This is a genomic window from Mobilicoccus pelagius NBRC 104925 (assembly GCF_000247995.1).
Classification (GTDB): domain Bacteria; phylum Actinomycetota; class Actinomycetes; order Actinomycetales; family Dermatophilaceae; genus Mobilicoccus; species Mobilicoccus pelagius.
Genome location: NZ_BAFE01000076.1, coordinates 57,672 through 115,342 on the forward strand (window position 1 = coordinate 57,672; position 57,671 = coordinate 115,342).

The 57,671-nt window shown below is 71.9% G+C and carries 46 protein-coding genes and 2 pseudogenes (1 of these 48 only partly in view); 13 read left to right on the forward strand and 35 right to left on the reverse strand.

Annotated elements, in window-relative coordinates:
* Together sucC and icmB are read right to left on the reverse strand one after the other, a co-directional pair.
* A protein-coding gene (sucC, locus tag MOPEL_RS11815) for an ADP-forming succinate--CoA ligase subunit beta (protein WP_009483147.1) crosses the window boundary here: on the reverse strand, positions 1–835 show its 5' portion. It extends 347 nt beyond the left edge of the window; 835 of the gene's 1,182 nt are visible here — the first part of the coding sequence; it begins with the start codon at positions 833–835; the stop codon falls past the left edge of the window.
* Positions 836–1,004: 169 nt separating this feature from the next.
* Positions 1,005–1,406, reverse strand: a complete 402-nt coding sequence (gene icmB / locus MOPEL_RS11820; protein ID WP_040634290.1) for a coenzyme B12-dependent isobutyryl CoA mutase small subunit — start codon at positions 1,404–1,406, stop codon at positions 1,005–1,007.
* A gap of 576 nt (positions 1,407–1,982) precedes the next feature.
* Between icmB and MOPEL_RS17800 the strand changes: the two genes are divergently transcribed.
* Entirely contained in the window at positions 1,983–2,540 is a 558-nt protein-coding gene (locus MOPEL_RS17800; protein ID WP_009483149.1) for a M23 family metallopeptidase, read from the forward strand.
* A gap of 8 nt (positions 2,541–2,548) precedes the next feature.
* On the opposite strand, the gene pcrA is transcribed toward MOPEL_RS17800, so the two are convergent.
* The 5 genes from pcrA to MOPEL_RS11850 form a co-directional block, all read right to left on the reverse strand.
* On the reverse strand, positions 2,549–5,080 hold the full coding sequence (pcrA, locus tag MOPEL_RS11830; RefSeq protein WP_083841849.1) for a DNA helicase PcrA: 2,532 nt from the start codon (positions 5,078–5,080) through the stop codon (positions 2,549–2,551).
* A gap of 75 nt (positions 5,081–5,155) precedes the next feature.
* Positions 5,156–6,751 (reverse strand): APC family permease, encoded by a 1,596-nt coding sequence (locus tag MOPEL_RS11835; protein WP_141631330.1) that lies wholly within the window; start codon positions 6,749–6,751, stop codon positions 5,156–5,158.
* Positions 6,752–6,967: 216 nt separating this feature from the next.
* Positions 6,968–8,173 carry an acyl-CoA dehydrogenase family protein gene (locus MOPEL_RS11840; RefSeq protein WP_009483152.1) on the reverse strand — a complete coding sequence of 402 codons (1,206 nt, stop codon included), beginning with the start codon at positions 8,171–8,173 and terminating at the stop codon, positions 6,968–6,970.
* A gap of 46 nt (positions 8,174–8,219) precedes the next feature.
* Complete coding sequence (locus MOPEL_RS11845; protein ID WP_009483153.1) at positions 8,220–9,473, reverse strand: CaiB/BaiF CoA transferase family protein; 1,254 nt, start codon at positions 9,471–9,473, stop codon at positions 8,220–8,222.
* Entirely contained in the window at positions 9,470–11,110 is a 1,641-nt protein-coding gene (locus tag MOPEL_RS11850; protein ID WP_009483154.1) for an aldehyde dehydrogenase family protein, read from the reverse strand. Before MOPEL_RS11850 ends, MOPEL_RS11845 begins: the two co-directional genes overlap by 4 nt.
* 141 nt (positions 11,111–11,251) lie before the next feature.
* Between MOPEL_RS11850 and MOPEL_RS11855 the strand changes: the two genes are divergently transcribed.
* Positions 11,252–12,772 carry a PucR family transcriptional regulator gene (locus MOPEL_RS11855; RefSeq protein WP_009483155.1) on the forward strand — a complete coding sequence of 507 codons (1,521 nt, stop codon included), beginning with the start codon at positions 11,252–11,254 and terminating at the stop codon, positions 12,770–12,772.
* A gap of 449 nt (positions 12,773–13,221) precedes the next feature.
* Here the strand turns inward: MOPEL_RS11855 and MOPEL_RS11860 are convergent, their stop codons facing one another.
* The 4 genes from MOPEL_RS11860 to MOPEL_RS16115 form a co-directional block, all read right to left on the reverse strand.
* Positions 13,222–13,569, reverse strand: coding sequence for a hypothetical protein (locus MOPEL_RS11860; RefSeq protein ID WP_009760529.1), 348 nt, complete (start codon positions 13,567–13,569; stop codon positions 13,222–13,224).
* 142 nt (positions 13,570–13,711) lie between these two features.
* Entirely contained in the window at positions 13,712–14,656 is a 945-nt protein-coding gene (locus MOPEL_RS11865) for a type 1 glutamine amidotransferase (RefSeq protein ID WP_009760530.1), read from the reverse strand.
* Positions 14,653–15,957 (reverse strand): Mur ligase family protein, encoded by a 1,305-nt coding sequence (locus tag MOPEL_RS11870; protein ID WP_009760531.1) that lies wholly within the window; start codon positions 15,955–15,957, stop codon positions 14,653–14,655. The genes MOPEL_RS11865 and MOPEL_RS11870 overlap by 4 nt, the downstream gene beginning before the upstream one ends.
* A gap of 30 nt (positions 15,958–15,987) precedes the next feature.
* Positions 15,988–16,857 (reverse strand): phosphatase PAP2 family protein, encoded by an 870-nt coding sequence (locus MOPEL_RS16115; protein WP_009760532.1) that lies wholly within the window; start codon positions 16,855–16,857, stop codon positions 15,988–15,990.
* A gap of 359 nt (positions 16,858–17,216) precedes the next feature.
* Here MOPEL_RS16115 and hemG point away from each other — a divergent pair, with 359 nt between their 5' ends.
* The gene (gene hemG / locus MOPEL_RS11880; protein ID WP_083841847.1) at positions 17,217–18,656 is read left to right on the forward strand and encodes a protoporphyrinogen oxidase; all 1,440 of its coding nucleotides are present in this window, start codon (positions 17,217–17,219) and stop codon (positions 18,654–18,656) included.
* Positions 18,653–19,876 (forward strand): TIGR04053 family radical SAM/SPASM domain-containing protein, encoded by a 1,224-nt coding sequence (locus tag MOPEL_RS11885; RefSeq protein ID WP_009760534.1) that lies wholly within the window; start codon positions 18,653–18,655, stop codon positions 19,874–19,876. Before hemG ends, MOPEL_RS11885 begins: the two co-directional genes overlap by 4 nt.
* Positions 19,877–20,016: 140 nt before the next feature.
* On the opposite strand, the gene MOPEL_RS11890 is transcribed toward MOPEL_RS11885, so the two are convergent.
* From MOPEL_RS11890 to MOPEL_RS11935, 10 genes are all read right to left on the reverse strand, one after another.
* Positions 20,017–20,385: a nuclear transport factor 2 family protein gene (locus tag MOPEL_RS11890; protein ID WP_009760535.1), complete on the reverse strand. Its 369-nt coding sequence runs from the start codon at positions 20,383–20,385 to the stop codon at positions 20,017–20,019.
* 201 nt (positions 20,386–20,586) lie between these two features.
* Positions 20,587–21,681, reverse strand: a complete 1,095-nt coding sequence (locus MOPEL_RS11895) for a C40 family peptidase (RefSeq protein WP_009760536.1) — start codon at positions 21,679–21,681, stop codon at positions 20,587–20,589.
* Positions 21,682–21,754: 73 nt separating this feature from the next.
* Positions 21,755–22,873, reverse strand: a complete 1,119-nt coding sequence (locus tag MOPEL_RS11900; protein WP_009760537.1) for a dipeptide epimerase — start codon at positions 22,871–22,873, stop codon at positions 21,755–21,757.
* Positions 22,870–24,024, reverse strand: coding sequence for a DUF819 family protein (locus tag MOPEL_RS11905; RefSeq protein WP_009760538.1), 1,155 nt, complete (start codon positions 24,022–24,024; stop codon positions 22,870–22,872). Before MOPEL_RS11905 ends, MOPEL_RS11900 begins: the two co-directional genes overlap by 4 nt.
* 158 nt (positions 24,025–24,182) lie before the next feature.
* On the reverse strand, positions 24,183–24,539 hold the full coding sequence (locus tag MOPEL_RS11910; protein ID WP_051992300.1) for a DUF3870 domain-containing protein: 357 nt from the start codon (positions 24,537–24,539) through the stop codon (positions 24,183–24,185).
* 411 nt (positions 24,540–24,950) lie between these two features.
* Positions 24,951–26,564, reverse strand: a complete 1,614-nt coding sequence (guaA, locus tag MOPEL_RS11915) for a glutamine-hydrolyzing GMP synthase (RefSeq protein ID WP_009760540.1) — start codon at positions 26,562–26,564, stop codon at positions 24,951–24,953.
* A gap of 162 nt (positions 26,565–26,726) precedes the next feature.
* A complete protein-coding gene (gene purL / locus MOPEL_RS11920; RefSeq protein WP_009760541.1) occupies positions 26,727–30,713 on the reverse strand; it encodes a phosphoribosylformylglycinamidine synthase in 3,987 nt (1,328 codons plus the stop codon).
* Positions 30,714–30,855: 142 nt separating this feature from the next.
* Positions 30,856–31,224 (reverse strand): DUF3817 domain-containing protein, encoded by a 369-nt coding sequence (locus MOPEL_RS11925; RefSeq protein ID WP_009760542.1) that lies wholly within the window; start codon positions 31,222–31,224, stop codon positions 30,856–30,858.
* Positions 31,221–32,117 (reverse strand): SURF1 family protein, encoded by an 897-nt coding sequence (locus tag MOPEL_RS11930; protein ID WP_009760543.1) that lies wholly within the window; start codon positions 32,115–32,117, stop codon positions 31,221–31,223. Before MOPEL_RS11930 ends, MOPEL_RS11925 begins: the two co-directional genes overlap by 4 nt.
* 148 nt (positions 32,118–32,265) lie before the next feature.
* On the reverse strand, positions 32,266–33,387 hold the full coding sequence (locus MOPEL_RS11935) for a GuaB3 family IMP dehydrogenase-related protein (protein WP_009760544.1): 1,122 nt from the start codon (positions 33,385–33,387) through the stop codon (positions 32,266–32,268).
* Positions 33,388–33,649: 262 nt separating this feature from the next.
* Here MOPEL_RS11935 and MOPEL_RS11940 point away from each other — a divergent pair, with 262 nt between their 5' ends.
* The 5 genes from MOPEL_RS11940 to MOPEL_RS11960 all read left to right on the forward strand — a co-directional run bounded on the left by MOPEL_RS11940 (position 33,650) and on the right by MOPEL_RS11960 (position 38,742).
* Positions 33,650–34,744, forward strand: a complete 1,095-nt coding sequence (locus MOPEL_RS11940; protein ID WP_009760545.1) for an alkene reductase — start codon at positions 33,650–33,652, stop codon at positions 34,742–34,744.
* A 102-nt stretch (positions 34,745–34,846) separates the two neighbouring features.
* A complete protein-coding gene (locus MOPEL_RS11945) occupies positions 34,847–36,235 on the forward strand; it encodes an NAD-dependent succinate-semialdehyde dehydrogenase (RefSeq protein ID WP_009760546.1) in 1,389 nt (462 codons plus the stop codon).
* A gap of 3 nt (positions 36,236–36,238) precedes the next feature.
* On the forward strand, positions 36,239–36,682 hold the full coding sequence (locus MOPEL_RS11950) for a MarR family winged helix-turn-helix transcriptional regulator (RefSeq protein ID WP_009760547.1): 444 nt from the start codon (positions 36,239–36,241) through the stop codon (positions 36,680–36,682).
* Entirely contained in the window at positions 36,679–37,695 is a 1,017-nt protein-coding gene (locus tag MOPEL_RS11955; RefSeq protein WP_009760548.1) for an NADP-dependent oxidoreductase, read from the forward strand. Before MOPEL_RS11950 ends, MOPEL_RS11955 begins: the two co-directional genes overlap by 4 nt.
* Before the next feature lie 225 nt (positions 37,696–37,920).
* Complete coding sequence (locus MOPEL_RS11960; protein ID WP_009760549.1) at positions 37,921–38,742, forward strand: sulfite exporter TauE/SafE family protein; 822 nt, start codon at positions 37,921–37,923, stop codon at positions 38,740–38,742.
* A gap of 2 nt (positions 38,743–38,744) precedes the next feature.
* On the opposite strand, the gene MOPEL_RS11965 is transcribed toward MOPEL_RS11960, so the two are convergent.
* Positions 38,745–39,590 (reverse strand): aminodeoxychorismate lyase, encoded by an 846-nt coding sequence (locus MOPEL_RS11965; protein WP_009760550.1) that lies wholly within the window; start codon positions 39,588–39,590, stop codon positions 38,745–38,747.
* 278 nt (positions 39,591–39,868) lie between these two features.
* Positions 39,869–41,101, reverse strand: a complete 1,233-nt coding sequence (locus MOPEL_RS11970) for a saccharopine dehydrogenase family protein (protein ID WP_009760551.1) — start codon at positions 41,099–41,101, stop codon at positions 39,869–39,871.
* 170 nt (positions 41,102–41,271) lie between these two features.
* Between MOPEL_RS11970 and MOPEL_RS11975 the strand changes: the two genes are divergently transcribed.
* Entirely contained in the window at positions 41,272–42,792 is a 1,521-nt protein-coding gene (locus tag MOPEL_RS11975) for a long-chain-fatty-acid--CoA ligase (RefSeq protein WP_009760552.1), read from the forward strand.
* 115 nt (positions 42,793–42,907) lie between these two features.
* Here the strand turns inward: MOPEL_RS11975 and fabG are convergent, their stop codons facing one another.
* From fabG to MOPEL_RS12000, 5 genes are all read right to left on the reverse strand, one after another.
* The gene (gene fabG, locus MOPEL_RS11980; protein ID WP_009760553.1) at positions 42,908–43,675 is read right to left on the reverse strand and encodes a 3-oxoacyl-ACP reductase FabG; all 768 of its coding nucleotides are present in this window, start codon (positions 43,673–43,675) and stop codon (positions 42,908–42,910) included.
* 78 nt (positions 43,676–43,753) lie between these two features.
* Complete coding sequence (locus tag MOPEL_RS11985) at positions 43,754–44,737, reverse strand: NADPH:quinone oxidoreductase family protein (RefSeq protein ID WP_009760554.1); 984 nt, start codon at positions 44,735–44,737, stop codon at positions 43,754–43,756.
* Positions 44,734–45,705, reverse strand: a complete 972-nt coding sequence (locus MOPEL_RS11990) for an SDR family NAD(P)-dependent oxidoreductase (RefSeq protein WP_245544774.1) — start codon at positions 45,703–45,705, stop codon at positions 44,734–44,736. The genes MOPEL_RS11985 and MOPEL_RS11990 overlap by 4 nt, the downstream gene beginning before the upstream one ends.
* Positions 45,702–46,466: an SDR family oxidoreductase gene (locus MOPEL_RS11995; RefSeq protein WP_009760556.1), complete on the reverse strand. Its 765-nt coding sequence runs from the start codon at positions 46,464–46,466 to the stop codon at positions 45,702–45,704. The genes MOPEL_RS11990 and MOPEL_RS11995 overlap by 4 nt, the downstream gene beginning before the upstream one ends.
* Before the next feature lie 528 nt (positions 46,467–46,994).
* Positions 46,995–48,140, reverse strand: a complete 1,146-nt coding sequence (locus MOPEL_RS12000) for an acyl-CoA dehydrogenase family protein (RefSeq protein WP_009760557.1) — start codon at positions 48,138–48,140, stop codon at positions 46,995–46,997.
* A gap of 133 nt (positions 48,141–48,273) precedes the next feature.
* On the opposite strand from MOPEL_RS12000, the gene MOPEL_RS12005 reads away from it, so the two are divergent.
* Positions 48,274–48,867: a TetR/AcrR family transcriptional regulator gene (locus MOPEL_RS12005; RefSeq protein ID WP_009760558.1), complete on the forward strand. Its 594-nt coding sequence runs from the start codon at positions 48,274–48,276 to the stop codon at positions 48,865–48,867.
* 163 nt (positions 48,868–49,030) lie between these two features.
* Here MOPEL_RS12005 and MOPEL_RS12010 read toward each other — a convergent pair whose 3' ends face one another.
* Complete coding sequence (locus MOPEL_RS12010) at positions 49,031–50,374, reverse strand: alkaline phosphatase (RefSeq protein WP_009760559.1); 1,344 nt, start codon at positions 50,372–50,374, stop codon at positions 49,031–49,033.
* Between the two features lie 290 nt (positions 50,375–50,664).
* Complete coding sequence (locus MOPEL_RS12015; protein ID WP_217994541.1) at positions 50,665–50,976, reverse strand: hypothetical protein; 312 nt, start codon at positions 50,974–50,976, stop codon at positions 50,665–50,667.
* A 118-nt stretch (positions 50,977–51,094) separates the two neighbouring features.
* Here MOPEL_RS12015 and MOPEL_RS12020 point away from each other — a divergent pair.
* Positions 51,095–51,382 (forward strand): annotated as a pseudogene (locus MOPEL_RS12020) (transposase); the annotation flags it as partial.
* Positions 51,383–51,769: 387 nt separating this feature from the next.
* Here the strand turns inward: MOPEL_RS12020 and lhgD are convergent.
* The 5 genes from lhgD to rfbF are packed head-to-tail and all read right to left on the reverse strand — an operon-like array spanning position 51,770 to position 56,759.
* Positions 51,770–53,113: an L-2-hydroxyglutarate dehydrogenase gene (gene lhgD / locus MOPEL_RS12025; protein WP_009760562.1), complete on the reverse strand. Its 1,344-nt coding sequence runs from the start codon at positions 53,111–53,113 to the stop codon at positions 51,770–51,772.
* A complete protein-coding gene (locus tag MOPEL_RS12030; protein ID WP_009760563.1) occupies positions 53,110–54,414 on the reverse strand; it encodes an NAD(P)H-dependent oxidoreductase in 1,305 nt (434 codons plus the stop codon). The genes lhgD and MOPEL_RS12030 overlap by 4 nt, the downstream gene beginning before the upstream one ends.
* Positions 54,411–54,956, reverse strand: a complete 546-nt coding sequence (rfbC, locus tag MOPEL_RS12035) for a dTDP-4-dehydrorhamnose 3,5-epimerase (RefSeq protein ID WP_009760564.1) — start codon at positions 54,954–54,956, stop codon at positions 54,411–54,413. Before rfbC ends, MOPEL_RS12030 begins: the two co-directional genes overlap by 4 nt.
* Positions 54,956–55,981 (reverse strand): NAD-dependent epimerase/dehydratase family protein, encoded by a 1,026-nt coding sequence (locus tag MOPEL_RS12040; protein WP_009760565.1) that lies wholly within the window; start codon positions 55,979–55,981, stop codon positions 54,956–54,958. The genes rfbC and MOPEL_RS12040 overlap by 1 nt, the downstream gene beginning before the upstream one ends.
* A 1-nt stretch (position 55,982) precedes the next feature.
* Positions 55,983–56,759 (reverse strand): glucose-1-phosphate cytidylyltransferase, encoded by a 777-nt coding sequence (gene rfbF / locus MOPEL_RS12045; protein ID WP_009760566.1) that lies wholly within the window; start codon positions 56,757–56,759, stop codon positions 55,983–55,985.
* Between the two features lie 489 nt (positions 56,760–57,248).
* Between rfbF and MOPEL_RS19020 the strand changes: the two are divergent.
* Positions 57,249–57,488: pseudogene (locus MOPEL_RS19020) on the forward strand (glycosyltransferase family 2 protein); the annotation flags it as partial.
* Between the last annotated feature and the right edge of the window lie 183 nt (positions 57,489–57,671).

Here is a 57,671-nt window from a genome sequence, read left to right on the forward strand (position 1 = left end):
GCTCCTCACCGGCGTAGGCGACGACGTCGAGGGTGCTCATGACGAGACCCGCACCGTTGCCGATGATGCCGACGTTGCCGTCGAGCTTGACGTAGTTGAGGTGCAGCGCCTTGGCCTTGGCCTCCAGCGGGTCCTCGGCCTTCTCGTCGACGAGGGCGGCGTGCTCCGGCTGACGGAACCTCGCGTTGTCGTCGAGGGTGACCTTGCCGTCGAGGGCGACGATCTCGCCGGACTCGAGCTTGACGAGGGGGTTGACCTCGACGAGCGTCGCGTCCTCACGCGAGTAGACGTCCCACAGGCGCTGGAGGACGGGGACGATCTTCTCGCCCGTCGCGGCGTCGAAGCCCGCGGCCTCGACGATCTCCTCGGCCTTGGCCTGGTCGATGCCGACGTTGGGGTCGACGGTGATGCGGGCGAGGGCCTCGGGGCGCTCGACGGCGAGCTGCTCGATCTCCATGCCGCCCTCCTTGCTGCACATCGCAAGGTAAGCCCGGTTGGTGCGGTCGAGGAGGACGGAGAAGTAGTACTCCTCCGCGATCTGCGCGCCCTGGGCGATCATCACCGTGTTGACGGTGTGGCCCTTGATGTCCATGCCGAGGATCTGCTCGGCCATCTGCTCGGCCTCGTCGGCCGACTTGGCGAGCTTGACACCACCGGCCTTGCCGCGGCCACCCGTCTTGACCTGGGCCTTGACGACGGTGACACCGCCGCTCTTCTCCCCGATCTCCTCGGCGGCGGCCTTGGCCTCCGCCGGCGTGGTGGCGATCTTCCCTGCCAGCACGGGGACGCCGTGCCTCTCGAACATGTCACGGGCCTGGTACTCGTAAAGATCCACGGCACTTCCTCGTTATCGATGGATAGAGTCCGTGCGAAGTCTAACGACGCAGGCCAGCGGAAACGCCCCTCTGCGCAGCGAACCGTGCGGCGTGAGGATGCTCACGCAACGACGGACGGCCCCCGGTCGCAGAGGACGCGGGGGCCGTCGGGCGGACGAACGGGACGGGTCAGGACGCGGAGACGTTCGCGTTGACCCACTCGACGATCTCGGTGGTGGTGGCGCCGGGGGTGAAGACCTTGGCCACGCCCATCTCGGTGAGCTGGGGGATGTCGTCCTCGGGAATGATGCCGCCACCGAAGACGACGATGTCGGAGGCGTCCCGCTCCTTGAGGAGCTCGATGGTCTTGGCGAACAGGGTCATATGTGCACCGGAGAGGACCGAGAGTCCCACCGCGTCGGCGTCCTCCTGGATCGACGCCTCGACGATCTGCTCGGGAGTCTGGTGAAGGCCGGTGTAGATGACCTCCATACCGGCGTCACGCAGTGCTCGGGCGATGACCTTGGCGCCACGGTCATGGCCGTCGAGTCCGGGCTTGGCCACCACGATGCGCAACGGAGATTCACTCATGGACCCAGGGTAGCCGCCAGGCTCCCACCGTTGGGAGAAAGAGGGACCGAAGTCCCCCGCGACCGGATACGACGGCACCTCGCAGGTGCTGCGGGGACCGATCGGGTGCCGGCGAGGGCCGGATGCGCACCACGGGGTGGACCGCAGGAATGCGATACCGGACAATCGTCCAGGAATTCTTCCGTGATCGGATCGTGACCCGGCCCGCGTGCCGGTCATCGATCCCCCCGTCCCATCCGAGGTCCCATGCCGACGAAGTCAGGTCTCGCCCCGTCCGCGCCCTCGCGCGCCTCCCGACGATCCGCGTCACCGCGACGCCGCGGACGCGGGATCGGTGTCCTCCTCGCCGCCGCGGCGACACTCGGGGCATGGGGAGTCGCGCCGCACGGGCCGAGCCAGGCCGGAGACGCCGCCGCCGCCCATGACGTGCCGGGCCTCGACGGCACGGGCCACCTCACCGGAGCCTCGACCTCGCGAGACACGACGACCCGGGACACGGCCACCCGAGACACCACTGGCCCGGGTGCCGCCCGGCCCCACCGAGACACGCCTCGGCACGTCGTCCCGGCACGGGAGGTGCCCGCGCTCACGGCCCCGGCGATCGGCGTGTCCTGCGCGTCCGCCCCTGCTCCGCAGTCCCTTTTGTCCCCGGCGGCCACCGCCCGCCTCACCGAGCAGACGCGCGCCTCACGGGCGGCGGCACGCGCGATGAACGGTGCCCGCCTCGGATACTCGCGTCCCGTCGAGGGCACGCACTTCACCTCGGGGTACAAGCAGCGGTGGGGGCGCCTCCACGCGGGGCTCGACTTCGCCGGCCCCGTCGGCCAGGTCGTCCGCGCCGTGGCACCGGGCACCGTCACCGTCGCCGGACCCGCCTCCGGGTACGGCCGCCTCATCGAGATCCGCCACCCCGACGGGCGCTTCACGCGGTACGGCCATCTCCACCGCGTCGACGTCGAGGTCGGACAGCGCGTCGGCGTCGCCGAACCGATCGGCGCGCTCGGCAACGCCGGACGCTCCACGGGGCCCCACCTCCACTTCGAGGTGCGCACCCCGGCGGGCACGCCCGTCGACCCCATGCCCTGGTTGCGCGAACGCGGCATCGTCCCGATCGAGAACCCCGCGAAGAAGTAACGCTCGGGTCAGAGCTTCTCGAGCGGGGCGTAGCGGAGGAGCAGTCGCTTGACGGCGTCGCCGCCGAAGTCGACGTGCGCCATCGTGCGGTCACCCTCTCCCTCGACGCGTACGACCCGGCCGAGGCCGAAGGAGTCGTGGTTGACGCGGTCGCCAGGCTGGAGCGACGGGATCGGGCGGGTTCCCGGCGAGCGCACACCGGGGCGGGCGGCGAGCGTCGCGATGGCCGGTGCGCGGCGGGTGTCGATCGCCGAGGCGCCGGTGACGGCGGCGTCGCCGCGCTCCCAATCGATGAGCTTCTCGGGGATCTCGCCGAGGAACCGTGACGGCGGGTTGTACTGCGGTTGCCCCCAGGCCGACCGGACGACGGCGCGCGAGAGGTGGAGTCGCTCGCGGGCACGGGTGATGCCGACGTAGGCGAGCCGTCGTTCCTCCTCGAGCTCGTCGGTGTCGGCGAGGGAGCGGGCGTGGGGGAACGTGCCGTCCTCGAGACCGACGAGGAACACGACGGGGAACTCCAGACCCTTGGCGGTGTGGAGGGTCATGAGCGTGACCGTGCCCTGGTCGTCCTCCGCGGTGTGCGCACTGTCGGAGACGGCCTCGTCGGGGATCTCGTCGGCGTCGGCGACGAGGGAGACGCGTTCGAGGAACTCGTCGAGGGTGCCGGGGGTGCCCTCGGCCTGGGCGGCCTCGTCGAACTCCCGCGCGACACCGACGAGTTCGGCGAGGTTGTCGAGGCGGGTCTCGTCCTGTGGGTCGCGGCTCCCACGCAGCTCGTCGAGGTAGCCGCTCTGGTGAAGGACCGCCTCGAGGAGGTCGCCGACGCCGGCGCCGGAGTCGCGCACCTCGCGGAGCGACTCGAGGAGGTCGGTGAACCTCTTGATCGCGGTGACCGACCGGGTGGCGATGCCGGGGGCCTCCTCGGCCATCGCGAGCGCCTGGACGAACGAGAGGCGGTCGCGCTCGGCGAGCATCGAGACGCACGCCTGCGCCCGGTCGCCGATGCCCCGCTTGGGCACGTTGACGATGCGACGGAGGTTGACCGTGTCGGCGGGGTTGGCGATGACGCGGAGGTAGGCGAGGGCGTCCTTGATCTCGCGACGCTCGTAGAACCGGGTGCCGCCGACGATCTTGTACGGCAGCCCGACGCGCACGAGCACCTCCTCCAGCGCACGGCTCATCGCGTTCGTGCGGTAGAACACGGCGACGTCGCCGGGGCGTACTCCGAGGTGGTCGGTGAGGTCGTCGATGCGCCGGGCGACGAAGGCGGCCTCGTCGTGCTCGGAGTCGGCGACGTAGCCGACGATCTTCTCGCCCTCCCCGGCGTCGGTCCACAACCGCTTGGGGCGGCGTTCGGTGTTCTTCGCGATGACGGCGTTCGCGGCCTCGAGCACGGTGTTCGTGCTGCGGTAGTTCTGCTCGAGCAGAATCGTGTGAGCGTCGGGGTAGTCCTGCTCGAACTCGACGATGTTGCGGATCGTCGCGCCGCGGAAGGCATAGATCGACTGGTCGGCGTCACCGACGACGACGAGCTCGCCCGGCGCGACGGGGTGTTCGCCGGGGCCGACCTCGACGGGGGCGGCGAGTTCGCGCACGAGGACGTACTGGGCATGGTTGGTGTCCTGGTACTCGTCGACGAGGACGTGACGGAACCGGCGACGGTAGTACTCGGCGACGTCGGGGAAGGCCTGGAGGATGTTGACCGTCGTCATGATGAGGTCGTCGAAGTCCATCGCGTTGGCCTCGGCGAGACGACGCTGGTACATCGTGTAGGCCTCGGCGAGCACGGAGTCGCCCGGGCTCGCGTCCTCATGGCTCGCGCGGGAGGCGAACTCCTCGGGGTCGACGAGCTCGTTCTTGAGGTTGCTGATCTGGGTGGAGAACGACCGCGGCGGGTAGCGCTTGGGGTCGAGGTCGAGGTCGCGCATCACCATCGCCATGAGGCGCTGGGAGTCGGCGGCGTCGTAGATCGAGAAGTTGCTCTTGAGGCCGACGCGCGTGGCCTCCTTGCGGAGGATGCGGACGCACGCACTGTGGAAGGTGCTCACCCACATCGACCGCGCACGGGGGCCGACGAGCGCCTCGACGCGTTCGCGCATCTCGGCGGCGGCCTTGTTGGTGAACGTGATCGCGAGGATCTGCCCGGGGTGCACGTGGCGCTGCGCGAGGAGGTAGGCGATGCGGTGGGTGAGGACGCGGGTCTTGCCCGAGCCGGCGCCCGCGACGATGAGGAGCGGGGCTCCCTCGTGGACGACGGCCTCGCGCTGCTGGGGGTTGAGCCCCTCGAGGAGCCGCTCGACGTCGACCTCGCCGCTGGGCGTGGCCGGGCGGGGTGTGGGCGGCGCCGCGCCCTCGGTGACCCACGTGGGGACGCCGGCCGCGTCCACCTCGGTGCCGGCGGACGGCGTCTCACCGCCCCGACCCGCGCGGCGGTCGGTCGGGCGTGGGGAGGACGTCGCCACGGGCTTCCCCGCCGACGGGGCGGAGGGCGCGGCGGCGGGCGGGAGGTCGAGGTCGGGGAGGTCGTCGAAGAGGCTCATCGTGGCGTCGAGTCTAGGACCCTCGACCGACACCCTCACCCTCCTCGGCGGTCGACCACCCGCCCGCCTGCCCCGTCAGCTCGACCGCTCCGAGCGGGGGCGGTCGCGGCGCGGACGACGGGAGCGGTGGCGGCGGTGGCCCTCGTCGGGGGCGACGGGCCCGCCGTCGTCGTCCATGCGCTGCATCGCCTCCTCGTGGAGGGCCGCGTCGTGCTCCTCGTGGAACCGCGTGATCGGCGCGGGCGGCTCGTGGACGCCCTTCTCGCCCCAGGCCGGGTGGGTCGCCTCGATGAGGCGGTGCTCGGCGTCGGGCCCGCCGGTGACGTGCGGGATCCGGAGGAGGAGCGGGATGCCGAAGACCGACCACACCGCGACGATCGCCCACTCCGGGCCGGTGAGCGCCGCAGGCATCCCCGGCATGAAGAGGACGGCGACGCCGGAGGCGAGGGCGATCGCGATGCCGCCGGTGACGACCCCACCCGGCGTACGGAAGGGACGCTCCATCTCGGGCTCGCGGCGACGCAGGATGATGAACGCGAGCGCGACCATGATCCAGGCGACGACGATCGACAGGCCGCCCGCGTCGACGAGCCACACGAGCGTCTTTCGGCCGAAGAACGGGGCGAGCACGGAGGTCGCACCGATGAAGACGACGGCGTTGGCCGGGGTGCGGTAGCGGGGGTGGAGACGCCCGAACCACTCGGGGAGCATGCCGGAGCGGGCGAGGGCGTAGACGAGCCGGCTCGCGCCGATGAGGAACCCGTTCCACGAGGTGAGGATTCCGGCGACGCCGCCGAGGACGAGGAGCGTGCCCCAGGCGGGGTGGCCGAACATCTTCGTCACCGCGTCGGCGACGGCGAGCTCGGAGTGGGCGAGGTCGACGGCGTGCATCGACGAACTCGTCGTGAGCATGATCATCACGTACCAGGAGATGGCGAGCAGCACGGAGACGATGAGCGCCTCGCCGATCTTCTTGTACGGCAGGCTGATCTCCTCGGCCGACTGCGGGATGACGTCGAACCCGACGAAGAGGAACGGCGTCGCGACGAGGACGGAGAGGAACCCGCCCCAGCCGCCGTCGAAGAGGGGCTCCATGTTGGCGACGTCGCCGCCGACGAACGCACCGGCGACGAGGACGACGCCGACGGCAGCGAGGAAGAGGACGGCGACGGTCTGGAACACCGCGGCGGGTCGGGCACCGACGACGTTCAGCCAGGTCATGACGACGGCGGCGACGACGCCGACGGCGACCCAGCTCGTGTACACGTCGTAGCCGGCGACCGAGTACATCTTGCCGACGAGCATGTCGGGGAAGATGTAGAGGAGCGTCTGCGGCAGGGCGACGGCCTCGAAGGCGACGACCGAGACGTAGCCGAGGACGAGGGTCCACGAGCAGAAGAACGACGCGCGGGAGCCCATCGACCGCAGGACGTAGGAGTGCTCACCGCCGACGTGTGGGAGGGCGGCGACGAGCTCGGCGTAGGTGAACGCGACGAAGGCGACGACGAGGCCACCCGCGACGAAGGCGAGGGCGGCGCCGAGCGTGCCTGCGCGGTCGAGGAACTCGCCCGTGAGGACGATCCATCCGAATCCGATCATCGCCCCGAAGGCGACGGCGAGGACGTCCCACCGGCCGAGGACCTGATCCATCTTCTCGTGCTGTCTGCTCATCGTCGTCGATGCGCTTTCTCGTGCGGGGCCGGCGGCCCACGGGTGGAGGTGCGACGAGGTGGCCCGTCGTGTCCGGTCAGGCGGTCGCGGGCCGTGATCGGGGGCGTGGCCACCGGCCCGGCCGGGAGGGCGCGGGCCGGTGGCGTCGGCGTGGTGGTGCGGTGGTGCGGCGTCGCGGGATCGGCGTCGGTGGTCGTGACGTCGGCGACCCGCGGGTCAGCGGTAGGCGGGGATGCCGGTGAGGGCGTTGCCGATCATGAGCGTGTGCATTTCGGGCGTGCCCTCGTAGGTGAGGACGGACTCGAGGTTGTTCGCGTGGCGCATGATCGGGAACTCGTGGCTGATGCCGTTGGCGCCGAGGATCGTGCGCGCGGTGCGGCAGATCTCGATGGCCTTGTCGACGTTGTTGAGCTTGCCGATGCTCACCTGCTCGGGGCGGAGACCGACGGCGTCCTTGCGGCGCCCGAGGTGGAGGGCGAGCATCGTGCCGAGGGTGAGCTCGACGGACATGTGCGCGAGCTTGCTCTGAGTGAGCTGGAACCGGGCGATCGGCTCGCCGAACTGCTCCCGCTCCTTGGAGTAGGTGAGGGCGGCGGAGAAGGCCGAGCGGGCCGCGCCCATCGCGCCCCAGAGGATGCCGTAGCGGGCCTCGTTGAGGCACGACAGCGGGCCCTTGAGGCCGCGGACCTCGGGGAACACCGCGTCGGCGGGGAGCCGCACGCCGTCGAGGACGAGCTCGGAGGTGACCGACGCGCGCAGCGACGCCTTGTGGTGGATCTGCGGGGCGGAGAACCCGGGGGTGTCGGTGGGGACGACGAAGCCGCGGATGCCCCGGCCGCCCTCCTCGTCGTCGGTCTGCGCCCACACGACGGCGACGTCGGCGATCGAGCCGTTCGTGATCCACATCTTGCGACCCTCGAGGATCCAGTCGTCACCGTCGCGGCGGGCGCGGGTGCGCATGGAGCCGGGGTCGGAGCCGTGGTCGGGCTCGGTGAGGCCGAAGCAACCGATGGCCTCGCCCGCGGCCATGCGGGGCAGCCACTCCTGCTTGTGCTCCTCGGAGCCCCACCGCCAGATCGCGAACATCGCGAGGGACCCCTGGACGCTCACGAGGGAACGGATGCCGGAGTCCGACGCCTCGAGCTCGAGGCAGGCAAGGCCGTAGTCGACGGCGCTCATGCCGGCGCAGCCGTAGCCCTCGAGGTGCATGCCGAGGAGGCCCACCTCGCCGAGGGTGCGGGCGAGTTCGCGGGCGACGGGGAGCTCGCCCTTCTCGAACCACTCGCCGATGTGGGGGTCGACGTGCTCGGCGCAGACGCGGCGGACGGTGTCGCGGATCGCCTTCTCCTCGTCGGAGAGGAGGTCGTCGATGTCGGCGAGGTCGAGGGGGTGGATCGTTTTCGGGGGCGTGGGGTGGGCCATGGTCCTTCGCTTTCTCGGGGGGCGGATCGGTCGGTCGGGGTGGACGTCACGGGAGGGGCGCGTCGGCAGGGCCGGCGAGCCAGGCACGGACGTCGTCGTCGTGTTCGCCGAGGCGCGGCGGCGGGGCCGGCGCAGCGAGGATCGGTTCGCTGTAGGTGACGGGGTTGCGAACCTGCGGCGAGGCACCCTCGCCGAGGTCGTGGACGGGGTCGAGGCCGAGGTCGCGAGCGAGGGCGAATGCGGCAGCGAGGTCGTTGACGCCCCCGGCGGGGATCCCGGCGGCGGTGAGGCGCTCCTGCCAGCGGGCGGCGTCGTCGGTGACGAGGACGGCCTCGAGCGCGGCGACGAGCTCCGCGCGGTGGCCGACGCGGTCGGCGTTGCGCGCGAAGCGGGGGTCCTCGGCAAGCCGGGGGACGCCGAGTTCCCGCGTCATCCGGACGAACTGGCCGTCGTTGCCGCACGCGACGGCGAGCAGGCCGTCGCGGCACTGCAGCGTCTCGTACGGGGCGATCGAGGGGTGCTTGTTGCCCATGGGTCGCGGCACGACCCCGGCGCCGAGGTACCCCGACGCCTGGTTGACGAGCGCCCCGAGCAGGCTCGAGAGGAGGTCGACCTCGACGCGGCAGCCCCGGCCGGTACGGGCGCGGGCGGTGAGGGCGGCGAGCACCCCGATCGTCGCGTCCTTGCCGGTGAGGACGTCGACGAGCGCGACGCCCGCCTTCGTCGGCCGACCCCCGGCCTCGCCCGTGATGCTCATGAGTCCGCCGACGGCCTGGACGACGAAGTCGTAACCGAGGAGGTCGGCGCCCCGACCGGAGCCGAACCCGGTGACCGAGACGTAGACGACGCCGGGGTTACCCGCGGCGACGTCGTCGTAGCCGAGGCCGTGGCGGGCGAGGGCGCCGGGGCGGAAGTTCTCGACGAGGACGTCGGCCCGCCGGGCGAGTTCGTGCGCGACGGCGCGGTCGTGCTCGTCGGAGAGGTCGAGGGTGAGGCTGCGCTTGCTGCGGTTGACGCACTCGTAGTACGTCGCGACGCGAGCCTCGTCCTCGCCACGCCACGGCGGACCCCACGCGCGGGTGTCGTCACCGACGCCGGGCCGCTCGACCTTGACGACGGTCGCACCGAGGTCGGCGAGGTTCATCGTCGCGAGGGGACCGGCGAGGACCCGGGAGAAGTCCGCGACGAGGGTCCCCTCGAGGGGGCGGGCCCCCGTCGCGCCCGAGGCGCCGCCGTTGGCGGAGGTCGGGGTGGTCGCGGTGGTCGCTGCGGAGGCGGACGTCGTCGGAGCCGTCGTCATGCCGCACCCCCCTCGCGGGTAGGCGCGGGGACGTGGACGCCGTCGACGCGGCGGGGCAGGCCCCACGGGTTGGCGTCCTGGAGCGCGGGAGGCAGGGCGGCGTCGGGCACGTTCTGGTAGGCGACCGGGCGCAGCCAGCGGGAGAGCGCGGCGGCACCGACGCTGCTTGCCTCGGGGCGGCTCGTCGCGGGCCAGGGCCCGCCGTGCTGCTGCGCCCACGTGCCCGCGGCACCGGTGGGCCACCCGTCGACGGCGACCCGGCCGACCCGTGCGGAGAGGAGGTCGACGAGGGCGGGCGTCTCCGGGTCGTCCGGGCCACCGCTCGCGACGGCGGCGGCGAGGCTCGGCTGGAGGCGGCGCAGGACGGCGTCGCGCTCGCTCGTCGAGGAGTACTCGACGACGAGGGCGGCGGGACCGAAGCACTCCTCCACGAACCGTGACCCCGGCGCGAGCGCCTCGGCGTCGACGACCATGACGGTCGGCGTCGTGCCGAATCCCCCTGACGCAGAAGCATCGTCGGAGACCGGAGCCCCCGGGACGTCGACGGCGCGGGCCCCGGCGGCACGCAGCTCGGCGACACCCGCGGCGTAGGCCTCGGCGATGCCGCGGGTGAGCGCGAACGTCGGGGCGACGTCGGCGAGCGCGGCGGCGACGGCCTCGGCCGTGCCGGACCCCGCAGGGACGAGGAGGAGGCCGGGCTTTGTACAGAACTGCCCCGAGCCGAGCGTCATGCTCGCGACGAACCCGGCGACGATCTCCTCGTGCCGCACCCGGACGCCCTCGTGGGTGACGACGCCGGGGTTGACCGTGCCCATCTCCGCATAGACGGGGATGGGGCGGGCCGGGCCGCCGTCGCTCCCGCGGCGGGCGGCTCGGTCGACGAGCGCCATCCCACCGTGCTGGGATCCGGTGAATCCGACCGCGGTGATGCGGGCGTCGTCGACGAGCGTGAGCCCGGCCTCGAACCCGGTGACGCTGCCGAACGTGCCCTCCGGTGCGCCGGCGTCGCGGAGCGCGACCCTGACGATCTCGGCGAGGCGGGCCGCGGTGCGGGGGTGCGCCGGGTGCGCCTTGACGACGACGGGGCAGCCCGCGGCGAGGGCCGAACACGTGTCGTGCCCGACGGTGCCGAACCCGAAGGGGAAGTTGCTCGCGCCGAACACGGCGACGGGGCCGGTGGGCAGCGACGCACGTCGCAGGTCGATGGGCGGCGCACCGGCGGCGTGGTCCACGACCGCGCCGAAGAGCCCACCCTCGGACGCGACGGAGCCGTAGAACCGCGCCTGGGCGGCGGCCTTCGTGAGTTCACCCGGCAGGCGGGGGAACCCGAGGGCGGTCTCGGCGTCGGCCAGGGCGGCGAGCTCCTCGACGTGGGCCTCGAGCGCGGTGGCGACGGCGTCGAGCCATGCGGCCCGCTCGGCGGGCGGGATCTGCGCGACGGGACGCGCGGCGGACGCCGCGGCGGCGAGCGCCGCCTCGACCTCGGCGGGGGTGGAGTGCGCGACGGGCTCGTGCGCGACGCCGGTTCGTGGGTCGTGCCCGACGTCGGCGCGTGCCGGCGTGCTGGGCACGCTCGGGCTCGGGCTCGGGGCGGCCGCCGGCACCTGCACGGGCACGGCGGAGGTGGGGACGTCCACGATGACGATCGCTCCTCGGGTCGGGAATTCCCGCAACGCTAGGGGCCGCCCACGCCCGTGTCATCGTGCAGACTGCACGAGATCGGAACTCGTCGTGGCCAGGATGCACAGGCACCCCGGCACGACGTGGGAGGAGGGACGATGTCCGTCACCCTCGCCGCGCTGTGTCAGGCGATCCCCGGCGAACTACAGCCCGTCACACCGGTGCCGGTGCCCGCGCGTGCCGTGTCCGGCGTCCACGTGAGCGAGCTCGCCGACCCGACCCCGTTCCTCGACGGCGGCGAACTGCTCCTCACCACCGGCCTCGCCCTGCCCGACCAGGAGCTCCCGCTCGACGCCTACGTCGCGCGCCTCGCCGCGCACGACGTCGCGGGGCTCGCCCTCGGGCTCGGCCCCGTCCTCCCCGTCGTCCCGCCTGGGCTCACGCGGGCGTGCGAACGCGTCGGGCTCACGCTCCTCGTCGTGCCCGCCCACGCCCCGTTCCAGGCCGTCGTCCGCGAGTTCTGGCAGCAGGTCGGCTCGGGGCGCGTCACCGACCTCCAGGCCGCCGTCGGCTCGGCGCACGCCCTCGTGCGGGCCGCCCTCACCGACGATCCGGGCGGCGGAGTCGTGAGCGCGCTCGGCGGCGCGGTCGAGGGATGGTCGGCCCTCCTCGACCCGCACGCCCGGGTGCGGCACGTCCATCCGCGCTCGGCGACGGGCCGGGCGCGGCAGGCGGCCGCGGAGGTGGCCCGGATGCGGCTGAGTGCGCCACGATCGGCGGCGACGTTCCCCCTCGGGGAGGACGACGTGCTCGTCCACGGCCTCGACCGGGAGGGACGTCTCGACGGGTACCTCCTCATCGGTCGACGCCGCCCCCTGCCACCTCATGCACGGCGCCTCCTCGTGTCGGCGTGCACGCTGCTCCAGCTCCACGAACGGTGGGCCAGCCCCTCCGGCGCGCTGCCCGTGGCCGCCCCGCTCGTCGTCGGTTCCCTCCTCCGCCTCGGCCACGCCGCCGCGGCCGCCGACGCCGCGGACCGGCTCGGCGTCCCCGTCCCCACCCTCGTCCGACTCGCCCTCGTCCGGGACCTGCCGCGCGCCCATCTCGACCGTTTCGCCGCCGAGACCCCGTGTGCCCCGGGAGGGTCCGAGGCCGATCCGGTTCTCCTCGTCCTCGACGCGGCCCAGGCGCCACGCCTCTGGACCGAGCTGTCGACCGCGTCCGACACCGCGCCCCTCGGGGCCCCCGCCCCGACTGGCGCGACACCGCCTGCCGAGCCCTCCGGGCCGATCGCCGGTGTCCTCACCGCCGCGGCGCCCTGGGCCGAGGCGCCGTCGCTCCTTCCCCGCGCCGAGGACGCCCTCGCCCGCACGGCCGACGGCATGTGGCGGGATCTCGCCGAGGAGTCCGCGCAGACGGGCGCGGCCGGGGCCGACCTCGTCGCGGAGTCCGACCTCGAGGCGCTCGCCGCCTACCCCCGGGCCGACCTCGTCACGACGTGGGCCGCCTACCTGCGCCACCGCGGCCGCACCGACCCGGCCGCCGCGGAGCTCGGCCTTCACCGCAACTCGATGCGTCACCGCATGACGCTCGTGCGCCGCATCCTCGACGTCGACGTCGACGACCCCGACGTCGCCTCCGCGTGGTGGCTCGCCCTGCGCTCCCGCGGGCTCGCCTGATCTGTACGGACGCCGATGATCTGTACGGACGCCGACCGTCGCGTCCCGGCACCCGCATGAATACGCGCCCGTGAAAAACCCGTTGCGCGCTCTGGCCGGGCCGTCCTACCGTCGAGGCACACGGGAAAGGAGGTGGTCCGGTAGTGATGATTTCTCGGACACGTGAGGTGATCGCGCGATAAGCGCGTCCACGCCTTGACGGACGTGTGATCTCGAATCCCACGCGATCACCGCGTCCGGCGGACATGGTGCGGCCTCGTCCACCGCACCGGCGACGCGCCATCCGCCGGGCGTCCCACACGAGACCGGCGCCCCCGCAGCAGCGGGAGCGCCGGTCTCGTCGTGTCGGCGGGGTCGGGTCGAGGTGGACACCCACAGACACGAACCGGCACCTCCCGCGCAGGGCGAGGGGCGCCGGTTCGTGGGCCCGAGGGCCGAAAGCGGTGAGGTCAGCGGGCGAAGAGCGCGTACAGGGCGTTGATGACGGCGAGCGCCGCGCCGGCGTGCATGAGCATCGGCTGGTTCGTGCCCTTCTTCGCACGCGAGTTCGCGATCTCGCACAGGGCGACGACGGCGAGCGCGACGACGAGCTTGATGCCGACCCACATGTGGTCGAGGCTGCCGCCGCCCATCTCGAGGACACCGACCATCGCGAGACCGATGAGGAGCTGCAGGCGCGCGCCCCACACCATGACGGGGTGGATCACCCCCTGGGCGAGGCTCATGACGTATCCGATGACGATCAGCGCGAGCCCACCCCAGTGGGCCCAACCGAGAACTTCGAGAGCGGTGGCCATGCGTCCATCCTAGGGGGCGTTCGCGATGCGCCCTCTCACGCAACGTGCGCCGCGGCCCGTGTCGGGGCCCGACGGAGCCCCCGAGGGGGACCCGTCGGCTCCACGCCGCGGGGGCGGCCCCCTTGCCGCGCGAGGAGCGGCCTCAGACCTCGCGGCCCTCGGCGGCGGCGGTGCGGAGACGTTCGACCTGGCGGAGTCGGGCGTGGTCGGCGAGGGTGTCGTCGATGACGGCAGGCTCGAACGCCGCGCCCGATCGTTCGACGGCCTGGCGGAGGAGCCGGTCGATGAACGCGGGGTTGGCGGGGAGCACGGGCCCGTGGAGGTACGTGCCGTAGACGTGGTCGCGGATCGCACCCTCGGTGCCGTCGCGGCCGTTGTTGCCGCGGCCGTACTCGACGGTGCCGAGCGGTGCCTGGCCCTCGCCACGCTCGGTGGATCCCGAGTGGTTCTCGTAGCCGACGACGTCGCCGAACTCGGTGCGCAGGAGCACCGGTCCGATCATGCGGACGTCGTTGCCGCGGGTCGTCACGTCGAGGATGCCGAGGCCGGGGATGACGCGGCCGGTGTGGGTGCGGAAGTCGTGGCCGAAGAGCTGGTACATCCCGCAGATCATGAGCATCGGCATGCCGTCGCGGGCCTGGGCGGCGAGCGTCGGGCCGATGGCGGCGAGGTCCTCGCGCACGCGGTCCTGACCGGAGTCCTGACCTCCGCCGCCGAGGACGACGTCGACGTCGCGGGGGTACTCGCCCCCGGGGTGGTGCTCGTGGACGACCGCGTCGTAGCCGTGGCGGCGGGCGCGCATCGCGAGGGCGCGGGTGTTGCCGCGGTCGCCGTAGATGCTCATCTCGCGCGGGTAGAGGTGGACCATGCGGATCGTGCCCTTGCGGGCGCCGACCGCCGGGCCGGCACCGGTGGGGTCGTCGAGGGGGACGTCGACGAGGTCACGGGACTCCGGCCCCCCGGTCGACGGCGTCGCCGGGGCGTCGCTCGTGGCGCCGAGGGTGTCGTACGAGCCGGACGTGCCGATGCCGTTCGCGCCGGTCGTCGCCGTGGCGTCGGGGGTGGTGCGGGGTTCGTCGGTGCTCACTGGCCCTCCTCGCCGAACGCGGACAGGTGGTAGCGGGCGGCGAGCACCCGGCGCAGGTGCATCATCGCGGTGTACGTGCAGAAGAGACGCAGCGGCTCCCCGGGGTGGCCGGAGAGGAACGCGTCGAGGGCCTCGTCGAGGTCGGGGATCACCGCGTCGGTGACGACGCCGTCGTACTCGAGGCGCAGCGCCATGTCGTAGGCGCGGATGCCGCTGCAGAGGGCGACGCCCTTGTCGCGCAGCGACGCGAAGGAGACGTCGTAGAGCCAGCTCACGTCGCGGCCGTCGGCGGTGTTGTCGTTGATCGCGATCATCGTCGTGGCGGGGCGCCCGCCGTACGTGCCGAGCGCGACGGTGAACCCGGCGGGGTTCTTGACGAGGACGAGTTCGAGGGTGCGCCCGTCGCCGAGGTCGATGACCTCGCCCCGCCCGAACGGCGGTTCGACCCGGGCGAGGGCCGTGGCGGTCGTCGCCGCGTCGAAGGCGTCGCCGAGGACGACGCGGGCGGTGGTGCTCGCGGCGGTCGCGTTGATCATCGCGGCGAGGCCACGCTGCTTGAGGTGGACGGGGCCGACGTGGGGGCCGGCGGCGAACTCGACGACGAACTCCTCGCCCTCGTCGGAGACGGGACGCAGCAGCCCGTCGGCACCGGTGGGCGGCGGCGCCTCGAAGACGGCGGTGTCGACGTCGGCCTCCCGGAGCTCGGCGAGCCGGTCGGCGATGGAGTCGTGGAGGCCGAAGTACGTGACGGGCGCGGCCATCTCGCGGGCGTGCTTGGCGACGAACGGGTCGTCGCGGTTGACGACGACACCCTCGGTGGCCTGCACGCCGAGCTTGCGGAGCAGGTCGGCGGTGTAGTCGATCTCGGCGAACCGGTCGAGCTGGTCGCGCGCGACGTTGAGGAGCAGCGCGTGCGTGGGGGCGACGACCTCGGCGAAGTGCAGCGCGTGCGCCTCGTCGAGTTCGAGGACGGCCGCGTCGGCCTTCAACCGGCCCGAGAGCCCGACCTGGTCGAGCATCGAGGAGATGACACCGCGGGTGAAGTTGCTGCCCGTGGGGTTGCTGAACACCTCGAGCCCGTGCGCCCGCAGGACGGCGGCGAGCATACGGGTGGTCGTCGTCTTGCCGTTCGTGCCCGTGACGACGACGACGTGCGGCACGTCGCGCAACGCCGTCGCGAGGAAGCGCGGGTCGATGCGTTCGGCGAGGAGACCGGGCATCGCGGACCCTCCCCCACCCCGCAGACGCGCGGCGACGCGAACGGCCTTGCCGGCGAGGACGGCGACGGGGGTGCGAGGCACGGCAGAAGTTCTGTACGGCACGGGCAAAGCCTAGCGTCGGGCGTCGACGGTCCTCTCGGGCGCGGCGGGCAGCACGTCGAGGCCCGCCGCGGTGAGACCGACGAGCGTCGCGCACACGACACCCATCGCCGTGAGGACGACGCCGCCGACGACGACGTTCGACGCCTCCCCGTGCGTGACGAGCCCGGCGAGCAGGAGGAACACGCCCGCGAGGGCGGCGCCGCCGAACGTGGGGAGGGCGTGCCGGGCGAGGGCCGAGGCGGCTCCGCGCGGGAGGCGGAGGGGTTGGGTCCACGCCGAGTCGACCCGCCGCGACGTGCGGTCGGCGAGGAGCAACCCGAGCCCCGCGAACACCGCACACACCCCGTACGCGGCGATGACGTCGCTCGGCCGGTGCCACCGCTGGAGGAGCACCGCCGCACCCGTGAGCGTCCCCGCCCCCGCGGCGAGCAGCGCGACCACCCGTCGCCACGACGCCGGCACGACGAGCAACGTCGCGAGGACGAGAGAGGTGACGACGGTGACGTGCCCGCTCGGGAGCGTGTTGTCGACGCCAATGCCGTGATCCGGCCGCGGCAGCACCGCCTTGAGCACCTGCGTCGTCACGTTCGCCCCCGCGACAACGAGCAGCGCCGCGAACGCCCGCGATGCCCGCCGCCGCGCGAGCGCGAGGAGCACGACGACTGCGAGGACGACGGCGATGAACTCGACGCTCACGAGCCCCAGCCACTCCGAGAGGATCCGCGACGTGCGCCACGGCACCGCCACCGACCACCGGCTCCGCTCGTCGGCGCGCTGACCGAGGTGCGTCCACACGACGAGGACGACGCACGCCGCCACCGCCGCCCCACCGAGCGCGACCAGCCACCGCCCGATCCCGCGGGCATCGATGCGTCCCATGTCCGTTCCACCTCTCCCACCGCACCGCCGACACCGTCGGCGACACTCACGTCACGTCAGACCCCCTCGTCCCAGCGTGCCGGACCGCCGGGAAGTTCCCCGCCCGACCCGCCACAGCGCTGCTCGTGTGCGCGTCCATCTCCCCGTGGCGCCTCGCAGCCCACGCCGCGGCCGCGCTCGCACCCTGGTCAGGCCTCGTCCCTGCGGACGAGGGACCGACGCGAGATCTTCCCGTCCCCGCCCCCGTCTGCGTCCACAGCGTCGACCGCCCCGAGGCGTGCGTCTCCACCGGTCCGGGCCCTCGGCCGGGTGTCGGGGCCGAGGGATAGGCTGGGCACCCCGGACGAGGAGGACGTGCCGTGTCAGGAGAACGACCCACGGTGGCCGTCATCGGTGGTGGCGTGAGCGGTCTGCGGGCCGCGCGTCGACTCGCGGAGGCCGGGGCCGACGTCACGGTCCTCGAGGCCTCGCCGCGCATCGGCGGTCAGGTGCACACCGTCGAGGTCGCGGGCGTGCCCGTCGACACCGGCGCGGAGGCGATGCACCTCGGCGCGCCGGGCGTCACCGACCTCCTCGACTCCCTCGGCCTCACCGACGACATGGTCACCGCACGCCCCGGCGCGTCGTGGATCGTCACGCCGCGCGGCCTGCGCCGCCTGCCCGCGGGGGTCGGCCCCGCCGGCCCGACCCGGTTGCGGCCCGTGCTCCGCAGCGGGGTGATGACCGTCCCCGGCCTCGTCCGCGCCGGTCTCGAACCGATCGTGGCGCAGCGCGTCGGCGGCATCGATCTCTCCCCCGGCGAGGACCGGTCCGTCGGTGACTTCGTCGGTTCCCGGTTCGGCGGCCAGGTCGTCGACCGGTTCGTCGACCCGCTCCTCGGCAGCCTCCACGCCGGTGATGTCCGCACGCTCAGCCTGCGCGCGACGACGCCCTCCCTCGTCCCGGCTGCGACCGCGGGCCGCTCCCTCGTCCGCAAGCGTCGCCCGGCCCGCACCGGCGCCGCGCCGACGATGTCGTTCGTCTCCTGGCGCGAGGGCCTCGACCGGGTCGTCACCGCCCTCGCGAGCGGCCTCGACGTCCACACGGACACCCCCGTCGAGGTCGTCGAACGCCTCACCCCCGGCGAGGGCCGCGAGCGCGGCGGGTACCGCGTCGTCGTCGGCGGCTCCGACCCACGCACGCTCGACGTCGACGGTCTCGTCCTTGCGACGCCCGGCGACGTCACCGCCCGCCTCCTCGCCGAGGTCTCCCCCGAGGCGTCCGCGCCGCTCACGCTCACCGACAGGGCGTCCGTCGCGACGATCGTCCTCGCCTACCCGCGGCACGTCGTCGAGGCCCTCCCCGCGTTCCGCGGCACCGGCGTCCTCGTGCCCTCGCGGGTCGGGTCGCTGCTCAAGGCGGCGACGTTCCTCTCGACGAAGTGGCCGCAACTCGACCACCCCGAGTGGTACTTCTGCCGCCTCTCCGCGGGCCGCGCGGGCGACGACCGTCTCGCCTCCTTCGACGACGACGAACTCCTCGCACGCGTCCGCGGCGACCTCCGCACGATCATCGGCCTCGACGTCGCCCCCCGCCACGCCCTCGTGCAGCGGTGGCCGCACGCGATGCCGCAGCTCACCGTCGGCCACCCCGACCGGGTCGCGACCGCCCGTGCCGCCCTGCCCGCGGGCGTCACGATCGCCGGGTCGTCCTACGACGGTGTCGGTATCGCCTCGTGCCTCACCTCGGCGACCCGCGCCGCCGACACGCTCCTCGACCACCTCGGCCTCACCGCCACGCAAGGAGATCGCCCCGTATGACCGCCACGCCGCAGAGGGCCGTCCGCCGCCTCAAGCACGACATGGACGACCGCCCGATGATCGTCATCTGGGAGGTCACCCGCGCCTGCCAGCTCGTGTGCAAGCACTGCCGTGCCGACTCCCAACCCGTCGCGCACCCCGAGCAGCTCACGACGGAGCAGGGCAAGGCACTGCTGGAGGACATCGCCTCGTTCGGCAAGCCGCTGCCCATCGTCATCCTCACCGGCGGCGACGCGTTCGAACGACCCGACCTGCACGAGATCATCTCGTACGGTGCCTCCCTCGGCCTCCACATGGCGTTGTCACCGTCGGTCACGCCCAAGCTCACCCGCGCGGCCGTGCGGGAGATGCACACCGCCGGTGCGAACTCGATGTCCCTCTCCCTCGACGCGGCGAAGGCCGAGACGCACGACGCGTTCCGCGGCATCTCCGGCGTGTTCGACGCGACGATCGAGGCGGCCCACTGGATGCGCGAGGACAAGGTGCGCCTCCAGGTCAACACCACCGTCACCCGCGACACGGTGACCCAGCTGCCCGACGTGCTCCGCATCATGCTCGACGTCGACGCCTCGTTGTGGAGCCTGTTCTTCCTCGTCCCCACCGGCCGCGGCCAGCGCCTCCAGACGCTCGACCCGCCGGAGATCGAGGACGTCCTCCACTGGATGGCCGACGTCTCCGATATGATCGCCATCAAGACGACAGAGGCCCCGCAGTACCGCCGCGTCCTCACCCAGCGCGCACGGTGGCGCGAGGAGGGACGCGACGCCCGCGACCTGCCGAACCGCGGCGACACGTACGCGATGCTCACCCGCGAGACCGAACGCATGCTGGCCGAACGGGCGGAGGAGGGCCACGCCCGCCCCCAGCGGCCGCCGCGCCCGCCGATCGACATCAACTCCGGCCGCGGGTTCGCGTTCGTCGACCACCGCGGCAACGTCTACCCGAGCGGGTTCTTCCCGCAGGACTGCGGCAACGTCAAGGACGTCGGCTTCACCCGCATCTACCGCGAGTCCGACCTCCTGCGGGCCCTGCGTCGCCCCGACGAGTACCACGGCAAGTGCGGCGTCTGCGAGTTCAACCAGATCTGCGGCGGATCGCGTTCCCACGCCTACGCGGTCACCGGCGACATCCTCGGCTCCGACCCCACGTGCGGGTACATCCCCGACGCGATGCGCGGACCGCACGAGCGCCCCGGCCACGCGGTCGTCACCCCCGCCTGACGCCATCCCCCACCGCCCCTACGCCCCGTCGGTCGTGGGGAACGACGTCGATTCCGCCGGTCACCACGTCGTCGTGGTGGCCGACGGGGTCGACTCGTCTCGGTGCGTGTCCGACCGCGGCCCGCGTCGGGCCCCGCGGTTCAGACGGCGGGGGTGAAGAAGTACGTCGTGTGCTCGACGATGCGGCCGTGGGCGTTGTCGAACCGGAAGAACGCCGCGAACCCCGTCGTCGTCCGCCCGCCGTCCTTGAGCTCGCCCTCGAACGTGCCGTGCGCGGCGACGGAGGACCCCTCGACGATCATCTCGCGGATGACGTGGCGCCCACCGGCGAGCTTGCGGTCGCGCGTGTAGTACGTGCGGATCCCCTCCAGCCCGGTGATCGGCGGGTAACCGGGGCGCCGGTAGAGGATCTCCCCGCCGAAGTAGTCGAGGGCCGCCTCGACGTCGTCCCGGTCGAGGGCGTCGTAGTAGCCCTGCACCGCCGCCCGCACGAAGGACTGCTCCGCCATCATCCGCTCCTCACGTCGATCGAACCCGTCCGGCCCAGACTAGGCCGCGCCACCACCCGCACGGCGCCCAGGCACGCGACGACCCGCGACGACCTACCCGGTCGCTCTCCCCGCCCGGCAGCACCCTCGGACCCGTGCGAGAAGACGGCGACGGCCCGGCACGCAGGTCGGACACGGGGCCGGGCCGTCGACGGACGAGCGTCAGGCGATGACACGCACCGCCCCGGCGTACTCGCCCTTCGTGTCGTACTCGGTGAGCGACATGACCTCGACGCTGCGGGCCGAGTTCGGCGACTGGAGGATCATGTCGTCACCGAGGTACATCGCGACGTGCCGGATGCGGGTGCCGCCGGGCTTGTTCGCGAAGAAGACGAGGTCGCCGCGGCGCAGGTCGGCACGGTCGACCTTCGGGAACCCCGACGCGTTGAGCTGCGGCCCGGAGTCCCGCGGCAGCGTGATGCCGTGGTGGTGGAAGATCGTCGAGGTGAACCCCGAGCAGTCGAAGCCCCAGGCGCTCACCCCGGCCCACAGGTAGCGCAATCCGACGAACCGCATCCCCGTCGCGACGACGTCCTCGACGGTCGGCGTCGGCGGCTGCTCCCCCGGGGCGCGGAGGACGACGTCGCGGCGACGGACGTACGCCGCTCCCCCACCCGGCACGGCGACCCGCACGAGGTGCCGCCCTGCGCCGAGCACGGGGAGGATCGTGTCGAACGAGACCGGCAGGCCCCGGTGACCGCCGAGCGGGGTGCCGTGGAGCCGGGTGCGGCGGGCGGTGACCGTCGCCGTCGACATCGTCGACGTGAGCGCGGCGAACCGTGGGTCGGCGACGAGCTGCCGCACGGGGATCCAGCCCGGGTAGCCGCGCGGGTCGCGGGGCGTGGGTTGGTCGACGACGACGACCTCGGCCCACTCGCCGTCGATCTCGTCGACGAGAACGCGACGGCCGAACATCGCCTGCGTCTCGAGCTTGCCCTCGCTGAGCCAGCTGCGGTCGGTGGTCTCGGGCATCGCCGCGTTCCACGCGTCGAGGTCGACGGGGTTCGTCGACGACGGACGGTCGAGCGGACGCGTGAGGCGGGGCGCACTCCAGGCGGTCGCGACGGACACCTGGACGAACGCCGTGGCGCCCGGCACGACACCGGCGCCGCCACGGGCGGGGCGACGACCGGGGTGATGCCCGGCATGCCGCCCGGTGGGTGCGGCGGCGGCCGTGCCACCGTCGAGGCCGACCGCGAGGGCGGCCCCGCCGGCGGCAGTGAGGAGGGTGCGACGGGAGAGGTCACGGGTGGTCATGAAGGGTCCTTCCGGCGAGCGCCCACCTGTGAGTGGGCGCGGGTGGTGGGAGTGAGCACGGATGAGCAGGGGGTCAGGCAGGATCCTGCGTGGCGAGGAGTCGGTCGAGCCCGAGACCGGGCCCGCCGAGGAGGGTGAGCCGGCCGTCGTCCTCGCGGTAGCCACCCGCAGGGACGTCGGAGGCGAACCAGGCGGGAGAGTCGAGGTCGATGGCCGTCACGGCGGGGTGGGCGAGCGCGAGGTGCGCGGCGGCGGTGACGGAGATCCGGGGCTCCATCATCGCGCCGACCATGCACGTGAGCCCGGCGGCGGCCGCGACGTCGGCGACGGCGAGCGCCTCACGGAGGCCGCCCGTCTTCGCGAGCTTGATGTTGAGCATGTCGGCGGCGCCCGCCTCGACGATGCGGGTCGCGTCGGCGGCGGTCCACACCGACTCGTCGGCCATGATCGGCGTCGACACGGCGGACCGCACCCGGGCGAGACCGTCGAGGTCGTCCGCGGGGACGGGCTGTTCGACGAGGTCGACGGGCCAGCCGGCGTCCTCGAAACCCGTGACGATCCGAACGGCCTGCTCGGCATCCCAGCCCTGGTTCGCGTCGAGTCGCAGCCGCACGTCGGGCACCGCCGAGAGCACCTCGGCGAGACGCTCCCGGTCGGCGTCGACGTCACGACCGAGCTTGACCTTGAGAATCCGCACCCCACCCGCCACCGCCTCGCGGGCGTGCCCGGCCATGACCTCGGGATCCTCGAGCGACACCGTCATGTCGTTCTCGAGGTCGCCCCCGAGGCGCCCGCCGAGCATCTCGACGAGCGGGACGCCGGCCTGCCGCGCGCACGCGTCGTGAAGGGCGACGTCGACGGCGGCCTTCGCACTCGTCGCGCCGTCGAGGGCCCCGGCGATGCGGGCCGCGAGCTCTCCGCGGGTGCCGCTCGCGCCCGTGAGCGCAGCGGCGAGGGGCCCGGTGATCGCGGCGAGGATCGTCGCCGCCGACTCCCCGGTGACGGCGACCGTCTCCGCCGCCGACCCCTGCCCGACGACCCCGTCGTCGAACTCGACGTCGGCGACGACGTACTCGACGGCCTCCGTGCGTCGCCGCGACGTGACGAACGGACGCAGCAGCGGTGCCCGGTGGACATGCGCCCGCACCGAGGCGACGGTGGTGACGACCTCCTCCGGGTGGGCGGTGCTCACATCGCCCCCATGACCGCCGCACCGGTGAGGCCGATCCACGTCCCCATGAACGACCCGATGAGCGCGAAGAGCACACCGACCGGCACGAGCTGCCGGTCGAAGGCGCCCGCGACGACCGGGGCCGACGCGATACCGCCGACGTTCGCCACCGACGCGACCGCGAGCGAGAACAGCTCGGTGTGCGTGAGCTTGGCGTAGATCACCATGAGGACCGCGTGGACGAGCAGCACGAGGAACCCGACGAGCAGGTACAACGGTGCCTTCGTGATCGCCGAGAAGTCCGACCCCGACGCGATCTGCCCGATGACGACGAACAGCATGAGCGAGGCGACGTCGCTCGACCCCGCCACCCGCCCGAGCGGCGTGTGCGCCGCGAGCAGGCCGAGGAGCGACACGATGAGGATCGTCCACGCCGTCGCGTTGACGACGTCACCGAGCTTCGGCAGCATCCCGCCGATCGCGATCGACACCGTCGACACGAAGATCGACCCGAACACGGCGACCGCGAGGGACTGCCGCGTGATCGGCCCCTCCTCCACCGCCTCCGCATCGCCGCCGTGCACCGCGAGGTAGCTCGTGTCCGCCCCCGTGAACCGGTTGAACCGGTCGGAGAACGCCACCGACGAGAACATCACCATGAGCCAGAACGAGTAGACGATCGTGTCGGTGATGAGGGCGTACCCGAAGATCGCCTTCGGCGCCTGGAGGATGTCCTGCACCGCGACCATGTTCGCGCTACCCCCCGTCCACGACGCGAGCAGCGCACCGAGCACCTTCCACGCCTCCGGGTCGAGCAGCCCTCGGAACACCGCGAACACGGCGATCATCGCGACGAACAACGACACCGACGTGACGAACATCGTGAGCAGCAGCTTCGGCCCGAGCCGCACGATCCTGCGCAGGTCACAGCCGAGGAGGAACAGGAAGATCATCGCCGGCAGCACCACGTTCTTCACCGACGCGACGACGTCACGCGTCTCGTCGGCATGCCCGAACAGGCCCATCGAGTTGAGCGCCGCACACAGCAGATACATGAGCACCATGCCGGGCACGTAACGGAAGAACCACCACCCGGTCGTGCGCTCCAGGACGACGATGACGCCGGCGAGTCCGAGCAGGACGCCGAGCATGAGCACTCCGTCGGTGATCACGGAATCTCCTCGAGGGGTCGGGACCGGCCACCGGGCCCCGAGACGAGAACAGCCGGAAACACGACCGACGTCTCCCACCCCTCACGGGCGGGTGTCGGCGATGCTTCCGGCTGGATCCGGTTCGGTGAAGTCCCGGGCGGCTGGTCGAGATGCGATTGTCAGGCGGTGGAGCCCGACCGGATCTCGCGATACCTGTGGGCGGCGTTACGCACTGCGGCGGCCAACGCACGCTGAGAGGACCCGTGATACCGAGCGGTGATCACCTCCACCAACGCGTCCTCGTCGAGGAGCGACCTCCCACGCAGCAACTCCGCCACGAACTCCCGAGTGAGGGAAAGTGTTGCGGTGCAGTCGGCCTCGACGACGACGTGGGTCTCAGTATCGACCACGAGACCCACGAAGAACAGCCCCCAACGCGCCGTGATCGGATTGTTCGTCGGCGACTTCGCCTCACCCGTGAGATAGATCCTCGCCCCACACCCGCCCGACCCCGGTGACGACTCCACTCCCACCATCGCGCCACTCCCGTCCGACCCGCGCCCGACACGGCCCACGCCCCGACACACCCGCAGGCCCTCCGTGCCAGCAGTGTTCCACGACGACACCTCCCCCAGGCCGTCCCGACACGACGAAGGGGCGGCCCCAAGACCGCCCCCCTCACCCGTGCGTCACTCCCACTCGAACTCCACGGTCGCAGGAGCGACGCGCTCACAGGTGCGGGCGGCGGCCGACGGTCACCGCCCACACCCGTGCGTCACTCCCACTCGAACTCCACGGTCGCAGGAGCGACGCGCTCACAGGTGCGGGCGGCGGCCGACGGCCACCGCCCACACCCGTGCGTCACTCCCACTCGAACTCCACGGTCGCAGGAGCGACGCACTCACAGGTGCGGGCGGCGGCCGACGGTCACCGCCCACACCCGTGCGTCACTCCCACTCGATGGTGCCCGGCGGCTTGGACGTCACGTCCAACACCACCCGGTTCACCTCACGCACCTCGTTCGTGATGCGCGTACTGATCTTCGACAGCACGTCGTACGGCACCCGCGACCAGTCCGCCGTCATCGCGTCCTCGCTCGTCACCGGCCGCAACACGATCGGGTGCCCGTACGTCCGGCCGTCACCCTGCACGCCCACCGACCGCACGTCCGCGAGCAACACCACCGGGCACTGCCAGATGTCACGGTCCAGACCGGCCGCCGTGAGCTCCTCACGTGCGATCGCATCCGCCACGCGCAGCGTCTCCAACCGTTCCTTCGTCACCTCACCGATGATGCGGATGCCGAGACCCGGACCCGGGAACGGCTGCCGCCACACGATCGACTCCGGCACACCGAGCTCGAGACCGACCTGACGCACCTCGTCCTTGAACAGGTCACGCAGCGGCTCGACGAGCGTGAACTGCAGGTCGTCCGGCAGACCACCGACGTTGTGGTGACTCTTGATGTTCGCCGTGCCCGACCCGCCGCCGGACTCGACCACGTCGGGGTACAGCGTGCCCTGCACGAGGTGCTTCACCGGGTGCTGCTCCGCATCCGACGGGTCGTTCTTCGCGCCCGCCGTGCCCGCGACGATGTCGCGCGCCGCCTGCTCGAAACACCGGATGAACTCGCGGCCGATGATCTTGCGCTTCTGCTCCGGGTCGCTCACCCCGGCGAGCGCGTCGAGGAACTGCTTCTCGGCGTCGACGACGACGAGGTCCACCCCCGTCGCGTCGACGAAGTCCTTCTGCACCTGCTCGGCCTCGCCCGCACGCAGCAGGCCGTGGTCGACGAACACGCACGTGAGCTGGTCACCGACCGCACGCTGCACGAGCGCCGCCGCGACCGAGGAGTCGACACCACCGGACAGGCCGCAGATGACCCGCTCGTCGCCGACCTGCTCGCGGATCTTCGCGATCTGGTCGTCGACGATGCTCGCCGCCGTCCAGTCGCCCTTGAGCCCCGCACCCTGGGTGAGGAAGTTCGTGAGGACGCGCTGCCCGAACGTGCTGTGCATGACCTCCGGGTGCCACTGCACGCCGTAGAGACGACGCTCGTCGTCCTCGAACGCGGCCACCGCGGCACCGGAGGTGCGCGCCGTGACGCGCATGCCGGCGGGGGGATCGCTCACCGAGTCGCCGTGGCTCATCCACACCGACTGCGACGCGGGCTGCCCGTGGAAGAGCGTGGAGTCGACGTCGAGGATCTCCGCCTGCGTCGACCCGTACTCGCCGAGACCCGTGTGGGCGACGGTGCCGCCGAGGGCCTGGACCATCGCCTGGAACCCGTAGCACATGCCGAACACGGGGACGCCTGCGTCGAGGAGCGCCGAGTCGAGCCCGGGCGCGTCCTCGGCGTACACCGACGACGGGCCGCCGGAGAGGATGATCGCGCTGGGCTCGCGGGCGAGCATGTCGGCGGCGCTCGTCGTGTGCGGCACGACCTCGCTGTAGACGTTCGCCTCTCGGACCCGCCGCGCGATGAGCTGGGCGTACTGGGCGCCGTAGTCGACGACGAGGACGGGGTTGGTGTGCAGGCCCTCCGGCCGGGATGCGTTCACGGGGTCTCCTCGGATCGTCGCGGGTGGCGAGCGGGACGGCGGGGCCTCACTCTATCCGGGTGAGGCCCCGCCCCCTGCAGGGTGCCGCGTGGGTGCGGCACGCGTGGTGCGTGGGTGCCGCGTCGCTGCGACGTGGACGGGGCGTGAGCGGTCGGGCGACCGTCAGCCGATGTGGACGCGGGCGTTGCGGAACATCCGCAGCCATGGGCTCTCGACCTCGACCGGGCTGCTCGTCCACGACATCTGGACGTTGCGCTGCACCCGCTCGGGGTGCGGCATCATCGCGGTGAACCGGCCGTCGGGGGTCGTCACCGCCGTGAGGCCGCCGGGCGAACCGTTGGGGTTGGCGGGGTAGGTGACCGCCGGCGCGCCGTGCGCGTCGACGTACCGCAGCGCCCCGAGGACGGCCGACTCGTCGCCGCGGGCCGAGAAGTCGGCCCGGCCCTCGCCGTGCGCGACGGCGATCGGCATGCGCGACCCGGCCATGCCGGCGAAGAGGATCGACGGGGAGTCGAGGACCTCGACCTGGGAGAGGCGGGCCTCGTACTGCTCGCTGCGGTTGCGGGTGAACCGAGGCCACGCCTCGGCGCCCGGGATGAGATCGGCGAGCGCCGCGAACATCTGGCAGCCGTTGCAGATGCCGAGCCCGAACGTGTCGCCCCGATCGAAGAACGCCCGGAACGCGTCGGTGAGCCGCGGCTCGAAGAGGACCAAACGGGCCCAGCCCTCACCCGCGCCGAGCGTGTCGCCGTAGGAGAACCCGCCGCACGCGACGAGGCCGACGGCGTCGGCGAGGTCGAAACGGCCCGCCTGGAGGTCGGTCATGTGGACGTCGATCGCGTCGAACCCGGCGCGGTCGAACGCGAAGGCCGTCTCCACGTGGCTGTTGACGCCCTGCTCCCGCAGGACGGCGACCTTGGGCCGAGCACCGACGTTGAGGTACGGGGCCGCGATGTCGTCGGTGGGGTCGAAGGTCGGCACGACGACGAGACCGGGCACGTCGGCGCCGAACGCGGCGTGCTCCTCGTCGGCGCACTCGGGGTTGTCGCGGAGGGCGGAGATGCGCCACGACACCTCGTCCCACGCCTGCGCGAGCTCGGTGAGCGGCTCGTCGAGGAGGGACGTCTTCGCCGCGCTGCCGTCCTCGAGCAGCTCGACCCGCACACGGCGACCCTCGACGGTGCGCCCGACGGGGCGGCGCAGGCCGTCGAGGCCGTGCTCGTCGAGGACGGTGAGGACCCGGCCGACGTCGTCGGGGCGGCACGCGAGGACCGCGCCGAGCTCCTCGGTGAAGAGGGACGCCACCGACGGGACCTCGAGGAACAGCCCGGTGGCGCCCGCGAAGGCCATCTCGCACGCCGTCGCCCACAGGCCGCCGTCGGAGCGGTCGTGGTAGGCGGTGAGCAGGCCCTCCTCGCGGAGCTGCGTCATCGCCGCGGCGAACGACACGAGGCGCGAGGCGTCGTCGAGGTCGGGTGTCGTGCCGCCGAACTCGCCGCGCACCTGCGCGAGCATCGAGCCGCCGAGACGGTCGGCGCCGGCGCCGAGGTCGACGAGGACGAGCGCGTCACCCGCGCCGGGCACCGGTGTAAGGGTGCCGCGCACGTCGGGCAGCGACGCGAACGCGGAGACGACGAGCGACACCGGCGACGTGACCCGGTGGCTCTCTCCCTGGTCGTGGGCCCACTTCGTGCGCATCGAGAGCGAGTCCTTGCCGACGGGCACGGAGACGCCGAGGGCGGGGCACAGCTCCATCGCGACGGCCTCGACGGTGTCGTAGAGCGCGGCGTCCTCGCCGGGCTCGCCACACGCGGCCATCCAGTTGCACGAGAGCTTGACCCCGGAGAGCTCGACCGGAGCGGCGAGGAGGTTGGTGAGCGCCTCACCGACGGCCATGCGACCCGATGCGGGCGCGTCGACGGCCGCGAGCGGGGTGCGCTCGCCGCTGCTCATCGCCTGACCGGCGAAGCCCGTGTGGTCCGACAGCGTGACGGCCACGTCGGCGACGGGCACCTGATGCGGACCGACCATCTGGTCGCGGTGGGTGAGACCGCCGACCGTGCGGTCGCCGATCGTGACGAGGAACCGCTTGCTCGCGACGCTCGGGTGGCGGAGCACGGCGTACGCCGCGTCGCGGAGGGCATCACCCTGCAGACCCGTGAGGTCGAGCTCGGAGGTCGACCGCTCGACGCGGGTCACGTCGCGGGTCATGCGCGGGGGCTTGCCCAGCAGGACCTCCATCGGCATGTCGATGGGCAGGTCGGCGGCGGCGTCCTGCGTGTCGTCGTCGCCGGGGGCGAGGACGAGCTGCCCGTCGGCCCGGGCGACGCCGACGACGGCGTACGGGCACCGCTCACGACGCGCGAGGTCGGCGAAGACGGGCAGCGACTCCGGTGCGATCGCGAGGACGTACCGCTCCTGCGATTCGTTGCACCAGATCTCCTTGGGCGCGAGACCCGACTCCTCGAGCGGCACCGCGGTGAGGTCGAACCGGGCACCCATGCCCGCGTCGTCGACGAGCTCGGGGAACGCGTTGGAGAGGCCACCTGCGCCGACGTCGTGGATCGCGAGGATGGGGTTGTCCTCCCCCAGCCCCCGGCAGTGGTTGATGACCTCCTGCGCGCGCCGCTCGATCTCGGGGTTGCCGCGCTGCACGGAGTCGAAGTCGAGGTCGGCCGCGTTGACGCCCGCCGCCATCGAGGAGGCCGCGCCACCGCCCATGCCGATGCGCATGCCCGGGCCGCCGAGCTGGACGAGGAGCGTGCCCGCGCCGAACGCGATCTTCTCGGCGGCGTCGGCGGCGATGGAACCGAGGCCGCCGGCGCTCATGATCGGCTTGTGGTAGCCGCGGTGGACGCCGTCGACGACCTGCTCGTAGACGCGGAAGAACCCGCCGAGGCCGGGGCGGCCGAACTCGTTGTTGAACGCCGCGGCACCGATCGGGCCCTCGATCATGATGTCGAGGGGGCTCGCGAGGTGGCCGGGGAAGCTCGCGCGCGACTCCGGCGACTCCCACGGCTCGTTCGTGCCGGGCAGGTGGAGGTCGGAGACGACGAAGCCCGTGAGTCCCGCCTTGGGGGCGGAGCCGCGGCCGGTGGCACCCTCGTCGCGGATCTCGCCGCCCGCGCCGGTCGCGGCGCCCGGGAACGGGGAGATGGCCGTGGGGTGGTTGTGCGTCTCGACCTTCATGAGGACGTGGACGTCCTGCTCGCGGCCGACGTACCGGCCCGGGCCGTCACCGACGCCCTCGGGCGCGAAGGAGGTGATGCGGCCGCCCGCCATGATCGAGGCGTTGTCCTTGTACGCGACGACCGTGCCGTTCTCGGGCCCGCCCGCGACGGCCTCGGTGTGGCGGATCATGCCGAAGAGGGAACGCGTCTGCGGCTCACCGTCGACGACGAAGTCGGCGTTGAAGATCTTGTGTCGGCAGTGCTCGGAGTTGGCCTGCGCGAACATCATGAGCTCGACGTCGGTGGGGTTGCGGCGCAGCCCGGTGAACGCGTCGACGAGATAGGCGATCTCGTCGTCGCTGAGCGCGAGACCGAGCTCGCGGTTCGCCTCGACGAGCGCGTCCGCGCGGCGGCCGAGGACGTCGACGTGGGCCATGGGCTCGGGGTGCCGCTCGGCGAACAGCTGCGAGGCCGCCGCCCGCTCGCCGAGGACCGTCTCGGTCATGCGGTCGTGGAGGACGGCGGCGACGCCCTGCCACTCGTGTGCGTCCAGCCCGCCGCCGAACTCCTCGCTCAGCGTGAGCGCGTACTCCGTCACCCGCTCCACCCGGCGGATGTCGATGCCGCAGTTGTGGACGATGTCGGTGGCCTTGGACGCCCACGGGGAGATCGTGCCGAGCCGCGGCGCGACGACGACGAGCTCGACGTCCGGCCCGACCGAGCCGTCCTCACGAATGGCACCCTCGCCCGGCCGCGGGCCCTCGTACGGGTCCCCGTACGTGAGGATCGCCTCGACGACCTGCGAGGTCGCCTGGTCGAGCGGCCGCTCCGAGGCCACCCAGTGCACGTACCGTGCGTCGACGCCCGTGATGCGCGGGTTCACCGCCTGCAGGCGCATGAGCAGGGCGCGGGCGCGGAACGGCGAGAGGGCGGATCCGCCCTCGAACGTCGTGAGGGCGAACTCGGGCGTGGCAGCCATGTGGGGCCTTTCGGGCGTTCGTGGTGGAACGTGGGACAGGCTACCGGCGTCCTCCGACGACCGTTCGCCCCTCGACGGCCTCCCGGGGCGGGGACGTGGAACCGGTTGCGGCCCATCACGACCCGCCCCGCCCGGGAGGGGGTCAGTGCGCGCCTGCCGCGGCGAGGTCGGCCTCGACCCCGCGGGCGACCTTGTGCTCGACGTAGAAGGAGAGGAAGGGCACGACACCGGCGAGCATGACGCCGACCATCTTGGGCAGGCTCCACCGCGCCGCGAACCCGAGGTTGGCGACGGCGGCGAGGTAGACCATGTAGATGAAGCCGTGCGGGCCGGGCCACCACGACAGCGGGTTGTCCTTGCCCATCCCCATGCCGTAGGCCATCCACATCTCGACGACGAGCACGAGGAGCCCGACGCCGACGACGAACGCCATGATCTTGAACGGCGGGAGCGCCTTCGCGGTCTTGGCGGCGTCGAAGCCCCGGGGCGGGACACGGGTGGGGGCGGTCATCGGGACGATCCTCCTGCGGGGGTCGAGGGTGTGGTGTCGGACGAGTTCGCGGGGTGGTCGACGCCGGTCGCGCCGGCGACGGTCGACCCGACGTGGCCGCCTGCGCCGTCCGTCGAGGCGGAGGAGTCGGCGGCGCTCGGGCCGGGCGTCCCCCCACCGGCGGCGAGGCGGATTTCGTGTTCGTCGCGGACGGCCCGCCACCAGATGTAGACGACGAACCCGGCGAAGATCCACCACTGGACGGCGTAGGCGGCGTTGCGCCAGTTGACGCCCTCGGAGCGCACCGCGGGCGGCGGGACGGGGGCGACCTTCGCGGACGCACCCGTGGCGGGCGGCTCCTCGCTGCTCGCGAAGACGAAGGCGTTGTAGATGTCACCGCCCCACCGGTTGACGCCGCTCGCGAGGTCGACGGTCTGCACGCGTCCGGGCTCCTGGGGGACGAACTTCTCGGGCGGCCCCTCCTGGGGCTGCAGCGAGCCGTGCACGGTGACGGTGCCCGACGGGGCGGGCGGGGCCGGAACCCCGGCGTCGACGAAGCCCCGCACGACGGCGAGGCGGGCACCGGTGGAGTCCACGACGAGCGGGGTGAGCACCCACGCACCGAGCCGATCGCCCAGACGGCGGTCGACGACGAGCACCTGGTGCGCAGCGTCGTAGCGCCCCGTCGCCCGCACGGAGCGACCGACGTGATGCCCCGTGATGGACGTCTGCGGCGGCAGCACCTCGTCGACGGGCGCCTCGGGGGTCCGTTCGATCTGATCGAGGACCTCCTGCTGCTTGGCGTGCTGTGCGACGTCGAGCTGCCACAGACCGAGCCAGCCGAACCCGACGACCACGACGAGCACGAGGCCCAACAGGGCCAGCCACTTGGGTCGCAACGCCGTCCGGATCACCCGTCCAGGCTATGCCACCGCCCTGGACGCCCGCCGGGTGTCCCGCCCCTCACACGCGCCTCCCCCCATCCCACCTGCGTCCCGGCCCCGTACGCACGAGACCGCCGCACCCGGCAGGGGTGCGGCGGTCGTCGGACCAGGCGGTGGATCAGGCCGGGGAGTAGGGGCAGACGACGACCTCGACCCGCTGGAACTCCTTGAGCTCGGAGTACCCCGTCGTCGCCATCGCGCGGCGCAGGGCGCCGACGAAGTTCGTCATGCCGTCGGCGGAACGGCCGGGGCCGTGGAGGATCTCCTCGAGCGGTGCGAGCGCACCGACCTGCACGCGCTCGCCACGCGGGAGCTGGAGGTGATGGGCCTCCGAGCCCCAGTGGTAGCCGCGCCCGGGCGCCTCGACGGCGCGGGCGAGGGCGGCGCCGATCATCACGGCGTCGGAACCACAGGCGATCGCCTTGACGACGTCGCCGGAGCGGCCCATGCCGCCGTCGGCGATGACGTGGACGTAGCGGCCACCGGACTCGTCGAGGTAGTCGCGGCGGGCCGCGGCGACGTCGGCGATGGCCGTCGCCATCGGGGTCTGGATGCCGAGGGTCTGGCGGGTCGTGTGCGCCGCGCCGCCACCGAAGCCGACGAGGACACCCGCGGCGCCGGTACGCATGAGGTGGAGGGCCGCGGTGTACGTGCCCGCGCCGCCGACGATGACGGGGACGTCGAGCTCGTAGATGAACCGCTTGAGGTTGAGGGGCTCGGCGTGGCTGCTCACGTGCTCCGCCGAGACGGTCGTGCCACGGATGACGAAGAGGTCGACACCGGCGTCGACGACCGTCTTCCAGTGCTCCTGGGTGCGCTGCGGGGAGAGCGCGCCGGCGACGGTGACGCCCGCCTCGCGCATCTGGGTGAGCCGCGCCGTGATGAGCTCGGGCTTGATGGGCTCGGCGTACAGCTCCTGCATGCGCGCCGTGACGGCCGCGCCGTCGAGGGACGCGATCTCCGCGAGCTGCGGGGTGGGGTCCTCGTACCGGGTCCACAGACCCTCGAGGTCGAGGACGCCGAGCCCGCCGAGGCGGCCGAACGCGATCGCCGTGTCGGGCGACATGACGGAGTCCATCGGCGCGGCGAGGAAGGGGAGGCCGAACTGGTAGGCGTCGATCTGCCAGCTGATCGAGACCTCCTCGGGGTCCCGCGTACGCCGGGACGGGACGATCGCGATGTCGTCGAAGGAGTACGCGCGGCGTCCGCGCTTGCCACGGCCGATCTCGATCTCAGTCACGGCGCCAGGCTACCCGGCCCGCCCACCGGCGTCCCGGATCGACCCCGTATCGAGCCCGTATCGAGCCCGGGTCGAGCCCGGACGTCCCGATCTCCCCGCACGACGCGGCACCACCACAGCCCGTAGGGAGGCGCCCTGACACGCCCTCGTCGCGTCGGCGGGCCCGTGCGCGCGAGGACGATCCGCCTCCCCGCCGGAAATACTGTCGTGCACGACATTGTTGTGAACGGACGAAAGCCGTCCTCCACCGCAGGAGCATCTCGTGCCCACCTTGTTCGACCCGATCCGCATCGGCCGGATGGATCTACCCAACCGGATCGTCATGGCCCCGCTCACCCGCAACCGCACCCCGGGCGACCACGCCCCCACCGAGCTCAACGCAACGTACTACGCGCAGCGCGCGAGCGCCGGGCTTGTCGTCAGCGAAGGCAGCCAGCCCAGCGCCGTCGGCCAGGGCTACCTCGACACCCCCGGCGTCCACTCTCCCGCGCAGGTCGAGGGCTGGCGTCGCGTCGCCGACGCCGTCCACGCCCGCGGCGGCCACATGTTCGTGCAGCTCATGCACGCCGGTCGCGTCGCGCACCCCGACAACAAGGACGGGCTCGAGAGCGTCGCCCCGTCGGCGGTCGCGCTCCAGGGCGAGGTCGTCACCGCGGAGGGACGCAAGCCGTACCCGACCCCGCGGGCCCTCGAGACCGACGAGGTCCCCGGCGTCGTCGCCGAGTTCGTCGAGGCGTCGCGGAACGTCGTCGAGGCCGGTCTCGACGGTGTCGAGATCCACTCGGCGAACGGCTACCTCCTCCACGAGTTCCTCGCGCCGTCGACGAACCACCGCACCGACGCCTACGGCGGGTCCGCGGCGGCCCGGGCGACGCTCACGATCGACGTCGTCACCGCCGTCGCCGAGGCGATCGGTGCCGACCGCGTCGGTGTGCGCATCTCCCCGGCGCACGACGTGCAGGACGTCATCGAGGACGACCCGCAGGCCACCCGCGAGACGTACGAGACCCTCGTCGACGCGATCGCGCCGCTCGGTCTCGCCTACCTCAGCATCCTCGCCGACCCCGCCGCCGACCTCACGCAGGACCTGCGGCGTCGCTTCGGCGGGCCGGTGATCCTCAACTCCGGCTTCCAGCAGGTCACGACGAAGGAGAACGCCGAGGCGATCCTCGAGAACGGCCTCGCCGACGCCGTCGCCGTGGGCCGCCCGCTGCTCGCCAACCCCGACCTCGTCGAGCGGTGGCGCACCGGCGCCCCGCTCAACGAGCCCGACCCCTCGACCTTCTACGGCGGCGGCGCGGAGGGCTACACCGACTACCCGACGCTCGACGAGGGCGACGCACCCGCCGACGCCTGACCGCCCGCACCGTGCCCTCCCGCGGCCACCTGTCGTCCCAGACGCCGCCCGAGCCACACACGCATCCCGCCAGATCCGTTCGACATCCGAAGGAGCACCCCCATGGCCGGTTACCGCATCGAGAACCCCACCACCGGTGAGGTCGAGAAGACCTACGAGCCCACGACCGACGCGCAGCTGCAGGACGCGATCGCCGGTGCGCACGAGGCGTACCTCAGCTGGCGGGAGGCGCCGCTCGCGAGCCGCGCGGCCGTCCTCACCCGCGCCGCCGACACGTTCGAGGAGCGCGCCGACGAGATGGCGCAGCTCATCGCCCGCGAGATGGGCAAGCCGCTCGCCCAGGGCGTCGCCGAGGTCAAGCTGTCCGCGTCGATCCTGCGCTGGTACGGCGAGCACGCCGCGGAGCTCATCGCCCCCGACCAGCTGCCCGCCCTCGGCGCGCAGCACAATTACGTCGAGATGGAGCCGGTCGGGGTGATCCTCGGCGTCATGCCGTGGAACTTCCCCTACTACCAGCTCGTCCGGCTCGCGGCGCCGAACCTGCTGCTCGGCAACACGATCCTCCTCAAGCCGGCGGGCATCTGCCCGGCGTCGGGGACGATCGTCGAGGAAATCCTCCTCGCCGCCGGTCTGCCCGAGGGCGCCTACCGCACCGTCCTCATCGACCGCGACCAGATCCAGGACGCCATCGCCGACGACCGCGTGCGGGGCGTCTCCCTCACCGGCAGCGAGGCCGCGGGTGCCGCGGTCGCCGAGGGCGCGGGCAGGCACCTCAAGAAGTCCGTCCTCGAACTCGGCGGCAGCGACGCGATGATCGTCCTCGGCGGCGACGTCCGCAACATCGCCCGGGTCGCCGCGAAGGCCCGACTCTCCAACGCGGGGCAGGCGTGCAACTCCCCCAAGCGGATGATCGTCCTCCAGGAGCACTACGACACGTTCCTCGAGGCCCTCGTCGAGGCCGTCGAGTCGACCAGGGTCGGCGATCCCACCGACGAGGACATGGAGATGGGCCCCCTCTCCTCGGCCGACGCCGTCGACACCCTCGCCGAGCTCGTCGACGACGCCCGCGAAAAGGGCGTCACCGTGCGTACCGGCGGCTCCCGCCTGGAGCGTGACGGCGCGTTCTTCGCCCCGACCGTCCTCACCGACGTCACCCCCGAGATGAGGGCGTACTCCGAGGAGCTCTTCGGCCCGGTCGCGGTCGTGTACCCCGTCGCGGACGTCGACGCGGCCGTCGAGCTCGCGAACTCGTCCTCGTTCGGCCTCTCCGGCTCGGTGTGGACCGACGACCTCGAGCTCGCCGAGTCCACCGCCCGTCGCCTCGAGGTCGGTATGGCCTACGTCAACGAGCACGGCACGACGATGGCCGGGCTGCCCTTCGGCGGCGTCAAGCGCTCCGGCTTCGGCCGCGAGCTCGGCGCCTACGGCATCGAGGAGTTCGCCAACCGGCGCCTCGTGCGCGTCGCCCCGGCCCGGAGCAGCAAGGCCTGATCCATGCCCACCCCGCCGGAGACCCCGCGTCTCGACGACCAGCTCTGCTTCGCGCTCTACGCCGCGAGCCGGGCCACGGTCAACGCCTACCGCGAGTGCCTCGGCCGGCTCGGCCTCACCTACCCCCAGTTCGTCACGCTCCTGGCGCTGTGGGAGCACGACGGGGTGGGGGTGGGTGAGCTGGGCGCCCGGCTCCGCCTCGACAACAGCACCCTCTCCCCGCTCCTCAAGCGGATGGAGGCGATGGGGCTGGTCGAGCGGCGCCGGTCCACCGCCGACGGACGTTGCGTCGAGGTGTTTCTCACCCCCGCGGGCGCCGCGATGGCCGAACCCGCCTCCGCGGCGCACCGCGAGGTCGCCGGGCGGCTCCGGCTCACCCCCGAGGAGGCGGAGACGCTCCGCACCCTCACCCACCGACTCACCACGACCCTCGAGGGGACCCCATGACGAACTCCGACCTGCCCACGAAGAATCGCGAGATCCACCTCGCCTCCCGCCCCGAGGGGTGGCCGACCCCGGAGAACTTCGACCTCGTCGAGGTCGACCTGCCCGAGCTCGGCGACGGCCAGGTGCTCGTGAAGAACCACTACATGTCGGTCGACCCCTACATGCGCGGCCGCATGAACGACGTCAAGTCCTACGTGCCACCGTTCCAGATCGGCGAGGCCCTCGACGGCGGCGCCATCGGCGAGGTCGTCGCCTCGACGTCGGCCGACGTGCCCGTCGGCGCGACCGTCCTCCACGGCCTCGGCTGGCGCGAGTACGCCGTCCTCGACGCGGCCGAGGCACGCGTCGTCGACGCCGGCGAGATCGGCGAGTCCACCTACCTCGGCGCGCTCGGCATGACAGGCCTCACCGCCTACGCGGGGCTCGTGTATGCCGGTGGGTTCGAGGAGGGCGACGTCGTGTTCGTCTCCGGCGCGGCCGGGGCCGTCGGCTCGATGGTCGGCCAGATCGCCAAGGCGATGGGCGCCTCCCGCGTCATCGGCAGCGCCGGCTCGGCCGAGAAGATCGCCCGGATCGAGGAGCTCGGCTTCGACGCCGGGTTCGACTACCACGACGGGCCCGTCGTCGACCGTCTCCGTGAGGCCGCCCCCGACGGCATCGACGTCTACTTCGACAACGTCGGCGGCGACCACCTCGAGGCCGCGATCGACGTGCTCAACCCCGAGGGTCGCGTCACGCTGTGCGGCGCCATCGCCCAGTACAACGAGACCGAGCCGCCCTGCGCGCCGCGCAACCTCGCGCTCGCCATCGGCAAGCGTCTGCGCCTCCAGGGCTTCCTCGTCGGCCCATACTTCGACAAGATGGGCGAGTACGCCGAGAAGATGAGCGCCTGGCTCGCCGACGGCTCCGTGCAGTTCGACGAGACCGTCCGCGAAGGCCTCGAGAACGCCCCGCAGGCGTTCATCGACCTCCTCCGCGGCGCCAACACCGGAAAGATGGTCGTCAAGCTCTGACGTGGACCTCGCCTCGGCCGCGGGCGGTTCCGCCTCCCGCCCGGCCGCACCCTCCCCGCGCCCGCGATGCCCACCCGGCACCGCGGGCGCGGTCGTGTGCGGACCCGTGTGGGGAGGGGACGGGCACGTGTGGGCAGGGGCAGCTGTGCGGCGGCCCGCTGCGGTTCGCGCCGCGGTTCACGCCGAGACCGGCGCGGGTGAGGAGGTGCCTGGCACGATGAACGCGTGAGCGTCCTCCTGCCCGTCGTCATCGGCCTCGGGGTCGGCGTCGTCGTCGGCGCCCTCGGCGCCGGGGGCGGGATCCTCGCCGTGCCCGTCCTCGTGCACCTCCTCGGCCAGAGCCCCCAGAACGCGGCGACCGGGTCGCTCGTCCTCGTCGTCCTCACCGCGCTCACGTCGCTGCCCGCCCGTGCCCGCGACGTCCGGTGGCGCGACGGTCTCGTCTTCGGCGCCCTGAGCATCGTCGGATCGTTCGCCGGGGCGCGACTCTCGGTGCGTGTCGACCCGACGGTGCTCATGGTCCTCTTCACCGTGCTCCTCGCGGGGGTCGCGATCGCGATGCTCCGCCGCTCCGGTGCCCCTCGACGCGCACGCCGCGCCACGAGCGGGGTCGCCGAGGACGACCTCGACACCGCCCCGGGGAAGGGCACGGGCGCGAGCGCGTTCCACGGTCGACCTTCGGCCCTCGTCGTCGCGGCCGCGGCGACGGTGACGGGGCTCCTCACCGGGTTGTTCGGCGTCGGCGGCGGATTCGCCGTCGTGCCGGCCCTCACGCTCGTCCTCGGGTTCGGGATGCACGCCGCGTCGGGCACGTCGTTGCTCGCCATGATCCTGTCTGCGGGTGCCGCCCTCGCGGGGCGGTGGGACACGATCGCGGACGTCGACTGGGCCGTGCCGCTCCTCTTCGCGGGGGCCTCGATGGTGGGCGGGCTCCTCGGCACACGGGTCTCCCGGCGCGCCGACCCGGCCGCGCTGAGCCGGGCGTTCGGCGTGCTCCTCCTCGTCGTCGCCGTGGCGAACGGGGTCGCCACGGCGCTGGAGGCGTGAGGTCAGCCCATCGCGACCCGGAGCGCGGAGGTGGCCTCCACGTCCGACGTGAGCGCCTGGCCGTCGAGCTCGACGAGGGGCGCGAGTCCACGCACGGAGGAGACGAACCACACCCCGTCGGCGGCGAGCAGGTCGGAGACGGGTGCGAGGCGCTCCTCGAGCGTCCACGGCACGTCGGCTGCCCAGATCGCGCGACGGCTGATCGAGTCGAGGATCCCCGTGGCGCCGACGGGCGTCGTCGTGAGCGTCCCGTCCTTCAGCCACACGACGGCCGACGTGGGGCCCTCGAGGACGTACCCGTCGGAGGAGACGAAGAGGGCGTCGTCCGCGCCGCGGCGGGTGGCCTCGCGGCGGGCGGCGGCGTTGACGGCGTAGGAGAGCGTCTTCACTCCGCCGAGGAGCCACGGCGCCCCGTCGAACGCGTCGCTCGCGTACCCGCGCGAGAGCGTCACGACCGAGATGCCCTCGCGCTGCCGCAGGGTGTGCTCGTCGATCTCGGTGAGGGTGAGGAACGCGAGCGGCCGATGCCCGCGGTGCTCCTCGCCGCGGGTGAGGACCATCTTGAGTCCGACCTCACCCCCAGTCCACCGCTCGAGGGCGTCGCCGACGAGCTCGAACCAGTCGTCGTCGGAGGGCGCGTCGATGCCGAGCGCCGTCGCGGAGGCCCGCAGCCGCTCGAGGTGTTCGTCGAGGTCGTGCGCGAGCCACCCCTCGCCGTCCCATTCGATGCGCGTCGCGTCGAAGCACCCGTCACCCCGGGTGAGACCGAGGTCGTCGGCTCCCACCACCGGCTCGGCGGGATCGAGGGCCCCGCGCCCCATCACGGCCACCACCTGCTGCTGCGTCATGCGTCGAACCGTATGCGCTGCGGGCGGACCCGGTCGAACGGGGCCGCCCCGCGGGCGACTCGACGCCAGGAGGACGGATCCGGGGCCGTGCGAGATACCGGCGACGATGCGCGCCGTGGACCGGACGCCGAGACGGGGCGCCGAGACGGGGCGCCGAGACGGGGCGCCGGGACGAACCCCCGGGCCGCGTGCCGGGAGGAGGAGTCGGGGGACGCGACGGCGCCCGCCGCGTCCTCGTGGACGGGCGGGCGCCGTGGGGAGGGCGGACGCGGGGTGCGTCAGCTCTTGCGCGTCTCGACGGTGAAGCCCTGGGCGCGGAGGCGGTCGGCGAGCGGGGCGCCGATGCCCGTCGCCGGGGTGAGGACACCGGCCCGCTCGGGCAGGCGGTCGGTGTCGCGGGCGAGCGCGAGTGCCGCCTCGCCGATCATGATCGCGGTGCCGTCGTAGCCGGGGTCGAACGGCGCGGCGATCGTCGTCACGTAGTGCGCGCCGGTCGTCGTCTCGGCGTGGACCTCCATCGCGAACTCGCCGGCCTCACGCTTCTCCTTCGACGGGCCCTCGCCCGGGGAGGGCAGGACGCGGTCGGTGATCTGCCGCAGGCCCGGCGTGCCAAGTGCGGTGGAGAGGGCGGGCAGCGCACCGGCGAGTGCGAGCGCCTTGAGCGGCGACGTGCGCGAACGGCCGGTGTCGATGACCTCCCCGTAGCGGAACGTGCGGCCGTACGCCCAGTCCTGGAGGGCGTTGCTGCGGCGGACGACCTGACCGTTGTAGGCGCCCATGAAGAACGGCGCGGTCCACGACCGGGTCTCGCCGCTGCGGGCGAGGACGACCTGGTCGGTGCGTCCGAAGGGCTCCGGCTCGGCGTCGCGGTCGGGGCTGAGGCCGTAGGGGTCGACAGCGATCCGCGTCTTGCGCTTGTCGCCCTTGACCTCGTCGATCTGCGTGCGCATCGAGTCGAGGGTGCCGCCGCTGAACCCGCCCTTCATGCGGCGCACGTGGAGGGTCGTCGCGGCGAGTTCGCCCTCGCCGTCCTCCCGGGCCTTCGCCGCGGTGAGGAGCACGCCGAGGTCGGAGGGGACGGAATCGAACCCGCAGGAGTGCACGATGCGCGCCCCGGTCTCCTTGGCGACCTCGTGGTACTCGTCGGCGGAGGTGCGCGCGAAGAGGGTCTCGCCGGTGAGGTCGACGTAGTCGGTACCCGACTCCGCGCACGCCCGCACGAGCGGCATGCCGTGACGGGCGTAGGGACCCACCGTCGTGAGGACGACGCGGGTGCGACCGGCCATCGCGCGCAGCGACTCGAGGTCGGCGGAGTCGGCGACGACGAGCGGCCAGTCGGCGGCACGCGCCGGGAGCTCGGAGCGCACCTGCTTCAACCGGTCCTCGGAGCGGCCACCGAGACCCACCCGCACGTCCTCGGGGGCGTGGCGAGCGAGGTGGGCGGCGATGAGGCGTCCGACGAAGCCCGTGGCGCCGAAGACGACGACGTCCGTTTCACATTGTGTATCCATGTCCTGCCCTTTCCCCCACGGGTGATCCTGCACACGTGCAGGACCCCTCCCCGCAGGTGTGCGCCTCCTCACCCGTACCCGCCACGATCCACGTTCGCCCCGGGCTGGGTCGTGGACCCGATGGGCTCTACTCTTCGGTAGGACCAGAGCAACGACGCCCAGGAGAGCCCATGGCCAACCTCGCCGAGAACCTCCTCGCCTCCGCCCACGCCCACCCCGACCTGGTCGCGGTGCGCGAGGGCGAGGCCGAGATCACGTATGCCGAGCTCGACCGGCTCACCGCCCGCGGTGCCGGTTGGCTCCGCTCCCAGGGCATCGGCCCGGGCGAACCGGTCGTCCTCAGCCTGCCCAACGTCACCGCGTACGTCGTCGCCTACTACGCCGTGCTCCGCGCCGGTGGTGTCGTCGTCCCGATGAACCCGCTGTTCCGGCCACGCGAGGTGGAGTACTACCTCTCCGACTCCGGCGCGCGTCTCATCATCGGCGCCACCCCGGACTCCCAGGAGGGCGCTCGCCAGGCGGGCGCGACGTGCCTCTCCCCCGCGGACCTCACGGAGCGCATCGTCGACGCCGAGCCGCTCACCGAGGTCACGCCCCGCGACGACGAGGACACCGCGGTGCTCCTCTACACCTCCGGCACGACGGGCCACCCCAAGGGTGCCGAGCTGCGTCACCGCAACCTCCGTACGAACGCCGACACCGTCGTGCGCACCCTCGTGCACCTCACCCCGGAGGACACCGTCGTCGGGTGTCTCCCCCTCTTCCACGTGTTCGGCATGACGTGCGCGCTCAACGCCCCGATCCTCGCCGGATCCACCCTCACCCTCATCCCCCGGTTCTCCCCCGACGAGGCGATGCACGTCATCGAACGGGACCGGGCGACGATCTTCGAGGGCGTCCCCACGATGTACGCGGCGATCCTCCAGGCGGCCCGCACCCTCACCGGCCGCGGGGAGCCCCTCCCCGACGTGTCGTCGCTGCGCACGTGCGTCTCCGGCGGTGCGTCGCTGCCCGTCGAGGTGCTCCATGCGTTCGAGTCGACGTTCGACGCGATCATCCTCGAGGGGTACGGACTCTCGGAGACCTCCCCCGTCGTCTCGTTCAACCACCCCGACCGCGAGCGCAAGCCCGGCTCGATCGGCACCCCGATCGAGGGCGTCGAGATGGGTCTCCGCACCGCCGACGGTCGACTCGTCGAGGAGGGGTCCGACGAGGTCGGCGAGATCGTCATCCGCGGCAACGGCCTCATGCGTGGCTACTGGAAGCGCCCCGAAACCACCGCCGAGGCCATCGACGCCGAGGGCTGGTTCCACTCCGGCGACCTCGCCCGCCGCGACGCCGACGGCTACTACGTCATCGTCGACCGGGCGAAGGACCTCATCATCCGCGGCGGCTACAACGTCTACCCACGCGAGGTCGAGGAGGTGCTCTACGAGCACCCGGACGTCCTCGAGGCCGCCGTCATCGGCGTCCCCCACGAGCACTACGGCGAGGAGATCTCCGCGTTCGTCGCGCTCCGCCCCGACGGCGCCCTCGTCGCAGGCGAGGACGCCGCCGCGCAGATCCGCGAGTTCTGCAAGGCGCGTCTCGCGCCCTACAAGTACCCGCGCGTCATCCGGTTCGTCGAAGCCCTCCCCAAGGGCGCCACGGGCAAGATCCTCAAGCGGGAGCTCCCCACCGAGAAGGCCTGAGCGCCCGCCTGGGACGCACGACGAAGGCCGCCCGATCCGCGGAGGGGTCGGGCGGCCTTCGTGCATCCTCGGCCCCGTGCCCGTGCCCGTGGGCGGCGGGGCCGGTGGGACGGTCTCAGCAGGTGGGGCCGCCGGCGACGTAGATCACCTGGCCGGAGACGAACCCGGCCTCCTCACGGCAGAGGAACGACGCCGTCGCGGCGATGTCCTCGGGCTGTCCGGCGCGGCCGACGGGAATCTGCTTGGCGGCGCCCTCGAGGAACTGCTCGAACGTGACGCCCATACGCTCGGCGGTGGCGCGCGTCATGTCGGTCGCGATGAATCCGGGCGCGATCGCGTTGGTCGTCACGCCGAACTTGCCCAGCTCGATCGCGACCGTCTTCGTGAAGCCCTGGAGGCCCGCCTTCGCGGCGGAGTAGTTCGCCTGACCGCGGTTGCCGAGGGCCGAGGTCGAGGAGAGGTTGACGATGCGGCCGTACTTCTCCTCCGTCATGTACCGCTGCGTGGCCCGCGTCATGAGGAACGCGCCGCGGAGATGGACGTTCATCACCGCGTCCCAGTTGTCGGCGCTCATCTTGAAGAGCATGTCGTCGCGGATGATGCCGGCGTTGTTGACGAGCACGGTGGGAGAACCGAGTTCGTTCGCGACGCGCGTCACTGCGGCCTCGACGGCGGCCTCGTCGGAGACGTCGACGCCGACGGCGAGGGCCCGGCCCCTGGCGGCGGTGATCTCCTCGACGACGGCGCCGCACGCGCTCTCGTCGAGGTCGAGGACGGCGACGGCCATCCCGTCGGCCGCGAGTCGGCGCGCGACGGCGGCGCCGATCCCGCGGGCGGCACCGGTGACGATCGCGGTCCGGGTCTTCTCACTCTGCTCGGTCATGGGGTCTCCTCGTGCGTCGGGGGCCCGGCCGCGCGGGTGACGAGGCGGCCGGTACGTGTCGGATGGGGTGGGTGGCTGTCAGGGCGTGAGGACGACGCGGCCGGTCGTCGCGCCCGCGCCGAGGCGGGCGAGGGCATCCGGCATGCCGTCCAGCGGCACGGTCTCGCTCACGAGCGGAGCGATCGTGCCCTCCTCGAGCATGCGCACGAGTTCGAGGTGGCAGTCGAGGAGTGCGCGGGGTTCCTTGCTCGCGTAGAGCCCCCAGTGGAGGCCGAGGACGCCGTAGTTCTTGACGAGGGGGTGGTTGAGCGCGGGCGCGGGGATCGTGCCGGAGGCGAACCCGACGACGACGATGCGCCCTTCGAAGGCGATGCACTTCGTCGACTGCGTGTAGGCGTCGCCGCCGACGGGGTCGTAGACGACGTCGGCGCCGTGGCCGCCGGTGATCTCCTTGACGCGGGCGACGACGTCCTCGCTGCGCCGGTCGACGACGGCTGCGCAGCCGAGCGAGCGCGCGACCTCGGCCTTGTCGGGCCCGCCGACGACGCCGATGACGCGGGCGCCCGCCGCCTTGCCGAGCTGGACGGCGGCGCTGCCGACGCCGCCTGCCGCGGCGTGGACGAGCAGCCACTCGCCCTCCTGAAGCCTGGCGCGACGGTGGAGGCCGAACCAGCCGGTCTGGTAGGCGATGGTGAGGCTCGCAGCGGCCTCGTCGGTGACTCCGTCCGGCACGGGCATCGCGGACACGCCCTGGAGGAGTGCTTCCTCGGCGAACCCGCCGTTCGGCATCGCCGCCATCCCGGCGACGCGCTGCCCGACCTCGACGTGGGTGACGCCGTCACCGACGGCGAGGACGTCGCCGCAGATCTCGACGCCGGGGGTGAACGGCAGCGGCGGACGCACCTGGTACTCGCCGCGGATCATGAGGACATCGGGGAAGTTCGCCGCCGTCGCCCGCACGCGCACGTGGACCTCGCCGGCGCCGGGCGTCGGCGCCGGGACCTGCTCGAGGGTGAGGACATCGGTCGGTTCGCCGAGTCGGGTGACCTGCCAGGCCTTCATCTCTGCTCCTCGGGGTGGGGCCGCGGACCGGTCGGGGCCGTCGCCCCGTTCGCGATCTCGCGGACCGGGGTGTCCGGCGCGGGAGTAGCCGGGGTGGCCCCGCCGCGCACGGCGGTCTTCGGAACGTCGGCCCCCGACGTCGACGGGGCGGGGGTGCCGGTGTCGGATGCGGAGAGCTCCGCAGTCGCGTCGTCGAGGCGACGCTGGAGACGCTGCATGCCCCGCACCCATGCGTCTGGGTTGCCCGCGCGGGCACGGTAGTAGTCGGCGACGCGTGGGTGGGGCAGGACGAGCATCCGGCCCTCCTCGACGGCGTCGAAGAGGGCGTCGGCGACATCCTCGGGTTGGAGGAGCCCGTCGGCGCGGAGCAGCCCCTGCGCGGGTCCGGCGGCGTGGTAGATGTCGGTCTCGACGCCCTGGGGCGCGAGGACGTGGACGTCGATGCCGTGGTGCCCGTACGTCGCCGCGAGCCATTCGGCGAACGCGACGGCGCCGTGCTTCGTCACGGAGTACGGCGCGGAGCCGAGCATCGTGAGGAGTCCGGCGGCGGAGGCGGTGACGACGAACCGGCCGCGGTGATCCCCGCCCCGCTCGAGCCAGCGGGGCACGAGGAGCCGGGCGGCGCGGACGTGCGCCATGACGTTGATCTCATGGGCGAGGTGCCACGTCGCGTCAGGGGTGTCGAGGCCGAGCCCGCCCTGGATCCCGGCGTTGCCGATCCACATGTCGATGCCGCCGAGGTGCGCGGTCGATTCCTCGACGAGCGCGGTGACGCCGTCGGCCGTGGCGAGGTCGGCGACGACCGCGTGCGCGCCGAGGTCGGCCGCGGTGGTGCGGAGTCGGTCCGCGTCGATGTCGGAGACGACGACGCGCGCCCCCTCGGCGGCGGCACGGGCGGCGAGCGCGCGGCCGATGCCTCCGGCCGCGCCCGTCACCACGACGCGGGTGTCGCGCGGGTTCACGGTCACCCGCCGATCGCGGAACCGTCGACGAGGGTGGCGCCGCCGTCGAGCACCATCGTCACGCCGGTGGTCCAGGAGGCGTCGTCGGAGAGGAGGTGGGCGACGGCGCCGGCGATGTCCTCGGGCACGCCGAGACGCCTCATCGCGTAGCCGCGGGCGGCCTTCTCCTCGCGGCCTTCGTAGAGGGCCTTGGCGAAGTCGGTCTTGACGACGGCGGGTGCGACGGCGTTGACGCGGATCGTCGGGCCGAGCTCGACGGCGAGTTCCTCGGTGAGGTGGATGAGGGCCGCCTTGCTGGCCCCGTAGAAAGCGATGCCGGGCGCGGCGCGCAGGCCCGCGACGGAGCCGATGTTGACGATGGCGCCACCGTGTTCGCCCATCCAGGCGGCGTGGGCCTGCTGCACCCACGCGAGCGACGAGACGACGTTCGTGTCGAGGATCTTGCGGGCGACATCGAGGTCGAGCTTCATGAGCGGCCCGTAGGCCGGGTTGATGCCCGTGTTGTTGACGAGCAGGTCGAGGGAGCCGAACCGGTCGATCGCGGTGCGGATCGCGACGGCCTGGCGGTCGGGGTCGGCGGCGTTACCGGGGACGGCGACGGCGTGCTCCTCGCCTCCGAGCTGCTCGACGGCGGCGGCGAGCGCCTCCGGTTTGCGGGCGGTGAGGACGATCTTCGCCCCTTCGTCGACGAGCCGCTGGGCGATCGCCAACCCGATGCCGCGCGAGGCACCCGTGACGATGCCGACCTTGCCTTCGAACCTGTTCATCTGCGTCCTTGGAGTGAGAGGTGAGACGGATCGTCCCATGGTCGGGGCCGAGCGGCGGGACACCGCATCGGCGAAGTGTCAGAACAGCATCACCCGCGAGGGCGGGGAAAAGAGGAAGAGGGGTGGAGTGACCCCTGGGGAGCCAACCCGCCGGATCCGAACCGCAGACCCGAACCGGTGAGCAACCATCGCGGACCCGAACCGCAGACCAGAGCCCATGAGGTCAGCCCGGATCCCGGACCGCGAGCCCGAGCGGATGAGCGGCCGAACGTCAGCCACCTACCCCCCCCTGGGACCGAAGGAGGAGCGAGAGAGAGTGAGGCGCGTCAGGCGCGGGGATCGGAGGACGGGCCGGGCCTGGCGGAAGGCCGAGCCTGCGAGGCCGGATGGTGGGCCGGAGATCCCTGCGCCTGACGCGCCGCCAGGATGGCCGGCTGTCACGACCCGATGTCCGATGTCGGTTCTTCCTCGGATTCCACTTCGGGCGGGGGCTCGCTTCGCTCACCCCACCCTCCCCTTCATCGTTCGTCAGAGACCGAGGTCGCGGCCGATCAGCTCCTTCATGATCTCGTTCGTCCCCGCCCAGATCTTGTGGACGCGGGCGTCGCGCCAGGCGCGGGCGACGCGGTACTCGTTCATGAACCCGTAGCCGCCGTGGAGCTGGACGCACTCGTCGAGGACGGCGCACTGGACCTCGGCGGCCCACCACTTGGCCTTGGCGGCGTCGACGGCGCTGAGCGTGCCGTCGGCGTGGGCGGCGATGCACTGGTCGACGTAGGCCTGGGTGACCTCGACCTTGGTGACCATCTCGGCGATCTTGAACTTGTTGTGCTGGAACGAGCCGACGGGCATGCCGAAGGCCTTGCGCTCCTTGGTGTATTCGATCGTCTCGGCGAGGATCTGGCGGGCGTTGGCGAGGTTGGCGACGGCGTTGCCGAGGCGTTCCTGCGGGAGGTGCTTCATCATCTCGATGAAGCCCATGCCCTCCGGGCCGAGGAGGTGGTCGTCGGTGACGCGGACGTTCTCGAAGAACAGTTCGGAGGTGTCGGCCTCCTCCTGCCCGACCTTGTCGAGCTTGTTGCCCTTGGAGAAGCCCCCCATGTCGGACTCGAGGACGAAGAGGCTGATGCCCTTGGCGCCCTTGGTGGGGTCGGTGCGGACGGCGACGACGGCGAGGTCGCACTGGTAGCCGTTGGTGATGAAGGTCTTGGAGCCGTTGATGACCCACTCGTCGCTGTCGCGGACGGCGGTGGTCTTGAGGGAGGCGAGGTCGGAGCCGCCGGAGGGTTCGGTCATGCCGATGGCCATGATCTTCTTGCCGGCGGCGACGTCGGGGAGCCAGCGCTGCTTCTGCTCCTCGGTGCCGAGGTGGACGATGTAGGGCGCGGTGATGTCGGCGTGGATGCCGAAGCAGGACGACGTGGCGTTGGTGAAGCGGGCGCACTCCTCGCCGAAGACGGCGTTGAAGCGGTAGTCGTCGATGCCGGCACCGCCGTACTCCTCGGGGATGCAGAGGCCGAAGAAGCCCTGCTCGCCGGCCTTCTCCCAGATGTCGCGGGGGATGGTGTGCTCGCGGATCATCTCGTCGGCACGGGGCACGAGGGTGCGCTCGACGAACTCGCGGGCGGACTGGCGGAAGGACTCGTGGTCCTCGTCGAAGATCGTGCGCTGCATGTCGGCTCCTCAGCTGGGGTTAGTGTGACTAAGCGCTTGCTCAGTCGACGTCTTGTCGCCGAGACTGTCCGACGCACGGGGTCGAGGTCAAGCGCCTGCGACTGTCGCGTGCACCACAGGAGGGATCCCCCACATGAGAAGGAGTGCCGAGCCCGGCCCCCGGGACCGCCTCAAGTCGGCCGCGGCCGAGTCGTTCGCGGCGAAGGGGTTCCACGCGACGACGACGCGGGACATCGCCGCCGCGGCGGGCATGAGTCCGGCGGCCGTGTACGTCCACCACGCGAGCAAGGAGTCGCTGCTCCACGAGTTGTCGATGGAGGGACACCGCGAGGTGCTCGCGCTCGTGAGCGACGCCGTGGCGGCACAGGACTCCCCCACCGCGCGACTCCGGGCGCTCATGCACGCGTGGGTGCGGCTCCACGCGGATCGCCACACGGTGTCGCGGATCGTCAACTACGAGCTCGACGCACTCACGCCGGAACATCGGGACGAGGTGCTCGGGGTGCGCCGCCGCATCACGGCCGTGTTCCGGGAGGTGGTGGACGACGGCGTCGCGACGGGCGAGTTCGCCACCGCGCGGCCGGCCATGACGGTCGTGGGCCTCATCTCTCTCGGTGTCGACGTGGCCCGCTGGTGGTCGGACGACGGCACGTGGCGCTCCGAGGACCTCGCCGAGCACCTCACCGACCTCGCCCTCCGGATGCTCGCACCGACCCCCGACGCCTGACGGCGAGCCGCCGGGCCACGTCCGGGTCGATGACGTCGACGTGGGGCGTCGTCCGACGCCGGACTCCCGACACCTCGCCCCCACGAGTGAGGTCGACCGGCCACGGCCCGCCGCGACGCCACCACGAGGTGAGGACGGGCGAGCCGCGGCGGCCGATCTCGCCTCAGCGGCGGCGCAGCCCCATCGCCGCGACCATCGCGTCGTGGACGTGGGTGTTCTCGTAGACGCCGGAGAGCCGCTCGGAGCCGGGCCCCATGGCCGTGAGCGGCACGTCCTCGGCCGAGTGGTTCGTCGTCGTCCAGTCGACGACGAAGCGCCGGTCGGTACCGGGTGCACCGAAGGGCCCGTCCTCGGCCGTGACGCCCTCGCCCCGCTCGTTGGGGTACTTGGGGTTGTCCTGCAGCTCGGGGACGTCCTCGATGGCGGGGCTGCCGGTCTCGTGATCGGCGACGACGATGACGAGGGTGTCGCCGTGCGCGGCGGCGTACCGCTTGGCGACACCGACGGCCTCGTCGAGGTTTTTGCCCGCCTTGGGGACCTGGGTGGCGTTGGCCTTGTGGGCCATCTCGTCGATGCCCTCCTCCTCGACCATGAGGAAGAACCCGTCGTCGTCACGCGAGAGCGTGGAGATCGCCTTGGCCGTCATGTCGCGCAGGGACACCCGGGGCGCGTAGACGTCGCCCTTCCCCTCGGGTGCCTGCTGGAACATCTCCTCGTTGGCGAAGAGGCCGAGGATCTTGTCGCCCTTCGCGGCCTTGAGGCCGGCGGTGTCGGTGACGTACTGGTAGCCGAGCTTCTTCGCCTTCGCGATGAGGTCGCCCTCCGTGCCCGAGCTCTTCTCGGTCGGGTCCTCGGCGGGGGCGTCGGGGAACGCGCCGGGTGTCCCGGCAGGGAGCCAACGGTCCTCACCACCGCCGAGGATGACCTGCGGCCTGCTGCTCTCGAGGAACTGCCTCGCGATGCGGCTCTGATCGCCCCGATCCGCCACGTGGGCACCGAAGGCGGCGGGCGTGGCGTCGGTGACCTGGGAGGTCGTCACGAGGCCGGTGGCCTTGCCGTTGCGGGCGGCGAGTTCGAGCACGCTGCGGACGGGATTCCCGTCCTCGTCGACCCCGATCGCGCCGTTGTAGGTCTTGACGCCCGTGGCGAGGGCGGTTCCACCGGCGGCCGAGTCCGTGACCATGGCCTTGGGGTCGTGGGGGAACGTCTGGCTACGGCCGGCGACGGGCATCGTGTCCATCTCGAGCTTGCCCTGCGGCCCGACGTTGACGTACCGGATGAGGTCGCGGTGGGTGCTGCCCATACCGTCACCGATGAACAGGATGACGTTCTTGGCCCGTGGGTGTCGGCCGTGGGCCGCGGTCGGGGCTGCGGGCGCCGCCGCGTCGGCGGGGGCGCGGTCCGCCAGGCCGGCGAGGGCGCCGCCTCCACCGATGAGGGTGGCGGCGACGGCTGCGGCGAGGGTGGCTCGTCCGGCGGGGATCATGCGGGGGTGACGCTGGCTCACGTGACGCTCCGTTCGTCAGGAGGATGCACCGGCCCGGCAGGGCCAGGCAGACGTCCGGAGACGGTGACCCGTATCCGGACGCCCGCCTGCGACGTTAGGCGCATGCACGCCGGAAAGGGTCGAATCTGATTGAGCAACAGCGTGATCCACGGCGCGTGGCAGGGGCGCATCCCTGCGCCGGGACGCGTCCATGGGCCCGGGACGCGCGAAGGCGGGACCCACTGGTGGTGGATCCCGCCTTCGTCGGGAGGACGCGGGTGCGGATCGCTCCGCTGCGTCGTCGCTCAGGTTCAGCGGCGGACGTCGCCCTGGCCCGTGCCCGTGGTGCCGTTGTTGCCGAGGCCGGTGTTGCCCGTCGTTCCCGTGGTGCCGGTCGTGCCGGTCGTGCCGGTGTCGTGGGCGCCGTTGGTGTGCGTGCCGGTCGTGTTCGTGTGCGTCGTGCGGGGACGCTCGTCGTGGTGCACGCGCTGGGTCTCGACGACCTCACGCTTCGGCTTCTTGAGGAGGCCACCGAGGCCGAGGAGACCGAGAAGACCCCAGAGGCCCGTGCGGTCCTTCTTCTCGACCTGCTGCGTCTGCGTCTGCGTGCTCGTCTCCGTCACCGTGGGGGTGGCGTCGGTGCCCACCGTGGTGCCGGTGGTCGGCGTGGCGGTGTCGGCGAACGCGACACCGGCAGGGGCGGCGCACGCTGCGGTGGCGAGGGGGCATGTCAGATGGCCTGTGATCTACACGACGAACTCGATCGAGTCGCTGAACTACCAGCTGCGCAAGGTCACCAAGAACCGCGGCCACTTCCCCGGCGATGCCGCGGTCGTGAAGCTGCTGTGGCTGGCGATCTGCACCATCGAGGACAAACGGGCCCGCGACCGCGAGAAGGAGAAGGGCCTGCCAGCCGAGCGACGACGAGCCGCTGGGCGCCTGGTCGAAGGCCAAGTCACCACGAACTGGAAAAAGGCCCTGGCCCAACTCGCCATCGCCTACCCCGACCGCATCAACCCCCACCTATGAACACCGCCCCTTACACGGAAAGGTTGACAGGCCCTGGCGAGGGCGATGGTGGCGATGGCCTTACGCATACGAATTCTCCTTGATCGGTGCACGACCATGATCAGGGCCGTGGGTCGGGCCGATCACGACCCACACGCTCGCTACCCGTCGCTGTCGACGCTAAACGAAGAATCCACTAAACCTCGCGACAAGCTTGCCGAAGTTCGTGGCCGAATCCGCGAACATTCCTGGTGAGAAGGGGAGGCCGTACCCTCGAGTATTTGTGCAGATCTGTCCACCCTGTGAACAGGAATGCTGTGCCGCCGCGAACGGGTCCGGGACGCCGACGGCCCCGCTCGGCCGCGATGACGCGGTCGGGCGGGGCCGTCGAGACGGTCGTGTGGGCCGTCAGGAGCCGGCGAGCACCTTGTCGACGATCATGTCGGCGATGGGCATGGAACTCGTCGCGGCCGGAGAGGGCGCGTTGCACACGTGCACCATTCGGTCGGTCTCCATGAAGAGGAAGTCCTCGGCCATGGAACCGTCCTTCATCACGGCCTGCGCACGGATGCCCGCGGGCTCGGGCGTGAGGTCGGAGACGGTGAGCTCGGGCGCGTACTTGGTGACGAGCTTGAGGTACCCCGGCTTGTAGGCGGAGTTCTTCATCTCGACCAGACCGGTCTTCATCACGCCGGGCACGAGTTTCCAGAAGCCCTTGTACGTGGCGAAGTCCTTCATGTCCCGCACGTTCATCGACCAGTTCGGGTACCCCTCGCGGGCGAAGCCCATGACGGCGTTGGGGCCGACGGTGACGCCACCGTCCATCATCAGCGTGAGGTGTACGCCGAGGAAGGGCAGGTCGGGGTCGGGGCAGGGGTAGATGAGCGAGGAGACGATGTCGTTCTTGCTCGCGTCCAGCCGGTAGTACTCCCCACGGAACGGCACCATCTGGAACTCGGGGTCGAGTCCGGCCATGCTCGCGAGCCGGTCGGCCTGGATGCCGCCGCAGACGACGAGCTTCTTGCCGTAGACGGTCTGCACCGGGGCGTCCTTGCTCGCCGTGTCGGCGACGTCGACGCGCACCTCGGAGAGCGACTCCGTGATGTCGGCGACCCGCGCGTTGAGCTGGACACGCCCGCCGGAGGCCTCGATGACCTCGGCCATCGTCCGGCAGACCTGCTTGTAGTCGATGATCCCGGTGTTGGGGCTCCAGATGGCGCCGATGCCGTTGATGCGCGGCTCGCGACGCTTGAGTTCCGTGCCGTCGAGCTTCTCGACGTTCATCCCGTTCTGCAGAGCCCGGTCGAACAGGGCGTTCATCCGCTGCAGCTCGACGTCGTTCGTCGCGACGATGAGCTTGCCGCAGTTGCGGTACGGGATGCCGTGCTCGTCGGCGAAGGCGCGGGTACGCTCGGCGCCCTCCTTGCAGAGGACCGCCTTGAGCGAGCCCGGCTTGTAGTAGATGCCGGCGTGAATGACACCCGAGTTGTGCCCGGTCTGGTGGAACGCGACGCGGTCCTCCTTCTCGAGCACGAGGAGGCTCGCGCCGGGGCGGCGCTTGAGCAGCTCCATCGCGGTCGCGAGACCGACGATGCCGCCGCCGACGACGACGAAGTCGTAGGCCTGCGCGCCGGTCGCGTCACCTGCGGCGACGTCGACCTGCCTGGTCGCGTCCACCGTGATCGGGTGGTCGACGGTCTTGGGTCCGGCGTCCCCGGGGAGGATCGCGCCGGTCGAGGTGTCGTCGGTCACGCTCTCACCTCCGGCTGCGGGTACGTCTCGTCCTGCTCGCGGCGGAGCTCGTCGGCCAGGCGCCCCTCGGGCACGGTGACGTCGTCGTACGAGATGGCCTCGTCCTTGGCGATGTCGCGCGTGAGGACGCACCCCTCGGCCAGGCCGACCGGGACGAGCCGTTCCTTGGCCGCGATGGGGGCCTTCTCGCACTCGCCGTAGTAGGTGTAACCGCCGAGCGCGTCGAGGGTCTCCCCCGCCTTGAGGTCCTTCTTGGCGACGGTGATGACCTCGACCTTGGGCGCCTGCGGCAGCGGCCGGATCGTCGCGTCACCCAGGAGCACCGCGCGGGCCACCGTGTTCGGCACCTCGAAGTGGCACAGGTGGTACGGCGTGTAGAAGGAGTACAGCGGGCCCTCGCCGAGCTTGTACAGGTTGAGGTAGTGCTGCTGCTTGGGGTCGTCGTGCGTGGCGAGCACGTAGACGCCCGGGCCGGGCTTGGCGCCGACGACGTAGTCGACCGCGCCGCCGAGTTCCTTGAGCTCGTCGACGTCGTACATCGTCGTCAGCTCGTCGACGTGACCGTGGTGGTCACGCTGCAGGCAGCCGCGCTGGTGCACCGAGAGGCCGGCCGCGTTGGCGACGAGGGCCTGCTCGACGGACACCTTGGTGCCGTCGGCGAAGCTCGTGACCATGTGCGGGTCCTGGCCCCACTTCTTGGCGAACCCCTCCTGGGTGGTGGGGGTGCGGTACGGGTCCTGCAGGCCCTTGATGTTGCCCGCCACGAGCGGCGTGAGGCCGAGGCCGCGGACGAACCGGATGAGGTTCATCTGCACGCCGGGCTGGTCGCCGTCACAGCCGGTGTAGACGAGCCCGGCCTCGGTGAACTTCTTGGCGAGGATCGGGCCGACGGTGGCGTCGACCTCGGCGTTCATGAGCACGAGGTGCTTGCCGCCCGCGAGGGTGTCGAGCGCGAGGCGGCAGCCGAACTCGACCGAGCCGGTGCAGTCGACGACGCACGCGACGGCGGAACGGGTCATCACGGTGTGGTCGCCGGTGACGGCGACCTTGCCGGACTCCATGGCCGCGTCGGCCGCGCCGGGGTTGTCCACGACGACGATGTCGTCACGGGCGATACCGGCGTTCTCGAGCGCCGCGACGCCCTTCTCCGGGGTGCGGGCGTACACGACACCGACGGTCATGCCCGTCTTCGTGTTCATGATGTGGTTGATGAGGCCCTTGGCCATGAACCCGGGGCCGGCGATGCCGACCTTGATGGGGTTGTCCTTGCGGGCCGCGAGGAGGGTGTCGGTGACGATCAACGCACGATCTCCTTACCGTCCCAGTCGGGCCACGCCTTGTCCTTGTCGCTGATGACGTCGACCTCGCCCGGCCACTGCAGGCCGAACGCCGGGTCGTCGTAGCGCTGGCCGCGCTCGTGCTCGGGGCTGTACATGCCGGACACCTGGTAGGTCACCTCGGTGTCGTCGGTCATCGTCAGGTACCCGTGCGCGCAGTACGGCGGGATCCACAGGGCGCGGTGGTTGTCGGCGGAGAGCTCTACCATGACGTTCTTGCCGAACGTGGGCGAGTCCTCACGCAGGTCGAGGCAGCAGTCCACGATGGTGCCGCGGACGCAGCGCACGAGCTTGCCCTCGGCCGCGGGCGCGATCTGGCGGTGCATGCCGCGCATCGTGCCCTTCTTGTGGTTCCAGGACATGTTGGCCTGCTTGACCTCGGTGGGGATGCCGTGCTCGGCGAACTCGTCCACGCAGAAGGTACGGGCGAACCCGCCGCGGGCGTCCTCGAACGGCTTGAGGTCGATGATCCAGCAGCCGTCGACAGCGGTCTTCGTGAATTCCATCAGTGGTTCGCCTTCCAGAAGAGCTTCTCGTCGACCTGGCCGGTCTTGAGCAGCCAGTCGATCTGCTTGAGACGCGTGTGGCCGCGACCGTTGAACGTCTCGGTGTCGAGCTGGATCGCGTCGAACACCTCGTGGAGCTGCTTGGCGCCCATCGCGAGGTTCCAGTCGGCCTTGTAGCCGAGCGTGTCGGTGATCTTGTCGAAGTTCACCTTGTAGCTGCGGTTGTCGGCGCCGGGCTCACCGAAGCTGAGCTTGCAGCCCTCGAACTCGGCGGCGACGGTCTCGGCGATCTCGCGGACCGTGTAGTTGTTGTCGTTGCTGCCCGAGTTGAACGCCTGCGCGTGGATCTTCTCGACGGGGGCGTCGAGCATCGTCATGATGCCCTTGCAGAGGTCGAGCGCGTGGGCCATGGGACGCCACGGGGTGCCGTCCGAGGTCATCGCGATGACGCCGGTCGTGTAGGCGAGGCCGCACAGGTTGTTGAGGACGATGTCGAACCGCTGACGCGGGCTCGCACCGAACGCGGTGGCGTTGCGCAGGGCGACGGGGTGGAAGTTGTCGTCCGCGAGCTCCCACAGGTCCTGCTCGGTGAGGTACTTGCACTTGCCGTAGGCCGTCTGCGGGTTGACGGGGCTGGTCTCGTCGACGGTGCCGTCGGCGACGCCGTACACGGAGCAGCTCGACATGTAGACGAACCGCTCGACGCCGGCGGCCTTGGCCGTCTTGGCGACGTGGGCCGAGCCCAGGTGGTTGATCTCGTACGTGAGCGGGCCGACGAGGTCGCCGACCGGGTCGTTGCTGAGCTCCGCCATCGCGACGACGGCGTCGACGCCCTCGAAGTCGGCCTCGGTGAGGTTGCGCATGTCCTTCTCGAGGGTGAGCGCAGAGCTCTTGATGCCGTTGTAGAGCCAGCCGTTCTTGTAGAACCCGGCGTCGACCGCGACGACGTCGTGGCCGGCCTCGATGAGCATCGGGGCGAGCAGGCAGCCGAGGTATCCCTCGGTTCCGGTGACGAGGACCTTCATGTCAGTTCCACACCTTCCAAGGGGCCTCGCCGGAGGCCCACATCTTCTCGAGCTTGTTCTTGTCGTTGAGCGTGTCCATCGGCTGCCAGAAGCCCGCGTGCTTGTACGCGTTGAGCTGACCGTCGTGGGCGAGGCCCCGCAGGGGCTCCTGCTCCCACACCGTGTCGTCGCCGGTGATGTAGTCGATGACGCCCGGCTCGCACACGAAGTAACCGCCGTTGACCCAGGCGCCGTCACCGTCCGGCTTCTCCTGGAACGTCTCGATCGTCGTCTCGTTGGCGCCGAGGCTGATCGCGCCGAACCGGCCCGGGGGCTGCACGACGGTCATCGTCGCCAGGCGACCCGACTTCTTGTGGAAGTCGATCGTCGCGGTGATGTCGGTGTCGGAGACGCCGTCGCCGTAGGTGAAGCAGAAGGTCTCGTCACCGATGTACTCGGCGACCCGCTTGAGGCGGCCACCCGTCATCGAGTTGAGGCCCGTGTCGACGAGCGTGACCTTCCAGTCCTCGACGTCGCGCTTGTGGATCTGCACGTCGCCCGTCGCCAGGTCGAACGTCATGTCCGAGTTGCGCATGGCGTAGGTCGAGAACCATTCCTTGATGTACTCGGCCTTGTAACCGCAGCACACGACGAACTCGTCGATGCCGTGCGCGGCGTACTCGCTCATGATGTGCCAGAGGATGGGCTTGCCGCCCACCTCGACCATCGGCTTCGGCTTGAGGACGGTCTCCTCGCTCAGCCGCGTCCCCAGTCCTCCGGCAAGAATGACTGCCTTCATGTACGGGCCCTCCCCAGGCTCGATGCCCCTCACGTCCGGTAGGACGTTCCCCCCAGACACGTCGTTCCGGGTTCCACCGGTCGTCGGCGGGAACCCGCGTTCAGGGAAGAGAGGACCAAGTCGGCGGACGGACGGGCGGACGTGGTCGTCCTGCCCGGAACGGAGGCCGTGTACGCCTCGTGATCGGCGTCCCCCGGTTCTCTTCCCCGCCCCAACTATACAGCCGTCCGACTCCCGGCCCGCGGGCTCCCGCAGAACGCCTCCCCGCGTCGGAGCTCCGGTGTCCCTGGAAACCGGTGTCATTCAGACCCTCTCACCTCGGTCCTCGCCCCGGACGACGTATGCAAGGCCGTCTCCCGTGGCACGATCGGGTCAGGCCCGGGGGCGGCCGGCCGGAGGGGATGGCGTCGGGTGGCCCGCGTCGCCACCGACGACCCACCGGAGCCCGGGCCGTCGCGAGGAGGAACCGTGCCGGCCGTCACCGTCGTCGTGCCCACCTACCGCCGAGGTGCCTACCTCGACACGGCACTCGCCTCGCTCCGCGCCCAGACGTTCACCGACTTCGAGGTCCTCGTCTGCGACAACGCGGCCGAACCCGTCGTCGCGGAGGAGGTCCGGGCCTTCGACGACCCACGTTTCGTGTACGTCGGCCGGGAATACAACCTGGGCCTCGCCCGCAACGCCCTCCTGGGATTCGCCGCCGCCCGCGCACCCCTCGTCATGAAGCTCGACGACGACGACGCGAGGCGGTCACCCGGTACCGACTGCACGCGAACAACGACTCCTCCACCCGGGCAGCCCGCCAAGGACTCGGCGCGATCGCGGCCTACGACATCGCGCTCGGGAACACCACGGGCGACCCGCGACGGCGAGAGATCCTCCACCGACAGCGCAGCGTCCTCGCCGTCCTCA

Bases quoted from the DNA above. Each gene is read 5' to 3' on its own strand.
- MOPEL_RS11970 (WP_009760551.1), bottom strand. From the start codon at position 41,101: ATGGATACACAATGTGAAACGGACGTCGTCGTCTTCGGCGCCACGGGC.
- MOPEL_RS12005 (WP_009760558.1), top strand. From the start codon at position 48,274: ATGAGAAGGAGTGCCGAGCCCGGCCCCCGGGACCGCCTCAAGTCGGCC.
- MOPEL_RS11985 (WP_009760554.1), bottom strand. From the start codon at position 44,737: ATGAAGGCCTGGCAGGTCACCCGACTCGGCGAACCGACCGATGTCCTC.
- MOPEL_RS16115 (WP_009760532.1), bottom strand. From the start codon at position 16,857: ATGGGACGCATCGATGCCCGCGGGATCGGGCGGTGGCTGGTCGCGCTC.
- MOPEL_RS11835 (WP_141631330.1), bottom strand. From the start codon at position 6,751: ATGAGCAGACAGCACGAGAAGATGGATCAGGTCCTCGGCCGGTGGGAC.
- icmB (WP_040634290.1), bottom strand. From the start codon at position 1,406: ATGAGTGAATCTCCGTTGCGCATCGTGGTGGCCAAGCCCGGACTCGAC.
- MOPEL_RS11890 (WP_009760535.1), bottom strand. From the start codon at position 20,385: ATGGCGGAGCAGTCCTTCGTGCGGGCGGCGGTGCAGGGCTACTACGAC.
- MOPEL_RS11860 (WP_009760529.1), bottom strand. From the start codon at position 13,569: ATGGCCACCGCTCTCGAAGTTCTCGGTTGGGCCCACTGGGGTGGGCTC.
- MOPEL_RS11910 (WP_051992300.1), bottom strand. From the start codon at position 24,539: ATGGTGGGAGTGGAGTCGTCACCGGGGTCGGGCGGGTGTGGGGCGAGG.
- MOPEL_RS11845 (WP_009483153.1), bottom strand. From the start codon at position 9,473: ATGACGACGGCTCCGACGACGTCCGCCTCCGCAGCGACCACCGCGACC.
- MOPEL_RS11975 (WP_009760552.1), top strand. From the start codon at position 41,272: ATGGCCAACCTCGCCGAGAACCTCCTCGCCTCCGCCCACGCCCACCCC.
- MOPEL_RS11885 (WP_009760534.1), top strand. From the start codon at position 18,653: ATGACCGCCACGCCGCAGAGGGCCGTCCGCCGCCTCAAGCACGACATG.
- MOPEL_RS11955 (WP_009760548.1), top strand. From the start codon at position 36,679: ATGACGAACTCCGACCTGCCCACGAAGAATCGCGAGATCCACCTCGCC.
- MOPEL_RS11995 (WP_009760556.1), bottom strand. From the start codon at position 46,466: ATGAACAGGTTCGAAGGCAAGGTCGGCATCGTCACGGGTGCCTCGCGC.
- purL (WP_009760541.1), bottom strand. From the start codon at position 30,713: ATGGCTGCCACGCCCGAGTTCGCCCTCACGACGTTCGAGGGCGGATCC.
- pcrA (WP_083841849.1), bottom strand. From the start codon at position 5,080: ATGAGCCTCTTCGACGACCTCCCCGACCTCGACCTCCCGCCCGCCGCC.
- fabG (WP_009760553.1), bottom strand. From the start codon at position 43,675: ATGACCGAGCAGAGTGAGAAGACCCGGACCGCGATCGTCACCGGTGCC.
- MOPEL_RS11965 (WP_009760550.1), bottom strand. From the start codon at position 39,590: ATGACGCAGCAGCAGGTGGTGGCCGTGATGGGGCGCGGGGCCCTCGAT.
- MOPEL_RS11925 (WP_009760542.1), bottom strand. From the start codon at position 31,224: ATGACCGCCCCCACCCGTGTCCCGCCCCGGGGCTTCGACGCCGCCAAG.
- MOPEL_RS11840 (WP_009483152.1), bottom strand. From the start codon at position 8,173: ATGGCCCACCCCACGCCCCCGAAAACGATCCACCCCCTCGACCTCGCC.
- MOPEL_RS11895 (WP_009760536.1), bottom strand. From the start codon at position 21,681: ATGACCACCCGTGACCTCTCCCGTCGCACCCTCCTCACTGCCGCCGGC.
- MOPEL_RS12040 (WP_009760565.1), bottom strand. From the start codon at position 55,981: ATGAAGGTCCTCGTCACCGGAACCGAGGGATACCTCGGCTGCCTGCTC.
- rfbF (WP_009760566.1), bottom strand. From the start codon at position 56,759: ATGAAGGCAGTCATTCTTGCCGGAGGACTGGGGACGCGGCTGAGCGAG.
- MOPEL_RS11950 (WP_009760547.1), top strand. From the start codon at position 36,239: ATGCCCACCCCGCCGGAGACCCCGCGTCTCGACGACCAGCTCTGCTTC.
- MOPEL_RS11945 (WP_009760546.1), top strand. From the start codon at position 34,847: ATGGCCGGTTACCGCATCGAGAACCCCACCACCGGTGAGGTCGAGAAG.
- MOPEL_RS11855 (WP_009483155.1), top strand. From the start codon at position 11,252: ATGTCCGTCACCCTCGCCGCGCTGTGTCAGGCGATCCCCGGCGAACTA.
- MOPEL_RS12000 (WP_009760557.1), bottom strand. From the start codon at position 48,140: ATGCAGCGCACGATCTTCGACGAGGACCACGAGTCCTTCCGCCAGTCC.
- rfbC (WP_009760564.1), bottom strand. From the start codon at position 54,956: ATGGAATTCACGAAGACCGCTGTCGACGGCTGCTGGATCATCGACCTC.